This window comes from candidate division WOR-3 bacterium (assembly GCA_039801905.1).
Taxonomy (GTDB): domain Bacteria; phylum Hydrothermota; class Tepidihabitantia; order Tepidihabitantales; family JBDRVQ01; genus JBDRVQ01.
This window is the reverse complement of sequence record JBDRVQ010000001.1, coordinates 57,142-108,148: the sequence shown is the minus strand read 5'-3', so window position 1 is coordinate 108,148 and position 51,007 is coordinate 57,142. Positions and strand designations below refer to the sequence as shown.

The following is a 51,007-nucleotide window of genomic DNA, read 5'->3' as shown; positions in this document are numbered from 1 at the left end:
AATGATTTTTGCCGAATTGTAATAGAGAATGAGATTGTAAAAGATAATGAAAAAGCCAAAAAAGATATAACCCGCAGTTCCCCAATTGAAGATCTTCACTACCAGATAGCCAGCAAAACCGAGGAAGAGGCTGATGATAAAGATGAAAAGATAGGTTAATCTTTTATTCTTGGCAATGAGGTCGTAAAAGGTGACACTGGACATCGCTCTAAAACTTAACCTTGGGTGCCTCCTTCTCCGCTTCGGGAAGAGAATAAAATTCTTCTAATTGGAAGTTGAAAATCCGGGCGACGATGTTGGATGGAAATTGTTGGCAGGCGACATTATAAGCCATCACCGTATCGTTATAAAACTGCCGGGCAAAGGCGATTTTATTCTCCGTCGCCGCGAGTTCCTCCTGTAACCGGATAAAGTTCTCACTCGCCCTCAAAGCCGGATAGGCTTCCGCCACCGCAAAGAGGGTCTTTAAGACTGCGCTTAAACCTTCGTTCGCCTCGGCTACTTCTCTTGGACTCTTAGCCCCCATCGCCTTCGCCCTCGCCTCCGCCACCTTTTCAAAAATCTCCTTCTCGTGTGCGGCATAACCCTTTACCGTCTCCACCAGGTTTGGTATGAGGTCGTATCTCCTTTTCAGTTGGACATCAATCTGATACCAGGCATTTTTCAACCGGTTTTTCTTCACCACTAAGGAATTATAAGTGAAGAGGAGATATAAGGCAATAAGAATTAAAATTATGATTAAGATTGTCATAAATCATTATAGGAGATAAAATTTCCTATGTCAATGGGCATCTGCAAGCGTTATAGGTCTAAGAATACTTCAAAAGGCTTTTCAAAAAACCTTGGTAAAATTTTTTATGGCTAAATCCATCTTAAACCGAAAAGGAGGGATTTATGCTTGTGGTTGAGGAGAGGGATAAATCTCAGGGCCGATTTTTATCTCTTGGAGTTAATCCGTAAGGATTTTATAAAAGTCTCCAGATTGGGGAGGATCTTAAAGAAACGCTCCCTGTATTTTTAGATAAGATGACCCTTTCCGAATTTTGGGGTGTTCACGATTCTGTAAACAGTACAGATCCTTGCCTTTTTAAGTTTATCTATTATAATTGTCGGTGATCTTCACCCTATTCTTAATAACTATTCTAACCTCCAATGAGTGGCAAGAGGGATTAAAGGAAATCGCTTCCTCCCTTTCCCACTGGGCGGAAAAATCTTCCCCCACCTTTTTCGCGCTCCTCGCCGATTACTGCTCTGAAAATTGGGGGGGGTCTATTCTCCTTTCTCCTGCTCTTAAAAAATCGCGTCTCTCCTTCGGTTGTTCTTTTTATGGGGAAAACGAAGAGAGTGGGAATAAAGGACTCTGTCACCTTGCTTTCACTTATCCCATCCTAAAAAGACCGGAATGGAAATTTGGAGCCCGCTACGGATTTGTTCTTCCCAATTTCATTTTCCTCCCTGGAAATCCTTACCGAACTTATAAGATAAAACTTGGTCACTCCCTTGGTTTTTTCACTTCCCTCGGTTATCCAATTAGACGCTTTAAACCCTATCTCCTTTTTGGCTTCTCAATTAGTAATCTCCGGGGGGAATTGATTGAGGACCTACTCCAAAAGAAGACCTATTTCTCAAAATTTTATCTCCTCTCTAAGGCTCGGCTGGGGTTTAACCTCTCTTTTCTCTTTTTGGAATTGGGAAGGGAAGGTTATACTTTGGGAGTTAATCTCTGATGAAGAGAAAAGCGAGATTGTGTTTTCTCTTTTTCCTTTTCTGGGATCTATTCGGTTACGGCCCCGGGGAGACGGGTTATAATTTCTTAAAGTTGGGGATTGGTGCCCGGCCTGTGGCAATGGGAAGCGCTTTTACCGGAGTGGCTGATGATGCCCACTCCATATTTTGGAATCCAGGAGGCGTTGCCCTTTTTCCGAAATTTGATGCCACTCTGATGATGATGAACCTATTCTCTCACATCACCTATGGCGCCCTGGGAGTGAAATTCCCTCTGCAAAAGAGATTGGGTTGTGGGATCGGTATGGCTTTACTCTCCGCTAAGGACACAAGGAGGGATGACTTGGGAGAAGAGATAGGCGAATACTACTTCAATAATTTTCTCTTCACCACCGTCCTCTCCTTTCGCCCCCTCACCAATCTCTCCTTGGGTTTTGCCTTAAAGGGAATCGGAGCACGCCTTGACACCTTCTTCTCTTATTCTTTCGCTTTAGATGGGGGGGGACTATATTCTCCGAAGAAAAATCTATTTTTGGGAGCCGGGCTTTTTAATCTCGGGACACCCCAGAAATTTAGCACCGAGAAAAGTAGCCTCCCGACCAATCTCCGTCTGGGGCTCGCCTATAAGATACCGATTTCTCTCCACTATCTCCTTTTCGCTTCCGACTGTCTTTTTGCCCTTGACCAGAAGCCAAACTTCTCTTTTGGTGGAGAGTTAAAATTAAATAACCTCCCCCAAAAATCTGAGGAATTGTATTTGAGAGCCGGTTACCAAACGGGTTATCATCTGGGAAGTTGGAAAGGGATTTCCTTTGGGATTGGTTACGCCCGAAAGATTGCCCGCAATATCTCATTCGTCATTGATGCCACCTATTTTGATTATGGTTATGTTGGTGCCTCGGAAAGGATTTCTCTCTCTTTAAGATTTGATTGAAGACTTGAAAAAATTCCCAATCTTGATAAGATACCTTTTTGGAGGATTTATGAAAAATAAGAGATTAACTATATTTTTTCTCTTTCTCTTCACCATCTTATCCGCGCAGGTGATAGAGAAGACCATCTATCTTCCCGACAGTCTCTCCGGAATTCTCTTCCCTCAGGTCATCGCCCATAATCCAACGAATAATAAGTTATATGTGGCTGGGGAAAGAGGCGGCGTGATTTTAATTATTAACCCTGAGAATCAAGAGAAGGTGAAGAAGGTAACAATTGGTGGAAACATCACCGCCTTGCTTTTTAACCACTTAAACAATAAAATCTACGGCACAAGTGTTGGAGGGAACAGTTTCCTCTTTGTGATTGATGGAGCGACCGACCGCATTGACACCACAATCCCGGTGGGACAAAATCCTACCGCCTTGGCTCTAAATGCTACGAATAATAAAATTTATTGTGCCAATAGCGGTTCCAATACGGTGACGATTATTGACGGGACGAATAATCGAACCATCACCACCGTCAATGTCGGTAACTCTCCCCAAGCCCTCCTGTGGAATCCCTATCGGAATCGGGTCTACTGTGCCAATCGTTATTCCAATACCATCACCGTGATTGATGGGGCAACGAACATCGTCCGGGGGGAGGTTTCTGTGGGCACCGGTCCGGTCGCCCTCGCCTGGAATAGCATCAACCGTCGGGTCTACTGCGTCAATTCCGGAAGCGCTACCATTACGGTGATTAACGGTGAGACCGATTCGGTAATCAACACAGTCTCAGTGGGAAGTTATCCCGTCTCGGTCACCTATAATCAAACCAATAATAAATACTACTGCGCCAATCGCTGGCAGGGAAGTGTCTCCATTTTCAATGGGGAGAATGACCAGTTATTAGCCACCGTCGCCACGGGCAGCAATGTCTCATTTCTCTCTTGGCATCCCTCTCTTAATAAGATCTATTGCGCCAATTCGGGAGCCAATACCGTCTCCGTGATTGATGGGGCAACGAATAGCCTCCTCACCCACATCCCGGTTGGCCAAGAGCCCTCCTTTCTCCTTCCCCTCTCGGGAAGCGAACTTCTCTATTGCCTCAACCGGTTAAGCCATGAGGTTTCGGTCATCTCCAACACGAGTAATATCACTACGATTACTGTTGGGGTTACCCCCCATTCGGGAGTTTGGCATCCCGGAAATAATCTACTTTATATCGCCAACTCCGGTTCGGATAACCTCTTTCTCATCAATGCCACAAATAATCAAGTGACCGGTCGGATTACCGTGGGCAAAACCCCTTCCGCCTTACTCCTCAATTTAGCCACCAATCGCCTCTTTTGCGCCAATTACAATTCAAACACTGTCTCCGTCATCAATTGTCTAACCAACCAGGTGATCACCACCATCCCCGTTGAGAAAGGACCGATTGCCTTAACCTTAAACCAAGAGAATAATAAAATCTATTGTGCCAATCATGATAGCGGAAGTGTCTCCATTATTGACGGCAATACCCATCAGGTGATTAAGACCTTAAAGGTCGGCTTAAATCCCACCGCCTTACTCTGGAATCGTTTGAATAATAAGGTCTATTGTGCCAACCGGAATACGAACGATGTGGTGGTGATTGATGGAGTAAGAGATAGTATCGTAAAGAGAATTGGGGCGGGTCAAGGACCAATCAATCTGGCATTCAATATGAGAAATAATAAAATCTATGCGGGCAATCGGGTGAGTAATGAGGTAACAATCATTAGTGGCCAAAGGGATACTGTGATTGCTAATCTTTCGGTTGCCCGAGGACCCGAAGACTTAGCCTACGATTCAATTGATAATAAAATCTATTCTGCCAGTTATGTCCAGAATATGGTGACGGTGATTGATGGAGCGACCGACCAGGTTTTAAGGAATTGCGAAGTTGGCCTTAACCCCAAAGCTTTGCTTTGGAACTCCCTCAGCAATCGCCTCTATTGTGCCAATTTTGGAGATTCTACAGTCTCTATCCTCGCTTGTGAACGCGACTCTGTAATCGCTACCTTGCGGGTTGGTTCCGGACCGCAGAAAATCACTTGGGCGAAGAGCCAAAATCGGGTCTATATCTCCAATACCAATGGTTCTACCATCACCGTCATATTTGATGGTGTAGGGATTAAAGAGGAGAAGAGGGAGAAGCGCCGGTCTATGTTAAAAGTCTATCCCAATCCCTTTTCCGAATCGGTCACCTTTTTTCCCCCGGAGAGCGGAACATTAAAAATCTACGATGTGCAAGGTAATCTCTTAGGGTCTTACTTCTTCTCTTCCCGCTGCCCCTTTTCTTGGTCTCCCGTCAACCAAAGGGAGACCGGTATTTACTTCTTCTCTTTCCAAGGAGAGAAGAGGGAGACGCGAAAAATAATTTATCACCATAAATAGTTGACATCTCCCAAAAGGGTCTTATAATGGGAAGAAGATAATTTTAAGGGAGGAATTATGGCTCATAAGAAAGGGCAAGGTTCTTCCAGAAACGGTAGAGATTCTCCCGGTCAGAGACTGGGGGTAAAGATTTTTGGCGGTCAGATAGTAAAACCTGGGAACATCATCATCAGGCAGAGAGGGACTCGCTTTCTACCCGGAGAGAATGTGGGGATGGGCAAGGATTTCACCCTTTTTGCGAAAAAGGAAGGGATTGTCCGCTTTGATTGGGTAGGAAAAGATAAGAAGAAGGTATCGGTTCTACCTCTTAATTAGGAGGGAAGATGAAGATAAAATTTTTAGGGCACGCCTCCTTCCTTATCACCGGCGCCGGCAAGAGAATCATCACTGACCCTTACAAACCAAAGGCGTTTGGATCTCTGAATTATAAACCGATAAACGAAGTAGCGGATATTGTGACTATCAGTCACGACCACGAAGACCATAACTTTTTAGAAGGGATAAAGGGAAATCCTAAGGTGGTGCGAAAGGAAGGGGAAGAAGAGATTGCCGGGATTAAGATAAAAGGCATCGCTACCTACCACGATGCGGTGACAGGGAAGGAGCGGGGGAGAAATACCATCTTTATCTTCGAGCTGGAAGGGATGAGGATTGCCCACTTGGGTGACTTGGGCGAAACGCTCCCGGAGAAGGTGAGGGGAGAGATGGGGGAAATTGATATTCTCTTGCTACCGGTGGGTGGTTATTTTACAATTTCCCCGAATGAAGCGACAAAGATAATGATGGAATTGAAACCGAAGATTACCATCCCGATGCATTATAAGACAAGTGCCTGCGATTTTCCCATCTCTCCGGTGGAAGACTTTTTGCAGGGGAAGAAGAACTGCCGTTTTTTAGAAAAGTCGGAAATAGAGATAAAGAAAGAAGACCTCCCCGCTGCGGGTGAGGTTTGGGTGTTAAAACCGGAGAAACTATGAGAGAGATAGAAGAGAAGAAAATTATTGAAGAGGTTGCCCGGTTGTGTATTGAGGCCAACTGCATTTTGGGCGAGGATGTGCGCTCGGCAATCCGTTCCGCTATCCCCCAGGAGGAATCTTCCTTGGGAAAGGAGATTTTGCAAACGATTTTGAACAATGCCGAAGTGGCAGAAAAAGAGATGCTCCCAATCTGTCAGGATACCGGAATTGCGGTCGTCTTCGTGGAGATGGGAGAAGAGGTGAAGATTAAAGGTTCATTAGATTCGGCGATCAACGAGGGGGTAAGGAAGGGTTATAAGGAAGGTTATTTAAGGAAATCGGTAGTCTCTTGTCCTTTACGGCGCAAGAATACCGGAGATAATACGCCCGCCATAATTTATACCCAGATTGTCCCCGGGGATAGGTTAAAAATTATCGTAATGCCTAAGGGTGGAGGAAGTGAGAATATGAGTGAGGTAAGGATGCTCACCCCGGCCGCAGGCATAGAAGGTGTTAAAAGGTATGTTGTTGACCGAGTGGCAAGAAGTGGTGCTAACCCCTGCCCGCCAATTATTGTCGGCGTGGGAATTGGTGGCACGATGGAGATGTGTGCCCTCCAAGCGAAGAAGGCACTCCTTCGTAAGATTGGCTCTTCCCATCCCGACCCCTTTTATGATAACTTAGAGAAGGAGTGGTTAAGAGAGATAAACAACTTGGGAATTGGACCTCAGGGGTTTGGTGGGCGAACTACCGCTTTGGCAGTCTTTATCTCTTCTTTCCCTTGTCATATCGCTTCTCTGCCGGTAGCGGTAAATATCAACTGCCATGCGGCAAGGCATAAGGAAGTAATTATTTAAGGAGGATAAGATGGCAAACCTTTCATTAAAGACACCGCTTACCGAAGAGGTGGTAGAAAAGTTAAAGGCAGGAGATTCCTGTCTCATTTCTGGTATCATCTATACCGCAAGAGACCAGGCCCATAAAAGGCTTGTGGAGGCAATAGAGAAAAAGGAAAAACTCCCTTTTGATCTAAGAGGGGCGGTTATCTACTATGTAGGACCCTGTCCCGCAAAACCCGGATATCCTATCGGTCCCTGCGGTCCCACCACTTCGGAAAGAATGGACCCTTACACCCCAACTCTTCTCGCTTATGGAGTGAAGGGACTGATCGGGAAAGGTAACCGGTCAAAAGAAGTGGTTGAGGCGTTAAAGAAAAATAGGGGGGTTTATTTTGCAGCGATTGGGGGCGTCGCCGCCCTTTTGGCGAAAAAGGTTAAAAGTTATAAGGTAATCGCTTATGAAGATTTGGGACCGGAGGCGGTGAGCGAGATGGAGGTGGAAGACTTCCCAGTGATTGTCGTTAATGATATTTACGGGAATGACCTTTACGAGGAGGGGGTGAGAAGATACGCCATCCGCCGGGGGTAAGTTATGGAAGAGATCTCCATCTTCGTTATGGGGAAGGAGTATAGGGTTCCCAAGGGTCAGACAATTATGAAAGCATTAGAGTACGCGGGATTTTTCTATATCCGGGGAGCGGGTTGCCGAGGGGGATTCTGTGGAGCCTGCGGTACTGTTTACCGAAAAAAGGATTCCTATCGGTTAAAAGTTGGTCTTGCCTGCCAAGACATAGTAGAAGAAGGGATGTATTTAGCCCAGATTCCCTTCTATCCCGCGAATAAGAAGTTATACGACATTCAAAAACTCTCTCCGAGACCAGAGGTGATAATCAGTCTCTATCCCGAAATCCTCCGTTGCATCTCCTGTGGCAGTTGCAATAAGGTTTGCCCTCAAGATATTAAGGTTATGGAGTATATCAATGCGGCAATCCGGGGGGATATAGAAAAGGTGGCAGAACTTTCCTTTGATTGTATCCTCTGTGGGCTCTGCGCCTCCCGCTGTCCAGCGGAGATTGTTCAATATTATGTTGCCCTTTTGGCGCGCCGCCTTTATGGGGCTCACATCCAAAAGAAAGCGGGTCATTTAAAAGTCCGTTTACAGGAGATCGCCGAAGGAAAGTTTGATAAAGAGATAGAAGATTTAATGCGCCTGGAGGTCGGTTTGCTGAAGGAGAGGTATCAGAAGAGGGAGATTGAAGTTTAGGAGGAGCGATGCTCTATACCCAGGAAATGATAGAAAGTATCAAAGCTTTGGAGAGGACTCGGGAGAAGAGGATAGGTGAGGTTTTCCCGCCACTTCCTCCATCAGAAAAGGAGTCCCTTTTGAAATCCTTCCATCCCGATTATAAACCGGGGATGGCGCGACCTTTAAGGGTTGGGGTGAATAAAGGGGAGATGGCGGTGAACGAGATAGCCGACCTCCTTGAATCATATTCCTTCTTAAATCCTGAGGAGAGATTGAAAGAACCGGATTTTCGGTGTGACTGTTTGGTGATTGGGGGCGGTGGTGCCGGAGCAATGGCGGCTCTCTCCTTCTTAGAGTCGGGAGGAAAGGATGTGATTCTGGTGACAAAGTTGCGGCTCGGTGATTCCAATACCATTATGGCTCAGGGAGGGATCCAGGCGGCGGATAAGGAGAATGACTCCCCAGCAATTCACTACTTAGATGTGATGGGGGGCGGTGGGTTTAAGAATATACCGGAGTTGGTGAAGACACTAGTTCTTTCTGGTCCCAAGATCATCTCTTGGTTGGAAGAGAGGGGGATGATGTTTGACAAGAAAGAAGATGGGACGATGGTGACCATTCACGGAGGCGGCACTTCTCGGAAGCGGATGCATACCGCTAAGGATTATACCGGGATGGAGATAATGCGCATTTTGAAGGATGAGGTTTGGAATAAGGAGATAAAGGTTCTTGAATTTTTAGCCGCCATTGAACTCCTCTCCGATGAAGATGGGAGATGTACGGGTGCGGTCTTTATCAATTTAGAGACGAAAGAGGAGGTCGTGATCCAGAGTAAGGTGACAATCTTAGCCACCGGAGGGGCGGGAAGGTTACATATCCAAAACTTCCCCACCTCTAACCATTATGGAGCGACCGCTGATGGGCTGGTCTTGGCGAACCGGATTGGGGCAAAAATTATTTTCATTGATACGATTCAGTACCACCCAACCGGAGTCGCCTTTCCAGAACAGATTTCTGGCCAATTAATTACCGAGAAGGTGAGAGGAGTTGGGGCGCAATTGGTGAATAGAAATGGGGAGAGATTTATCTACGAATTGGAGACGAGGGATTGTGTGGCAAGCGCCATTATCCGGGAATGTTTAGAGGGGAGAGGGGTAAGAACCCCTTCGGGAAATTTAGGGGTCTGGCTTGATACACCTTTGATTGAGATGAAGGGTGGGCCGGGGACGATTGAGCGGGAATTGCCCGCTATGTTCCGCCAATTTAAGAGATTCGGGATTGATATGAGAAAGGAGCCAATTTTAACCTATCCCACCCAGCATTACCAGAACGGTGGGGTTTTAATCAATCCTGATGGGGAAACGACCGTCCCCAACCTCTTAGCCGCCGGGGAGGTGACAGGTGGGGTCCACGGCCGGAATCGTTTGATGGGAAACTCCCTATTGGACATTTTGGTCTTTGGCCAGAGGGCAGGAAGGAAAGCCGCCCAAATTGTTTTCGGTCTCCCTCACCAAAACCAGAGCAAAACCCTCACTTTAAATCATCTGGTTAAGTTCCATAAGGAATTAAAGGAACTTGGGATCCCCCCGGACAGAAAAAGTCCTTTAATCCTACCGGATTACCGAAGGGAAGACCGGAGGGGAAAACTCCCCTGGTTTGAATGTTAATTTTTGCCTTTCTCTTTCTCTTCCCAATTTCTGACAACTACCCGGCGATTTCGGAAACAAAAGAATTTCGCCTCGGGATTTCTGATGAGTACTTCCCAGAAGAGTCTCTAACCGGTTCACCTCCCCCCTTGAGGAAAAAGGCGGCGCCAGAAAAAGAGGATAACTTCTTCGCTCGGTATCCGGTTTGGTATAAGATAAAGATTGATTCTTCTGGTCTTTATAAGATTACCGGAAAAGAGTTAAAGAAGGTAGGTCTTAATCCCTCTACGGTCAATCCGATTGGGTTTAAGTTATTTAATATCGGGAAGTTTTTACCGCCGGTCTTTTATCCGGAGACGATGATAGAAATCCCAATCTATCTCTATACCGGGGGGGACGGGAAATTTGACGATGACGATTATATCCTATTCTATGGTGAGGGGGTCTCAAGATGGGATGAGAAGAGGAAAGAATATTTTCAAGACATCTTCTCCCGCTATAACTACTACTGGCTCACCCATTCCTCGGAACCCGGAAAAAGGATGGAGGTAATCTCCCCTTCTCTTTCGGGAGAGAGAATTCCCATCTTCGCCAAGCGTCATATTGAGAAAGAACTCCTCTGTCCTCCCCGGGGAGGAACCTTATGGCTCTGGGAAGAGATCTCTTTGGAACCGAAGACCTTTACCTTTTCCTTCCCCGAAAGTGAAAGTTTAATTTCCTTAACCATCAAAATTTTTTCTCCGGCGCGCAATTTCTCCCTTCTCACCTATGGGAATGGTTCTCTTTTAGACTCTTCTTTTATCCCAGCCGCCGGCCTGCCGCAGGGGAAGATAATAACTATTAACTACCCAATTCCCCTCTCCGAGGGGAGATTATCCATCACCCTAAGGGTAGAAAAGGATCCCGCTCAAGATGCCGGATGTTTTCTTGACTTTTTTCAGTTCACCCTCCTACCTAAGAGGGAGATAACTTCCTGTGGGGAAGTCTTCACTCCTAAAAGGGGCGACTTCTGGTTTTTGACTAAAAAAGACCTTTTTATTGTTGATGTCTCTGACCCGTTCTCACCCAAGTTTTTATTAGGAGAAAAAAAGGGAGATACGCTCTTCCTCACTAGCCAAAGGGATTCCAGTTTCTTCTTCCTCTCTCCGATCTCTCAAGCGCGGAAGGTCTTAGGGTTAGAAAGGAAAGATTTATCCTCTTCTCCCCTGCCCCACCTTTCGGCTGACTTTCTGATTGTGGCACCAAAACCTTTTTCCCGATTGGCTAATCTCTTTGCCCAGGAGAAAAGAAGAAGTTCTGCGCTTTCGGTTGAGTATGCTCTTTTAGAGGACATTTACGATTTTTATCTCTTTGGTCTTGAAGAACCCTATGCCTTAAAAAGGTTTTTTAAGAAGAAGAGACCGGTTTACGGCCTCCTTTTAGGAGATGGCGATTATGACTACCGAAACCTTTTTAGTGAAGCGAAGCCCAAAATTCCCCCTTACGAATACGGGAGTGGTTTTGATTATAATGTTTACGAGCGTTATCCCTTAGCTCTGGATGCTTGGTATGCGGACTCCTCGGATTTAGTTTTTCCCTCTTATCCCAACTTTATCTTAGGAAGATTGCCGGTGCGCAATGAGAAGGAGGGTTTGGATTATCTGGCAAAGCTAAAAAAGTATGAGAGGCAGGCGGATAGTTATGTCGGACGCTTCTTATTCGTCGCGGATGATGAGTATCTGGGTGACCCTTCCCAACCGGATAATACCGGTCTGGGAGTTCATATTCGGAGTTGTGAATACTTAGAAAGGTTATTACCTAACCACTTTGAAGTGAAGAAGGTTTATCTTACCGAATATCCCCTCTCGGCGGTGAAGGATAAACCTCTTGCCCGGAAGGCATTCTCGGATGAGATTGCAGATGGGGCTTTGGGGGTGATTTACTTTGGTCACGGCGCAGGTTTTCGACTTGCCCACGAGCAACTTCTCAACATTGAAGATGTCTTCAATTTAAAGAGTAACGGCCAATACCCATTTGGCTATTTTGGAAGTTGCGGAGTGGGGCGTTTTGATGATTTTGAATTGGGGAGATACCGAGAAGCGATCGCCGAAGATCTGGTGAGAAATCCGGATGGTTTCATCGCTACCATCGCCTGCACAAAGGCATCAAGCCCCGGCACAAATGAGAGGTTATGTGAGGTTCTCCTCTCTTCTCTATTTTCCGGCCTTTCTCTGGGTGAGAGTTTCTTTTATGCCCAGCGTAATGATATAAGTTATCATCTCTTTGGCGACCCGACATTGAAAATCCCTCTCCCTCCGAGAGCCAATTTCCCGGTTCTCAGGAGAGATACCCTTAGGCCAAAACGGTTAAGTACTTTTTCCTGTTCTTTGGGATTGGCAAAAGAGCGAACCTTTTCCGCAAGGGCTTTTTCTGGTAGGAGGCTGAGGAGATATACTTCTACGGTCTATTATAACGGAGTGCCTCATCTCTTCCGGATCGATTACATCCTGCCCGGTTTTAGAATCGCTTCCCAGAAGGGGAAAGATAAAAGTTCTTTTCTGGAAGTGAAATTCTTGGCACCGGCCGGCCTCCCCTTAGATACAGTCGGGGATCTTAATAACTTCTATTGGGAGATCCCTAATACCGCCCGGGTAAATAGTTTCATCCGGGAGGGAGATTCTTCTTATTTTTTCTTATGGGATAGTATAGCCCGGGATACTTTACCAGGAGAGATTATTGATTGGGAAGGTCCAAAGATAAGTTTATTTGCCGAAGGGAAAGAGTTAAAAGATACTACTTTTTTACCCAAGAGTTTTCTCTTAACCGGAGAACTTTCTGACCCTTCGGGAATTTTTATCTCTCCTTATCTTTACTACCCCCGTCTTTTTGTTAACCAGATGGAGGTTTCGCTCAGCCCTGCAATCAAAGAGACCTATTCGGGGAATTTCTCCTTCTCTTTACCCATTACCCTTTCCGCCGAGACAACAGAATTGACGGTCGTTTCTTATGACAACCTTCTCAACTATGGAGAGAAGAGGGTAAAGGTGATAACTGCCCTCTTTCCCCGGCTTACCCTTACCGAACCTTTAGCCTACTCCGGAAAAGGCTACCTTCTCTTATCTTTTAATCTCTCCTATCCCGCATTGGTGGAGGTGAAACTCTTCACCCTTTCCGGAAGGTTTGTCCATTCTTTTAAATCCTTCTTCCCGAGTGGCCGGAATACTGCCCAATTTCCCATCTCTTTACCGAGAGGGGTTTATTTATCCAAAATGACCGCCCATTCTTTCACCTTAAACCAAAAGGCCGAAGTCTATGAGAAGGTGGTTATTAGGTAATATCATTTTCTCTCTCCTCTTAGTATCTGAACTCCGAGGGGAGCAGGATTATTTCGGAAAGAATAAGGTCCAGTACGAAAAGACCTCTTTTAGGGTGAAGGAGAGCGAACGGTTTCTCATCTATTATCCAGAAGGAGAGGAAAATCTCCTCTCTTTTGCCCAGTTTATCGTTGAAGATCAGGCACAATTTTTGGAAAAGAACCTTTCCCTCAAAAAAAAGGACAAGACCCCCATCATTATTTATAACTCCTTCTTGCGCTTCTCTGAGACCAATATCATTTTAGACCTAATTGAAGAGGGGATTGGGGGTTTTGCCGAACTTTTAAGGAGGAGGGTGGTTGTTCCCTATGATGGTGACCTAAGCCTTCTGGAAAGGACCTTACGTCACGAAGTGACCCACATCTATGAGTATGAGGTCTTATTTAAGAGAGGTGCTGCTCTCATCGCCCGGGGTCCCAACCTTCCTTTATTTGTCTTAGAAGGTTATAGCGAATACACGGCGAGTAAATTCTTAGGTCCGGACGGTTTTTCTTCTCTCTATCTCCAGGATTATCTCGTCGGTAATAACTTCTCCTTAGAAGACTTGGCAAGGGATAAGAGTTATCTCTCTTACCGGTTGGGGGAGGCTTTCTATTTCTTTATTGAAAGCATTTACGGCGAAAGGAAGACCCACCAATTCCTCCTCAATTTGAAGAATAAAGGTTTTGCCGAGGGGATAAAGGCGACCTTTGGCAAATCGGTCAAGAGTTTAGGTGAGGACTTTTTGGAGTATCTCCGGTTAAAATATCTCCCCTCATATTCTTTAAGGGCAAAAGACTCCCTCCTCCGATTCCTCACCCACTCCCGGAAAGGGGTTTTTAATATAAGGCCCGTCATCAGCCCAAAGGGAGATAAGGTGGCATACCTTTCTAATGAAAAGGGGGATTTCTCCCTCCATCTGGCGCTCACTACGGGAAAGGTTATAAGAAGGCTGAAGTTTAAGCCACTGCGGGAGGAGATCCGTTTCTTAAAGAGGGTGATTGCCTTTTCTTCATCGGGAGGGGAGGAGGAGATTGCCTTATTTGCCCTCCGGGAAGGAAAATCGGAATTGAGAATTTTCAGTGGTAATTTTAAGTTGAAGAAGAGATTTCTCCTACCTCTGGCTGAGTGCTCGGAACCAAGTTTCTCTCCGGACGGTAAGAGTTTAGCCTTTATCGGCTTAAAGGATGGTTTTTCCGATTTATATCTCTTCACTCTGGAAACGGGTAAACTTGAACGGTTGACCTCGGATTGGGCGGATGACTTCTCTCCTTCTTTTTCGCCAACCGGTGAGACAATCATCTTTGTGAAGAGAAAGATAGAAGAGAGGAAGGTTTACCAGGAGACTGAGATTTGGGGATATATCTTAAAGAGCCAGACCATCTTCCGTTTCGGACCTTCTCACCCGGGGATTAGAGACCCTTTCCTTTTACCTTCTGGCGAACTACTTTTCCGGGCGGGGGATCAACAGATTTATCTTTGGGAGAATGGGAAATTATTCCGGACGAACTTCTTCGGCGGTTTCTCCGACCTTTCCCTCACCCCGGACGGGAAATTATGTTTCTCTTATTTTAAGAACGGCTCTTGGGAAATTGGGATTGGAGAGTTAGAAGAGATGAAACCCGTTTTCCAACCAGTAGAGAAGGAGACGGCACCGGAAGGGAAAACCATCTCCTCTATTGAAGAAGGGGAACGGACTGGTTTTACCCTCGGTGCGGATTATGCTTATGGGGCTTTGACTTTAAGTGAGGGGCTTTTCTCTGGTTATGTTTATCTTGCCCTTTCCGATATCTTAGGGGACCACCGCTTCTTCATTCTTACCGATTTATCCGGAGTAGTTGACTTCTCCAATTTCTACTTCTCTTATTGGTACTTAAAAGAGCGGATTGATTATAACTTCACCCTTTATCAATTTCTCTACGGCTGGGAGACCTCCAACCGGGCTTATCTCTTCCGCGACCGGGGAATTTTCCCTGGGATTTCCTATCCCTTCTCCCGGGAGGACCGGTTGGAGATGGGGCTGGGTCTGAGAAACCTAAATTTTTGGATTTATGAAGTCTCCGAGGGGGAATGGGTTTTACAGGAATCCTCTTCCTACCTCTCCCTTCCCTATTTTTTTGCTTATGTCTTTGATAATACCCGTTATACCCTCTTCGGACCGAATAAGGGAACTCGGGCGCGCCTCAATTTTGAAATTAGTCCCTTCTCTAAAAACTACTATACGGAATACCTTGATCTTCGCCGCTACCAAAATCTCTTTAGTGACTATACCCTTGCCCTGCGGCTTTTTAATATTGGGAGTTTTGGTAAAGACCCGGATTCTTTTTACATCAGTGGAGAAATCTGCCGGGGTTATGCCCCTTACCAATTTATTGACACTACGGGAACCTTCCTTTCCGGTTTTCAATCGGAATTTCGTTTTCCTCTAATTAAGGAGATAAAACTTGGACTCCCCCCCCTCACCTTCGGTAACATTATGGGCCGAGTCTTTTTGGACGGTGCCTTTCTTCTCCGCGCGGGGAGATGGCAAAAGAAAGAATCTTGGTTTACAAAATTCGGCTGGGGGTTTGGGATTGCGGTCTATATCCCGCCTCTGCCGGTGAGAGTAGACTTTTCTTACCCTTTAACCGGAGGTAAAGATAAAAGATGGCAGTTCACCTTGCGCTTAGGGGAAGAATTTTAATCCTCTTTTCCCTTTTCACCTATGCCGGTGTTTTGGAGACGATAGAAAGTTATAAGGGATTTCGTTACGAGTACCAGTTCCGCAGTCTTCCCCTCCAAAAGGAAGGGAAGGGTTCCGGATATACCAATCTTCTCCTGGGAAGGGAAGAGCGGGAAGAAAAACTTTTCCTCCCTTCTGGTAGCAAACGCTTCCTTTATAAAGGGGCGGGTGATTGGGAATACACCTTAGGGAAAAACGGCTGGGAGAAGAGGGTGCGAAGCGAAAATTCGGATATCACCAAAATCTTGGCGCTCCTCCTTTCGGATAATCCGGAATCCGGGGAGACAATCTTTCGCCCCAATTTGGTATTCCTTGGTTCGTGGCGCAATGAGAAGGCGCAGGGAAAGATTCGTTACCACAAAGGGAAGATTACAGAAATTTTTGCCTTTGATTCTTCCGCTCAGGTCGCCTTTCGGATAAAATTGAGTCGGCATAACGAAATGAGGGAGATAAGGATTCCCTTTTTGCCGAAACTGCGCCTCACCTTCTCTTTTCCCAAAGATAGAAAATTTTTAGAGATTATCAAAAAAAGGCTCTCCTGCCTCAAGGTGAATTACGACTTAAAGAGAAAAGGCAAAAAGGGTATTTTGACCTTGGAAGAGGAACTACCGGAAAGGATTTTGAAACTTCTCTTCTCCTCGGGGAAATTTGCCCTCTACCGGGACAGTCTCTTTCTCCTCTCCGGGGAGGCATTAAAACTACTCCCTGTTTCTGGGGAAATTATCCTCTCTCTACCGCCGGATACAAAATTAGAAGGGGAGGGAAATTTTTTTCTGGAAAGCGAAGAGAAAATCTCTTTCCCCTTAGTTCTTGACCAGAGAGAAAAGGATGGTAAAATAAAAACCTGGAAATTGGAATTGAAGGGTAAAGAGAAGGACCTTTTCCTGAATGTATGGCAGGAAAAATTGTCCGAAGGGATCAAATATGAGGTGAAAAGATGATTGAATCTTTCCTTTTTGCTCTATATCTTCTCTTATTACTTTTCTTATCCCTTTATGCGACCCACGGTTATATCATCCTCTACTATTACCTAACCAGAAATAGGAAAAATAAGAAGAAGAAATTTCCCCCTCCTTTAAACTACTTCCCCTTTGTCACTATCCAACTCCCGATTTATAACGAGAAATATGTGGTGGCGCGACTTTTGTCTTCGGTTACCAATTTGGACTATCCGAAGGAGAGATACGAAATTCAGATTCTGGACGATTCCACGGACGAGACAACCTTCATTCTCGCTTCTTTGGTGGAGGAGTATAAGGGTTTGGGCTATAATATCTCCCTCCACCACCGCTCCCAGCGAATCGGATTTAAGGCGGGTGCTTTGCGGGAGGGATTACTTTCCGCCCGGGGTGAGTTCATTGCCATCTTTGATGCGGACTTTATTGTGCCTCCGGATTTTCTAAAAAGGACCATTCCCTACTTCTTCCTTGATGAGAAGATTGCCGCGGTCCAAACCCGGTGGGGGCATCTGAACCGTGACTACTCCATCCTCACCCAGGGTCAGGCATTAGCCTTAGATGCCCATTTTCTCTTTGAGCAGGATATAAAATCCCAGATTGATCTCTTCATTAACTTCAACGGCACTTGTGGTGTCTGGCGGAAGGAAGCAATTCTGGCTGCGGGTAACTGGCAGGATGATACTTTAACCGAAGACCTTGATTTATCCTATCGGGCGCAACTGAAAGGTTATAAAATCCTCTTTCTGCCGGAGATTGTCTGCCCCGGAGAATTGCCGATTGACATTCAAGGATTTAAGAAACAACAGTTCCGCTGGACCAAGGGAGGGGTAGAAGTCGCCAAAAAGATCTTAGGTGAGGTTTTACGAGCCAAACTACCCCGGCGGGTAAAGTTCTTCTCTTTCACCCATCTCACTTCTCCTTTGGTCTATCCGATCCTCTTTTTCCTCTCCCTCCTCTCTTTTCCTATTGTGGCTACCAAAATTAAATACACTGAGATTGTTCTCAATCCCCTTTACCATTATGGAAGCTATTGGGCGGTTTATCTTTCTTCCCAGGCTCGGGTTGTTAACCTCTACTATTTAAGCCTCTCCCTTTTCACCATCTTTGTCCTGCCTTATCCCATCACCTATATCTTATCCTACCGGCGGGTTCAGAAGTTGGATGGGAATAAAGAGAAAGGAAGAAAGAGTTGGTTTTTGGTCGCTTTCCTATTGATTGGGGGCTTCGTCTCCCTTTCCTTGATCAACACCCAGGCTTGTCTCCAAGCCCTTTGGGGAAAGAAGAGTGAATTCACCCGCACGCCGAAATTTTCGGTTGTGGGCAAGAAAGGGAGTTTGCGGGACAAGAAATATCTCAGCCCCATCTCTAAAATCACCTTCTTAGAGATGGGGATGGGATTTTACCTCCTCTTCACCCTTATTTATGCCTTGAGCCATTGGGAATTGGCACTCGCCCCTTTCCTTTTACTCTATACCCTTGGTTTCCTTTTCCTCTCTTTCTCCGCCCTTTCTCAGCATTGGGAATTTAAGAAGAGTAGGAAGAAGGAATTAGAAACGGTACAACCGGTTGGGGAAGGGGAGGTAAAAAGATGATTTCTCGCCCGAGGGTTTAATGGAAAAAATTACCAATTGGTTAATCTCTCTCTTTCGCTTGGATACCAAAGACCGGGTAAAAAACTATGGCTATTTTGAAGGTCTTTTGAGTATTATTTTGAACCTTCTCCTCTTTTTTATCAAACTCATTCTAGGGAAACTATTCAATAGTATCGCTTTATTGGCGGATGCCTTTCATACCCTCTCGGATGTCTTCACCTCCTTTTTGGTCGTCGTGGGTTTTAAGATTTCGGCCAAGCCTCCCGATGAGCACCACCCCTTCGGACACGGTCGGGTAGAAAGGATCTTTGCCCTTTTAATCGCCTTCCTCCTTATTGGTGCCGGTTTAGAATTCTTTCTCAACTCTTTGAAGCGCCTCGTGGCGCCCCAACCAGTGTTTTCTAATTTTTGGGTGATTAGCATTTTGCTCTTCTCCATTTTGGTGAAAGAATTTCTCACCGGGGTTTCCCAAAAACTGGGAGAGAAGATTAACTCCCCTTCTTTACAGGCTGATGCCTGGCACCACCGGACCGATTCCATCGCGACGGCTTTAGTCCTAATTGGTTTCATCTTCTATCGTTTCGGATTCTTCCGGCTGGATGGGTTTTTTGGGATCGGGATTTCCGGATTGATTATTTATACCGGAATTAAAATTATAGTGGAGACAAGCAATATTCTGGTTGGCTTTGCACCTTCACCCGCTCTCGTCTCTCGGATCAAGGAGATTGCTCAGGGTGTAGAAGGGGTGAAGGATGCCCATGAGATTCAAGTTCACGACTACGGGAAGAGGAGGATCGTGACCATTCATATCTCTTTGAAAAATGATACCCATCTTGATGTTGCCCACCGAACCGGAGAAGAGGTGGCGGAGGCGATAAAGAGTGAGATGGGGGAGACAGAGGTGATTGTCCACTTAGACCCGGAAAAAAAATAAACTACCTTCTTGCCAATTTAATTATCCCCTCTTCGGTGATGAGACCGGTCAACAACTGGTGGGGGGTAATATCAAAAGAAGGGTTAAGCACCTTAATCCCCTTCGGCGCGATGCGTCTTCCTAAGCAAGTTAGAACCTCTTCCTCCCCTCTCTCCTCAATCGCAATTTCGCTCCCGTCCTGCAAGGAGAGATCAATGGTGGAGGTGGGAGCCGCGCAGTAAAAAGGCTTTTTATAATAGGAGGCACAAATTGCCAGGGTTAAGGTGCCAACCTTATTGGCAAAGTCATAATTCCGGGCGATGCGGTCGGCACCGGTGAGGACAATATCAATATCCCCCATCACCTTACCCACCATCCCGTCGGTGATTAAAAAGGTTTCAACCCCTCTTTTCTGCAACTCCCAGGTGGTGAGCCTTGCCCCTTGGAGGAGGGGTCGGGTTTCGCAGACAAAGACCTTTATCCTCTTCCCTTCTTCCTTCGCCTTATAAATTATTCCCAGGGCGGTGCCGATGCCGGGGGTGGCTAAAAAACCCGTATTGCAGATAGTTAGGACCTTTGTCCCATCTTTTAATAATTGGGCACCGTGGGTGCCAATCTTTTCGCACTTTTCTCTCTCTTCTTTTTCAATCTTTGCCGCCTCTTCCAAAAGGCGAAGGCGTAATTCCTCTTCGGGTAGTTCTAATTTAAGAGTCTCTTCCATCCTCTTTAAAATGAAGAAGGGATTGAAGGCGGTAGGACGGGCTTTTCGCAGATCATTAATCACCGAAAGGAGCCTTCTCTTTAAGTCCTTTTTTATTCTCACCGCCTCTAAGGCAACGCCATAGGCGGAGGCGACGCCGATGAGCGGTGCCCCTCTGATTTGTAATCCCCTAATGGCTCTGAGCAACTCGTAGTGATTTTTAATCCGGCGGTAAGAAACTTTCTGGGGTAATTTTGTTTGGTCTAAGATTTTGAGATGGGGAGGGGAAGAATTGAGGGCAGGAAGAAGAGGTGGAAGCGCTTTCTGGGGAACGCCCACTTCTCCTTCCCGCCCTTTTTTTATTTAGCAGCGAGTTTTAATTCCTTCCCCGCGCGGAAGGCCGGTCTCTTCCTGGCTGGAATTTTTATCTCCTCTCCGGTTTTTGGATTCCGGCCAATTCGGGCTTTTGTCTTCTTCACATAGAACCGGCCAAATTTGGGAAGGGTCAGTTCGTCATCTTTCTTCATCACCATCTTCACCGCATCCATAAAGGATTGGAGAGCGAGCCCCGCCTGTTTCTTGGAGATGCCTGCATCCTTGGCGATTTTCTCAATAAGTTCGGCTTTCTTCATATTTTATCACCCCCTTAATAGGATTTTTGGAAGGTGGACGATAGTTTCTTATTAAAAGAGAAATGGTTGGGAAAAGATTGATTTGGCAAGGTATTGCCCCGAGGGGCGCTATCGCCACTTCCATTCCTAAAATATACACAAAAAAAGTATTCTTGTCAATAGTGTTATTGCCCTCCCCTATTTTCACCGAGCCGATATTTAGACTTGAGGTTAGACTTTCAATTGGGCTTTCGGTTAAAACTATAATTAGACTTCGGATTAAATTTTCAATTAGACTCTTAATTAGATTTCCAATTACTCTTTTTATTACCCCTACTTTTAGACCTTCTTTTAGACCCTTATTTAGAACTCCAATTAGACCTAAGTTTAGACCGTTACTTAGACTTTCCATTAGAACCCCGATACCATCCCCTGTATGCTACACCCCTTTTTCTAAAGACAAAACCCTCCTACATCATAAAATTTTTATCACTTAACTTAAGTCTTATTTAAGACCTACTTCTCCGATAAAGCCTCCTTAATCTCTGATAAAACATCTCGGGAAAGACATTTATCTTTCACCCACTCCTCAATTAAAGAAGGGATTTGGGAATCCTTCTTCTCTTTTAGGAGTTTATAGACCTTTCTACCGAAGGCATAATAGGCAAAGTGATAAATAACCGAAATTCCCCGCTCCTCCAAAATCTCTTTCACCTTCTCTTCCACAAATAGGACATAGTCAACTATCCCTTTCAGGTAACTCCTTGTAGCATCTGGATAATAAACTGCATATCTCCTTGCCATCTTCGCCAATCTCTCCAGTGACTTCTTCTTCTTTATCTCAATCCTCATATCTCCTCCGGTAAGGTTATGCCAAATATATCAAATCTTATCCTTCTTAAAATTTCCGGTTGGAGAGTTCTATTTCGCCATTTTCCCTCCCTAATCCTTATCTCCCGGAAGAGAGGAAATCCCGCATATCTCTTAGAAAGGCTATATAATTCCCGGGCATAGCATAGATAAAAGGGGATAAGACTAACCGGTAGGTCGTATTCGCTTAAAATCGCCTTTGCCTTTGTCTCAACCTCAAAGATCTCTATAAAGTAGGTGGTAATCTGTTGTAGCATCTTCTCTTTCAATTGGGCAAAATCTCTTCTTATAATCTCTGGTTCTAACTTAGATATATACTTCTCTATTCGCCTTAAAGCATCTTTCATACGCACCTCTCTTTTCGGGGTTGGGATTAGAACCCAATACCCCTCTATAATAAATACGGAAATACCCCCAAAAATTGGACACCAAATCTTTCCCTTTTTTATAAGTCTTTGATTTTTAATAACTTATTTGATTGGGAAAAGTAGGGTTTAAGAGTCCTTTTTATTATAAAACCAAGGTTGACAAAAGGGAAAAATTGGTTACAATACGTTGGATAAATGGCGATAGAAAAGACGGTAATCTGTCCCGCTTATAATGAGGTATTAAATATCCCTTCCCTTTTGGCAGAATTGCATAACAATTTAGATGAGACCTACGAGATAATTGTGGTGGATGATGGTTCAACCGATGGTACTTGGGAATTGGCATTAAAAGAGGCGGCGAAATATCCTCGGGTCCGAATCCTCCGTCATCCCCAAAACCGAGGGAAGACTGATGCCATATTGACAGGTCTTGAGGCGAGTGAAGGGGAGATTATCATAATTTATGATGCGGATTTGCAGTTTGCCGCCTCGGACATCCCAAAGTTAGTCGCCAAGATTGAGGAAGGCTATGATATGTGTGTTGGTTGGAAGGTGGGTAAATACGAAAAGAAGTTCGTCTCCCTAATTTATAACTTTTTAGCCAGAAAAATCTTCTCTTTACCGGTCCACGATATCAACGCCATTAAAGCCTTCCGGAAAGAGGTTGTCGCCCGATTAAAACTGCGTAAGGATTGGCACCGCTATCTCGTCCCTTTGGTTTGGGCGGAGGGGGCGAAGATTACCGAAATCCCGGTAAAACTCTATCCCCGAAGGGCGGGTGAACCGAAGTATCAATCAAAGAAACGGATCGTCATTGGCTTTTTTGACCTGATCGCGGTCGCCTTTCAACTATCCTTTATGAAAAAGCCCCTCCTCTACTTTGGGAGTGTCGGAGCCGCCTCCTTCCTTCTTGGTTTCCTCTTAGGGATTTTAAGTATCATCTTAAGAATCTTGGGCCACGGTTTTCGTCCCCTCTTATATTTGGTAATTCTTTTAATCTTAACCGGAATCCTCCTTTTCGGTTTAGGACTTTTGGGTGAGTCCTTCTCCGCCATTATTGAGAGATTGGAGGCGATTGAAAAGAAAATGAGATGAAGAGATTCTGGCCCTTCATTCGGATTCTAATCGCTTCCTTCATCATCTATCTCCTCTTGCGGAAGATGAACTTCAAATCGGCTTTGGCGATCCTTGTTCGGACTGACCCCTTCTGGCTCTCTCTTGCCCTCTTCTCCTTTTTCCTTTTTGTTTTAATCTCCGTTATGCGCTGGAAAATTCTTTTGGATGCCAAAGAACTCTTCTTTTCTAACGGTTATCTCTTGAAGGTCTATTTTGTCTCCCTCTTCTTCAATAACCTCCTGCCCACCGCGATTGGGGGCGATGTGATGCGGGTCGCCTATACGAGAAAGAAGGAGAAAGGGCTCGGCTTGGCTCTGGCGGTAACCTTCTTTGACCGGGTGATCGGTTTTGTTGGGCTCTTTGCCTTTGCCTTGCTTGCTACCCTCCTCTTCTCTCTTCTTCGCCAACCAATAGGAAAGGAGTATCTAACCATAAACCTGTTAGGTTTTTTCACACTCTTTGCCCTCACCGCTGCCCTCATCTCGGAGAGGGTTTATCTTTTCTGCCAAAGGCTTTGGCAGAGGTTAAAATTCTTAGGCTTGGGAGAGAAGATTGATTCCTTTGCCGCAAAATTGCAAGGTTTCTCTGCCCATCCCTTACCCCTTTTTCTCTCTTTTCTCTTCTCCCTCCTCGTCCAACTTCTCCTCTCCTTAGTCTGGTATTTTTCCGGTCTGGCAATCGGTAAACCCCTCTCCCCCTTATACTATTTCCTTTACATCCCCCTGATTAATATCATCACGATGGTTCCCATAACCTTTGGGGGCTTAGGGATAAGGGAGGGAAGTTTTGTCTATCTCTTCCAAAGAGTTGGTTTAAGTAAGGAGGAGGCGATGGGGGTAAGCCTCCTCTTCTTAGTTGCCAATTACCTCCACAGTTTAATTGGTGGTCTAATATTCATTACTATGAAAAGAGGAGGAGAAGATGCTTGAACCAAGAAAAGATTTATTCAGAATCACTCCCTACCGTCCCGGAAAACCGATTGAAGAGGTGGTGCGGGAGATGAAGTTGAAGAAGGTAGTGAAATTGGCTTCAAACGAAAATCCCCTTGGTCCTTCACCCAAAGCCCTAAAGGCTTTACGCCAAGTCTTAAAAGAATCTTTCCTTTACCCCGATGATATCAACTACTACCTAAAAGCGAAAATCTCTGAGATTTATAAGATAGGGATGGACCGGATTGTGGTGGGCAACGGTTCCGTAGAACTCATCTATCTTGCTGCCCTCGCCTATCTGGACCGGGAATCGGAGATAATTGTCACCCAGGGTTCTTTTATCATCGGGAAGATTAGCGGCTTAGTGGCGGGCGCCCAGGTGGTGGAGATTCCACCCAAGGACTATTCCCATGACCTTTTAAGTATCTTAGACCACATCACCCCGAAAACTAAGATTATTTATCTTGATACCCCAATCAACCCCTTAGGGACCATAATCAAAAAGGAGATCTTCGCCTATTTTATGGAACATCTGCCGGATAATATCTTGGTGATTGTTGATGAGGCTTATCGGGAGTATATCACCCAGAAGGGATATTTAGATACCTTCAAGTACTTAAAACAGGGGAAAAATATCTTAATCCTGCGCACATTTTCTAAGATATACGGGCTGGCGGGATTGAGGGTCGGTTACGGATTTGCCAACCCGGATGTAGTGGAGGCGATAAATAAGGTTCGCTACCCCTTCCATATTAACCGCTTAGCCCAATACGCCTGTATTCATGCCCTTGATGATAAAAGGCATGTGCGGAAGTCAATCCGGATTAACGAAATGGGGAAGCGCTTCTTATACCGGGAATTGGAAAAATTGAAACTCTTCTATCTCCCTTCTTATGGCAACTTCGTCTTCATCAATTTTACTCAGGATTCTTCGGAAATTTACCAGAAACTTTTGGCGGAAGGAATAATCACCCGGACCTTAAAGGAATATAACTTCCCCAATGCCCTTAGGGTAACGGTTGGGAAACCAGAAGAGAATGAATTGTTCATCGCCGCCTTGAAGAAGGTCTTGGGGGTTAGTTAGAAGAGATGAGAGGAATACTCACCTCCCTCGGGAGACTCCTCTCCTTTTTTGGCGAGATGGTTTTAGTAGTAAAAAATATCTTCCTCTACCACCGGGAGATAAAGGATGCCTTTTTTGAATTCTCCCTCGGCTCTTTACCCTTAATTTTGATTGTCTCAATCTTTGTTGGTTTTTCCACCGCCGCCTCCGCCCTCTATATCGCCTTACCCGGCACCCCTCCTTATCTGATTGGCAGCGGCATCTTCAAGGGGATAATTTTAGAGATTGAGCCGGTGCTTTTAGGCCTTCTCCTTGTGGGCCGAATTGGTGCTGGGGTGGCTTCGGAATTGGGTAGTATGAAGGTCTCGGAACAGATTGAGGCGTTAAGGGCTTTGGGTATCTCCCCTTCTGGTTTTTTAGTTCTTCCTCGGGTCTTAGCGAGCCTCCTCGCTTCTCCTTTACTCTTAGTGATTGGCTATTGGGTTGCCCTCCTCTCCGCCTACCTTTTAGCCAGCCCAAGAATCTCGGGTTTTGAATTTCTGAGGGGGATAAGGCTCTTCTTTGAAGGGAAGGAGATCTCCGTTGGGATCGTAAAGGCTTTAATTTTTGGTTTTATCGCCAGTTTTTTTGGTTCTTTCTTTGGTCTCGTTCCCAAAGAAGGGGCAGGTGGTGTTGGTTATTGGACGATGGTCTCGGTGGTGACCGGTTCTTTATTTATCCTCTTCGCAAATTACTTAGTAAATATCTTAATTTTATGATTGAAATCAGAAATCTCTATAAGAGTTTCAATCGCCTTCTCGTCCTTGCTGACCTCAATCTGCAGGTCGGAGATGGGGAGACAGTGATCGTTACCGGTGAGAGCGGTTGTGGGAAGACTGTCCTTTTGAAGATGATTAACGGTCTTTTACTCCCCGACCGGGGTCAGGTGATTGTTGACGGAATTGAGATTAATAAATTGCCGGAAAGGGAGTTATTAAAAATTAGAAGGCGCATTGGCTTTGTCTTCCAATCGGATGCCCTCTTTGATTCTTGGAATGTCTATGAGAACCTTGCCCTCTTTTTGAGAATGGAGAGAAGGGCGAATAGCCGAGAGAAGATTGAGAGGGCGCTCGCCTTTGTTGGCCTTTTGGGAAAAGAGAGGCTCTTCCCGAGTGAACTGAGCGGTGGGATGAAGAAGAGGGTGGCGATTGCTCGGGAGATAGTCCGAGACCCGAAATATCTCCTCCTGGACGAGCCGACCGCCAATCTGGATGGGGATAATACGAAAATCATCATTCACCTGATTGGCGAGATGCAAAATATGGGGATAACGATGGTTGTTGTGACCCATGACCCGAGAATGGTCGGGGAATTGAAGGGAAGGTATCTCCTTCTAAAAGAAGGGAAACTTTGGGAGATGAGAGGATGAAAAGAGATTTCCTTATCGGCCTCTTCTTTCTCATCGCCCTCATCTTATTCATTGGTGGGATTCTCTGGATTAAAGGGAAGGACCCTTTCCGCCGAGAATTTGTGATGGGCGCAAAATTTTCTGACGCCTACGGCATAGAACCCGGGGTCTATGTCTACCTCCGAGGAGTAAAGGTTGGAGAGGTGAGAAGGGTGAAGATTACTTCCGATGGGGTATTGGTAGAATTTGTCCTCAAGAAGAATATCCCATTGCCAGAAGATTCCCAGGTTGAGGCGAAGTCCCGAGGCCTTTTTGAGGGAAAGATTCTCTCTTTAGTTCCTGGGATCTCTCCGAAGATGGTGAAAAAGGGAGATGTCTTAAAAGGGGTGAGAAGGGACGATATTACGGAAATCTTGGAAGAGATTGATCTCCGCCAGATTAAAGAGATGCTTTCTGCCTTTCGGGATTTTGCCCAAAGCGGTAAGGAACTGATAGAGGGGAGTAGAGAACTCGTTGAAAACTTATCTAACCGTTTGGAAAAGATAATGAGCACCGCCGGTCCGAAGATTAGTGAGGCGAGTAATGAGTTAAAGGAGTTAAATTCCAACTTGAAGGATTTAGTAGCAATTTTTAAGGGGGGTAACATTGAGAAATTTCTCTCGGATACCATTTTCTACCAGAGAGTTAATAAAACCTTAGACCGCCTTGATTCCGTTTTGGGAAAATTTCAAAAGGAACCGGTTGTTCGGGTGAAACTCTTTTAAGATTTAAACTCCTTGGGAAAAAGGAAACCGGAGGATGGTTAACGGTTGCAAATTTTTCTTGACTCTTTCCTTTAATTTGTTATACTTATCCTTTATGAAAGCCTTAAAGTTAAAGAAAGAGAACTTATTTGACTTCTTAAAAGGAATTCAAAAGTTTGGGGAGGTCTACGGTCCGGTAAGAAAGGGTGATAAGTTTATCTACGAAAAGTTAACCGATTTTTCCCGATTAGAACTTACCGCTTTAAGAACCATTCTGCCGGTAAAGAAATTTCTCTTACCCCCTAAATTTCCGATTCTTAAATTTGATCCGATAAATCAATACCAAGAGGTTCCCGAAGAAATTCCGATGCGCATCATTTTTGGCCTTCACCCTTGTGAAATCCATAGTATCTTAATTTTAGACCGCTTATTTAAGGAAAGACTTCCTGACCCTTATTACCGAAAAGCCCGGGAGAGAACAATAATTATTGGCCTTTCCTGCGTGCCGGATGATAAATGTTTTGCCCGTTCCACCAATACCCATTTCATTGAAGAGGGTTTTGATTTGGGCTTTAATGAGTTAGATGACCATTACTTAGTTTGGGTTGGCTCTTCGGTTGGGGACGATTTGGTAAGGAGCCGTTTAGAACTTTTTGATGAGAATATCACCCAGAAGGATTTAACCCAGTATATTGAATGGCGGAAATGGCGCGACAACCAATACCAACTTCATTTGGATTTAACCGCCATGCCCGACATTATGGAGTTAAGTTACGATGCCCCAATCTGGGAGGAGTTGGGCGAGAAATGCCTTTCCTGTGGTGCTTGTTCTATGGTCTGTCCCACCTGCCCTTGTTTTAATGTCCAAGACCATCTTCCCATTGGGGAAAAAGCCGGGTTTCGGGAAAGACATTGGGATTCCTGTATGCTTAAAGACTTCGCCTTAGTGGCGGGCGGGCATAATTTTCGGGAGAGACGCTCCTCGCGGGTGAAATTGTGGTATACCCATAAATTGAAAGCCTTCATCACCGAATTTGGCCGCCCCGCCTGCGTCGGCTGCGGCCGGTGTATTGACACCTGTCCGGTAAATATTAATGTCTTAGAAGTGGCAAAAAAATTGAAAGGTGAAGGAGTTTTGCTTAAATGAATAGCAATAATCTCTATTGTCCCATTCCGATGCGCATTGTCCGGCGCTATAACTTAACCGAAGATGTCCGATTCTTCCAAGTGCGCCCGGTAGAGATGGAGAAGGCTTTAACCTTACGCTATAAACCCGGACAGTTTATGATGGTCTCGGTCTTCGGAGCAGGGGAGGCTCCTTTCTCTATCTCTTCCTCCCCCTCTCGTCCCGGACTTTTAGAGTTCGGTATTAGAAAGATTGGGGTTTTAACGACCGAGTTGTTCAAATTGAAAGAGAACGAAGTGATTGGAGTTCGGGGACCTTATGGCAACGGTTTTCCCGTAGAGAAGATGATCGGACATGACTTAATCATTGTCGTTGGTGGCTTAGGGGCGGTTCCTTTACGCTCCCTCCTCCTTTACGCCCTTGATAATCGTGACCTCTTCGGCAAGATCTATTTCCTTTATGGTGCCCGCCGGCCAAAAGAGATGCTCTTTTTAAGGGAGTTTTTAGAGTTGAAAGAGCGAGAAGACTTGGAATGTCTACTGGCGGTTGATAAAGATGATACCGGAACTTGGACGGAAAAGATTGGGGTGGTTACCGAACTCTTTAAGTTTATCAAAGAAATCAATCCGGAAAAGAGTTACGCTGCGGTCTGCGGACCACCGGTGATGTATCGCTATGTGATTGATAAATTGGTCGCCTTAAAAATACCGAAGCACCAGATCTTGATGACCTTAGAGAGAAGGATGAAGTGCGGAATTGGAAAGTGTGGCCACTGCGTTATTGGCTCAATCTATACCTGTCTGGATGGTCCGGTCTTTACTTATTGGGACGTTTTGCATATGAAGGATTTAATATGAAGCCCAAAGTTGGTTTCTTTGAATTCACCGGTTGTGCCGGAGACCTTTTGACCATTGTCCATTCTGAGGATTACCTCTTAGAGGTTTTAAAAGCGGTTGAGGTGGTAAGTTTCCGCCTCGCCTCAAGTCAAGGGAAAAGGGAAGGTGATGGCTTGATGGACATTGTCTTCATTGAAGGCTCCATTACCACGACCGAACAGGAGGAGAAGTTAAAAGAGTTGCGCAAGCGAAGCAAGATCTTAGTCGCCTTAGGGACCTGTGCCACTTTTGGAGGGGTGCAGGCGATGTATACCGGAAAGCCAAACTTCTCCAAAAGGTTCCGTTCGGTTTATAATAAAAACTTTAAGATTGTAGAAGCCTTTGAATCTAAACCCTTAGAGTATTTTGTCCCGGTTGACTATTTCCTCCCTGGTTGTCCAATCTCCCCCCAGTTATTCCTATTCAATTTTCCTCGTCTCTTAAAGAATCTGCCTGTTGAGTTACCTACCTATCCGGTCTGTGTGGAATGTAAGTGGCAGGAAAACGAGTGCCTCCTCCTAAAAGATATTCCCTGCCTCGGTCCGGTGACGCGCGGAGGTTGTTTAGCAAGGTGCCCAAAGGATAACCTTCCCTGTGTCGGTTGTTTCGGTCCTGTCCCTGGAGGAAATTTTGCCTCCTGGGAAAAGAACTTATTGGAAAAGAAGTATCAGGAGAGCCAGTTAGAGAAAAAGATGAGGTTTTTCTTTGGCGCCAAAATTAAAGAGGTGAAGAGAGGAAAATGAAGGAAGGAAAGGAGATAAGGATTGATAGTGTAGCCCGGGTGGAAGGGCACGGAAATATTTATGTCCGGCTCCGAAACGGGAAGGTGAAGGAGGTGCGTTTTGAAATTCCGGAAGGGCCCCGCTTATTTGAAACTTTGGTTTTGGGGAAAGAGGCGTCAGAAGTGTTAAATATCGTACCCCGGATTTGCGCCATCTGTAACATCTCCCACCGCTACGCGGCGATCAGAGCCTTAGAAAAGATTTTGGCGGTGAACGTGCCGCCTGAGGTTACCCTATTACGGAATATGATGCATTACGGAGAGATGATTGAAAGTCACAGTCTCCACATCTTCTTCCTCGCCCTCCCGGATTTTTTGGGCTATCCGGATGCGATTGCCTTAGCAGAAAAATATCCCGAAGAAGTGGGTATCGGACTACGCTTAAAGAAATTTGGTAATTATGTGATGGAGGCGGTGGCTGGGAGAATGATTCACGGAGAGAATCCAACCATCGGTGGTTTTGGTCGCTTTTTAAGTAAAGAGGAGATAAAATCAATAAGGGACGGTGCCGAAAAACTACTTCCTGAGGCGATAAGGACAACCGAACTTCTCCGCAACCTTCACTACTCAACCTATGCCGAAGAAGGGGTGCTTTTCGTTTGTCTAAAACCACCAACCGATGCCTACGGGTTTTGGGGTGATACGGTAATGATTTCTAATGGGGATGACCGAACGGTGGAAGAATTCCGAACCGCAATCAAGGAACGGATTTATCCCCATTCCACCGCTAAGAGGACCCTCTATCGGGAAAAGCCTTATCTCGTTGGTGCCCTTGCCCGAATGAATCTCTTAGGGGAGAGGTTACACGGCGCCGCCCACGAGGCATTTCAAAAATGCTACAGCCTGAGTTGGATTAGAAACCCATTGTATAACAACTTGGCGCAGGCGATTGAAATCGTTTTTGCCTTAGAGGAGATCATTAATACCGCCGATAAGATTTTAAAAGTTAAAAGACCTCCGAAGATTGTGCCTATTAAAAAAGGGGAAGGGAAAGGGGTGGGAGCAGTAGAAGCGCCCCGGGGTAGTCTCTTTCACTATTACGAATTTAAGGACGGTTTATGCACCAATGCGGATTTAATCATCCCCACCGCGCAAAATTATAATGCAATAGAGAAACACCTCACAGTGGCGGCGGCAAATTTATTCTCCTCTTCGGTGGGAGAAGAGAAGGCAAAATTGGAGTTGGAGATGGTCGTCCGGGCTTACGACCCTTGCATCTCTTGCTCCTGCCATATCCAAAAGGTCTAATCACTAACTTTTAACCAGTCTACTCCGTTGGCTCCCAGATAAAAATTCCCCTTCTATCAATATAACCGATCTTTCCTTTCATTTGCACTTTTGCCAAACCCCGAAAGAAGGGATAGGCGATTTCAAAACTCGGTTGAATCTTAAACTCACCAGTTTTATCAATATAACCCCAAAGACTATCGGCTAAGGCCGGGGCAAGTCCTTCTGAAAATTCGCCACCGGCTTTAAATTTCGGTTTGATAACAAATTTACCCTTTTTGTCAATATAACCGATTTTCTCCTTCACCCGGACCGCGGCCAGACTCTCCGAAAAATCAAATGCCTCATCAAACCGGGGCTTAATCACAAACTTCCCATTTCGGTCAATATAACCCCATTTCCTATTGACCATTACCCGAGCCAAACCTTCCTTAAAGTCCCAGATGAAATCAAAGATCGGTTTAATCACCACCTTGCCGGTCGAATCAATATAACCGAGTTTATTACCAACTAAAACACCCGCTCTCCCTTCGGAAAAGTTGAAGGTGGAGAAAAACTGGGGACTGATAATAAATTTACCAGTAGAATCAATGTAACCAACCTTGCCCCCAATACCCACCGCGGCCTTCCCTTCCCGAAAATCACCGGCGAACTCAAACTGGGGCTTGATCACAAATTTCCCATTTCGGTCAATATAACCCCATTTCCCTTTGTATAAGACACGCGCCTTCCCTTCGGAGAAACGGCCAACCTGTTCAAACTTAGTCTTTAAGACCTGCCAGTTCCGGGCATCAATATAACCCCACTGGTTATTGATTCTAATCACTGCCATCCCTTCTGAGAAGTCATCAATTCCATCAAGTTGTGGTTTGACGACAATTTTTCCCGTAGAGTCAATCAATCCGTAGCGGAAGTTTTGCCGAATCGGGAATAAAGCGGGAAACTCTTCCTTTCCCAATAAACCAGTGGTGAGAAAAATTAAAACTAATAATCTCTTTTTCATTTGAATATTATAAGGTATTTTTCTTCTTATTCAAGTTAATAATTTGACATCTCCCTTCTCGGAGATATAATTAAGTATGCTTAAAAACTGGAAAGGGAAGAAGGAAAAGTTGAAGGGCTGGGTTTTTCTCTCCTTTCTTCTCTTCTCTTGGCTAAGGGCCGGGGTTTCACCTCTGTTTGTCCAAGGGAATAATCGGTTTGGTTTTTCCCTCTTTTCGGAGTTAATGGCAGAAGATTTTAATGAGAATATCTTCATCTCTCCAATCAGTGTTTATCTTGCTCTGGTGAGCACTTATAACGGAGCGGGAGGGGAAACAAAAGAGGCGATGGCTAAAACCCTTAACTTAAAAGAGATGAAGTTAGACTCCTTGAATACCGCCTTAAGCGATCTCCACCAATTCCTAAGAAGACCTATTCCCCAGGTAGAATTAAAAATTGCTAACTCTTTGTGGGCGAGAAAGGGAATTTCCTTAAAGAGGGAATTCTTAGAAAGAAATAGAAAGTTCTTCAAAGCAAAGATAAAAACCTTAGACTTCTCCCAGCCCTCAGCGATAAAAGAGATTAATCAGTGGGTTAGGAAAAATACCAAGGGGAAGATAGAAAAAATTATAGAAAAAATTGAGAGAAATGTGGTGCTATTCATTTTGAATGCGGTTTACTTTCAAGGGAAGTGGCAAAGGGAGTTTCCAAAAGAGAAAACGAAGGAAGATTTCTTTTATTCCCCCCGAGGGGAAGAGAAAATTTTGCTGATGTCCCAATCGGGAAGGTTTCTTTATCTCAAAAAGGAAAATTGGGCGGCAGTTGCTTTGCCTTATGGAAAGGGGGAAGTGAGTATTTACCTTTTTCTACCCGATACTAACTTTCCCCTTGCCAGTTTGGTTCAATGGTTAGGGGGAAGATGGGAAGAAGTCTTAAAGGAGTTTGATGAGAGAGAAGGGGAGATCTCTTTACCCAGAATTCATTTGACATACGAAAAATCATTCAAAGAAATCTTAAAAAGGATGAATATGGCAATTGCCTTTGATCCAAAGAAGGCGGATTTTACTGGCATGAGCGGGGAAGGGGGATTATTTATTAACGATGTCCGGCATAAGACCTACCTCAGCATAACAGAAGAGGGAACCGAGGCGGCAGCGGTCACTTCGGTAGAGATGGCTTTAACCGCCCTCCCAGAAAGGTTTCATCTTGTATTCAATCGTCCCTTCTTCTTTGCCATTCGGGATAATCGCACCGGCTTAATACTTTTCACGGGGGCCTTTTTCACTCCGAAGGGATAAGATGTTTAAGGTCGCAATCCGTAAAGAATGGTGTAAAGGTTGTCTTTTTTGCTACCAAATCTGTCCCAAAAAAGTTTTTGAGAAAGACGCTTCTCTTCCCAAGGTGGCGCACGAGGAGAAATGTATCGGTTGTCTCCTCTGCGAATACCTCTGCCCGGATTTGGCGATCACGGTGGAGAAATGCCAGAAAGAATAGAAAAAGCGCTTCTTTCCCCCCAGCGCTACTTCCTGGCGGGGAATATTGCCTGTGCCGAAGGGGCATTAGCTGCGGGTTGTCGGTTTTATGCCGGTTACCCCATCACCCCTTCTTCAGAGATTATGGAGCATATGGCAAAAAGGTTGAAGGAAGTAGGTGGTTTTTTCATCCAGATGGAGGATGAGATTGGTTCCATCAGTGCCTGTATCGGGGCCTCCTGGTCGGGGGTGAAGGCGATGACCGCCACTTCTGGTCCGGGTTTTTCTCTGATGTTGGAAGGGATTGGGTATGCCTTAATGACCGAAACCCCAATTGTCATCGTTAATATCCAGAGGCAGGGACCGGCTACTGGTCAAGCGACAAGACCCGGCCAGGGTGACATTATGCAAGCAAGATGGGGTGCTCATGGTGATTACCGGATCATTGCCCTTTCTCCCTGGTCGGTTCAGGAGATGTACGATTTGACCATCCTCGCCTTTAATCTTTCCGAAAGATACAGAGTTCCGGTCATCCTTTTGGGGGATGAGGTTATTGGCCATTTGAAGGAGACCCTTTTGGTGAAACCGGAGGTAGTAATTTTTGACCGGAATAAAGAAAAAGGTAAGCCACCTTTTGGGGGAGAATTAATTCCGCCGATGCCCGCCTTCGGAGAAGGGGAGGCACTTTTAGTTACCGGCTCAACCCACAACGAATGGGGGGTGAGAAAGGTCTATCACCCAGAGGTGCAGGATAGATTAAACCGGCGTCTTTGCGAAAAGATTGATAAGAATAGAGGGGAAATTATTCGCTTTGAAACCTATTTCACAGAAGATTGTGATATTTGTCTTATTGCCTTCGGCATCACCGCGCGGAGTAGTTATTACGCGGTGGATAGTTTACGGAAAGAAGGTATTAAAGTTGGCCTCTTCCGGCCCATCACCATCTGGCCCTTTCCGGAGGAGGAGTTAAAGAAAATTCCTGCCCGAAAGATTCTGGTCTGCGAGATGAATTGTGGCCAATTGATTAACGAGGTGCAACGGATCCTTCCCGGAAAGGAGATCCTTGGGCTTTTTAAGACGAAAGGAGAGGCGATTTACCCCTGGGAGGTGATGAAAAAGATTGAGGAGATTTTATGAGCCGCCATCTTTATAAATATTTGAGAGAGGAGGTCTTTCCAACACCTTTTTGTCCGGGTTGTGGCCATGGGATTTTGCTGCAAGCCATCTTGCGGGCGATTGACGAGTTGTCCACCTCCGGTCACTTAGATTTCACCAAAATGGTTTTTGTCTCCGGGATCGGTTGCGGTGCCTGGATCCCTTCTCCCCACTTTAAGGCTGATACCTTACATACCCTACACGGTCGGGCAATAGCCTACGCCACCGGAGTTTGCCTCACCCGACCCGACTTAAAAGTCGTTGTCATCTCTGGGGATGGGGATTTGGCGGCGATTGGGGGGAATCATTTAATCCACGCCGCAAGGAGGAATCTGCCGCTGGTGGTGATCTGTGCTAATAATTCTATCTACGGGATGACCGGGGGGCAAGTTTCCCCAACCACCCCGGAAGGTTGTCTCACGGAGACAACCCCTTTTGGCAACGAAGAACGCCCCTTTGATCTGTGCCGATTGGTTAAGAGTTGTGAGGCGGATTATGTGAGCCGCTGGACGGTCTTCCATACGAAACCTTTGATCAAGGCTATCGTCAAGGCTTTGACGAGTAAGGGATTTTCCTTCATTGATGTTATCTCTCCCTGTGTCACCCAATTTGGGAGGCGAAATAGACTTTTTTCCATTTACGACTACTTCCAAGAGATAAAGAAGGTGGTAATTTCTTATGAGAAAGCAAAGGTGATGGGAAAAGGGGATTTAAAAGGGAAAATTATCATCGGTGAATATGATTGAGATTAAAATCGTCGGAAAAGGAGGACAAGGAATTGTTCTGGCGGGGGAGATTTTAGCTCACGCCGCCATTCTTAAAGGGAAATTCGCCAGTGCCATTGCCGGCTACTCTTCTCAGGCTCGGGGAGGAGATGTGAGTTGTGATGTGATGATTTCCGAAAAGGAAATTTCCTCCCCTTTTGTTTTAAAACCTGAATATTTAATTTCCCTTGCCTCGGAAGGTTATGAGAAAATCATTCCTTTGATTAGCGAAGAGACAAAAGTCTTTTTGGATGCTACCATCTGCAATTGGAAATGGGAAAGGAATCATTTTCCCATCCCTGCCCAAAAGATTGCCCAAGAGGTATGCCAATCGCCTCAGGTGGCAAATATGGTCATTTTGGGATATTTTGCCCGCCGCACAGAGATTGTCTCTTTAGACAATCTCTGCTCGGTTCTTAAAGAGAAGATGAAGGGTAAGACCTTAGAAGTTAATATTAAGGCGTTAAAGGAAGGTTATTTCTTTGGAGGGAACTATGAAGATAAAGACCAATAAAGAATTTTTACCCTGGATCTCTGTCCTGGGAGAGGTTGCCCCTCCCCGAAGACGCCAACCTTACACCATTGATTATAAAGGAGAACCGAAGGTCTTTCCCGGAACCGGGGGAATTGTCTATAATATAAAAATTGGTGATCCCGTCTTCGGTTGGGTGGGCGACCACTTAGAACCGGGTGTTTCCATCCGGGTGAAGGATGAAGACGAAAATCGGGCGCTCAACACTTATGCCTGTATCGGTAATTCCGCGAAGGTGGTTTCTGGGGAGGCGAAGGGGGATGAAGGTTTTGTCACCGGTAAACACGGAGGGATTGAGCATATTTTAGTCTATTTTCCCGAAGAGACCTTAGAGAAATTGGTGATTGGGGATAAAATTCAGATTAAGGCAGTGGGGCAGGGTTTGGAGATTTTGGGCTTACCTTCCGTTAAATTTTATAATCTTGACCCCAATTTATTGGAAAAATTTGACCTGAAAATTAAAAACGGGTTTCTTCATTTTCCGGTAACCCATATCCTTCCCCCGGAGGTGATGGGCTCCGGTTTGGGCGGGGTTACCACCTCTACTGGTGATTATGATATCACGACGCAAGACCAAGATCTCGTAAGAAAACTTCGGCTGAACGAACTCCGTTTTGGGGATATTGTCTGCCTTTTGGACACAGACAATACCTACGGCCGGTGTTTAAGACGCGGCGCCGTCTCCATTGGGGTTGTGGTCCATGCCAACTGCGTCGTCGCGGGCCACGGGCCGGGGGTAACAACGATTGCCACTTCTCCTAATGGGAAGATCAGACCGGTTTTAGATAAAAAGGCGAATATCGCCCACTATCTCCTAAAATGAGAAGAAAGGAGAAAGATAGCCGCCTCTCTTGGGATGAATACTTTATCCAAATTGCCCAGATGGTCTCCGAACGTTCCACCTGTCTCCGGCGAAAGGTGGGGGCGATTTTGGTGAAGGATAAAAGGATATTAGCCACCGGTTATAACGGAGCACCCACCGGCTTAAAGCATTGTGCGGAGACAGGTTGTTTGCGGGAGAGGCTGGGTTTAAAACCGGGCGAGCGGATTGAACTCTGCCGGGGTCTCCACGGGGAGCAGAATGCTTTATTACAAGCCGCTGCTTTTGGAATTGATGTCTCCGGCGCCACTCTTTATTCTACCCATCAACCTTGTATCACCTGTGTCAAGATGCTAATTAACGCCCGGATTAAAAGGATCTGCTTCTTAGAACCTTATTATGACCAACTGGCGAATAAATTTTTAAGAGAGGCAAAGATCAAGGTAGAAAAGATAGAGATTAAGAAAAAAAGGAGGGAAGATGGCAGTTAGAAAAGAGAAAATCCTCATCCCTTTTTCCTTTCCTCTAATAATTATCTTTTTCACTTATCCTTTCGTTTTTGCTCAGCCGGTCTTGAATTTAAAGAAAGTTCCCCTCTTTGGTGATACCACAGAGGAGGTGCTTTTTACCATTTCCACAGAGAAGCCCGAGACCTTAGTTTATGAAGTATTCTTTGGCGACGGAGAGGTCTATCGCTCTTCTTTTGTTTCAGGGGAGATTGAAGTGGGACATCAGTATAAAAAACCGGGGGTTTACTGGCTGAAGGTTGCAGGGCACAGTAAGAAAGGTTTTACCGCGGTTGAATCGTTGGCGATTGAGATTAAAGAGAGGCTTGCCCTTTTTGAAATCCCTTTACCTTCCGCTACGATTTCTACCCCCGCCTTAGACGAAAACGACAATCTCTATTTGGGGTTAGAAGATAATGCCTTAATCTCTTTTCGGAAGGATGGGGCTTTCCGTTTCTCTTTTTCTACCCGAAATTCGGTTTACGCCACCCCCATAGTTTTTAGGGATAAGGTTATCTTCGGTGCCCTTGATTCAACCCTCTATTGCCTTGATACTACCGGCAAACTGCTCTGGCAATTTTCGGCGGGTAGCGAGATTTACCAACCAGCGGCTACGGATGGGGAAAGAATCTTCTTCGTTACCGATGATGGCCAATTATTCTCCCTTTCTTTGGGAGGTAAGTTACTATGGAAAAAGAAGGTCGCTAGTGAACCTTCTCCGGTGACGATTGACGAAAAAGGTCAAATCTTTTTGACCGCGGATGGTATCTACTCCTTCACGAGGGATGGCAAAATGCTTTTCTCTTGGCAAACTCCCAACGAAGATCCTTTCCTCACCGGCTGCCAACTGAGTCCAGATGGTTATCTTCTGGCAGGTTGTGAAGATGGTTTTCTCTACGCCTTGAATAAAAAAGGGGAGTTGCTCTGGAAGGCAGCCACCCCCGAAGAGGATCCGATAAGATGTGAAGGAGTTTTTCGGGGAGATACTTTTCTCTTCGGGGCGGATGATGGTGTCCTTTATAAAAAAGGGAGGTACGGTGGTTTAATCCCATTTTTTACTACCGATGACGAAATCATCGCCAGTCCGGTTGTGACCGAAGACGGTCGGGTCTTTCTCTTCTCCGATGACGGGTATCTCTATTCCCTGCGGGAAGATGGGCAACTTCTCTTTCGGAAGGAGATCGCCTATAGTGAGAAAGGGTTTTTCATCACCCCATCTTTAACCCTCACCCGGGATGGGATCTTATTAGCCACTTCTTGGGATGAGAGGATTTTCGCTTTTCCGGCGGGTCGGGTTCACAGTCCTCATCTTTGGCACACCTACCGGGGAGTTTTCTCCCGGGAGGGGAGAGTTAAAACTCGGAAATGATTTTCTCCTTTTTTCTCCTATTTTTAAGTTTTCTGACACTCCCCTTTGGGTGTAAGAGGGAAATACAGGATTTACCTAAATTAAAGGTTAGAGATAGGACGTTAGTCTGTAATTGGATAGCGGAGGGACTATTTTCTACAGAAAACCTCCCCTTCTCCCTCTCTTCTTCTCCCGCTCTCCTTCAGCGCGGAGATTTTTGGGGCGGGAGGGAGGAAGAGATTGTTTTTTACTCAGCCAATCTACCCAATGTCTATATCCTTTCCCCTACCCTCTCCCTCTTAAAGAAATTACCCTTCTCTTCTTCACGTCCCAAGATTTTCTCTTTTTTGGAAAAGGATTTTCTAACCCTCACCAATGGGAAAGAGATCTTCTTTTTTGTTAAAGGAGAGAGGGGAAGTTTAACTCGTCGCTATCGGTTGCGCCTCGCGGATAGTTTTTGGCTGAAAGATTTCTTTGTTACCGAGCAAGAAGGAAAAATGAGGGTTTGGACATTAGAGAGGAAAGGGGAGGAAAGTTTCCTTTTTTCTTATTCCTTACCCGAAGGGAAGATAATCTCCCAAGAAAAGTTATCCGCGGGAAGGTTCTTGGGAAGGGGGGAAGGCACTTTATTTATTTTGGGTGAGAGGAAAATTTACGCCCGAGGGAGAAATAACTGGGATCAAGAACTTGGGTTTAATGATTTTATGGCGCAAGGCTTTTGCAGGACGGATGGGAAAACCCTTTTTCTTTTGCTCTTTGATCCTACCAATAAGAAAAGCCAGCTTCTTACCTACCAGACGGAAGACGGAAAGGAATTGGAGAGGAAGGGATTAGGCGGCAACGGGATTTTCTTTAACGATTTTTCTCTTTACGATTTTGATAATGACGGAGAAAAGGAAAAGGTTTTAACCTATTCAGGAAGGGAAGGAGGAATTTTGGTGATGAAAGGGGAGAAAGTTCTTTGGCGAAAAAGATTTGCCCCCTCCCTTTCTTATCACCGGGTGATCGTTTATCTTTTGGGAGTCTTTGAAACCGACGAAGGGACGGAGATTATGGTGAATCTCATCTTGGAAAAGGAGAAAGGAAGACGGGAAGATTGGTTCTACCGTTTATCGCCCCAACTGAGGACCCGCGAGGCCTCCGATTTGGAGGATGTGGTTTATGCCTGCCTCCCTTTGGGCAACGGGTTTTTGACGGTAGGGGAGGGGTTGGCAATTTACCAGTGGGAATAGAATGATTCATCCTTCCTTCTCCATTCTCTTTATCTTTTCCCAATTCTTTTCGGCGTATTTTCTTCCCCTTCCCCGAAAAGATTTCTACCACTGCCAATTTCTTAATATCAGAGGAGACAAGGAGAAAGAGATTGTTCTATTTACTAAAAACGGCGAGATGATTATTACGGATTTATCCGGCAAGATTCTCTCCACCCATCATTTCCCGAAGAGGGTGATCAATTCCTATGTCTATTCTAATAGTTGTTACCTTGTCTCTGAGGATGGGATTTATCACCTCTCTTTTGATAACTTCCAGCCGAAGGTGGAAAAAATCTTAAACGAAAAGATTATTTCCTCTTTCTCGGTTTCTCCCTTCCATTTTGCTATTATCCAGCCGACCGGGAGTTCTTTTTACCACCTCACGGAAAGAGGGATGAGAGAACTCTTCTCTTTTCCCCTTTCCGAAGTCCACAGCGCCTCTTGGAAAGGACAAAAGTTTTACCTAGCAGAAAGTTCGGGAATCTACGAGTTCGAATTGCCAAGCGGGCGATGGGAAAAAAATTTGACCCTGAAAGGAGAAAAAATCCTTGCGGTTTTCAATTTAAATGACACCATATATTATCTTAAAAGAAGAGGAGTTGATTTATTTTTGGTGCGCTACCAGAGAAAAAAGAGTTCTCCTATCCCCGGCATTCCGATTATTGGTCAAAGAGGGAAGGTGGTGATAAAAGTACTCTCTCCCTTTCTCCTCTGCCAAATGGAAAAGGATTTGTATCTTATCTATCCCTCAGGTTTTAAGGTGCCCTGCTGCCAATTGGAGATCAAAGACCTTTCCCTTTCTGATATCAATGGTGACGGCCTTCTTGACTTTGCCCTCCTGCAACCCGAAGGATTAAAAATTTTTTATAACGAGCGCCGGGAATTCTTATTGAAGAAGGAAAAGATGCTCTCGCTCTTTTCTCTTTTAACCAAGAAGAGAGATTGGGAAGAAGGGGAGAGGGTATTTTTGGTCGCCAATCTCTTAAACGACCAACTTTGGAGTGAAGAGAAGACCATTGGGCAATTACGAAGAACTTTCGTGACCGCCTACTATTGGCAAAGAGTGTTAAGGGCGTTCTCCCTCCTCCTCTTAATTTCCCTACCTATCATCTTCGCTCTTCTTCTCTTAAAAAAGAGTGGCCAAAAGAGGAAACTAGGGAAGAGGGATGTTTCGGAGATTGTGACCCTCGCCTCTGAGGTCGTGACCTTAGACCACAACTTTGTGGTAAAGGGTAATTTTCCCGCTGCCCTCCGGAAATTGGATGAGATATTTAAGCGCTACCGCCTACCCCCCGGAAATTCCCTTCCCCAGATCTGGGATGAGAAAGAGTATAAGAGTTTTTTAGCCAAATTTCTCTCCTCTCCCCACCTCCATCTGCTCACCAAATTTGTGGAAGGGAGGATTTTAGAGATTGGTCAATCCTGGGATTGCGTCGCCATTGACCCGTTGGCAGCGGATGTCCTCCTATTCCTCGACAAGACAATTGAGGGTGTCTTCAGCCATATCTTCTCCGACCATTTCCGTTACGCCCAATCCTTTTCCCAAATTAAAATCTCTTACCTCCACCCAACCGATTGGGCAAGAAAGGTAAAATTTTCTTTTTATTCCGATGCCCAAAGCGAACCCAATCTAAAAGAAGGTCATCTGGCAGAAGATTTGCAGATGCTTGCCTTTCGCTACCCCAACTATTTCGCTTATGGAGGAGGAAAGGAAGAATATGAGAAGTTGTGGGTAACCTTTTTGGATTTAGTAGGAATCATTAAGGGGATAATTGCTCGATGAAACCTTACATCTTAATTTGTGATGATTTGAGAGAGAGTTATCTCACTTTAATGGAACAGATTCGGGATTACCAAGAGGGTCGTCTCCTTTCCGAATTTGAATTTCTCCATTTCCGCCACGGCAAAGAACTGATTGACTGGTATAGGAAGAATAGGGGGAAGTTTGTTTCTTTAGTCGTTCAGGATATTGATTTCACCCACCTTCAAGATGAAGAACTCCTCACCCCTGAGGAGTGGGGGATGGAATTTGTTGCCCCTTATGATGTTAAGGCTTTACAGGGATTTATAATCTTCAGTGCCCTCCGGAAGATTGATAAAATCGTCCCGGTCCTATTCCTTTCCTTACGGGTGGGTATCGCCTCTCTAAAAAAGTTCGCTAACCTTTTAGTGGGTCCGGGTTACGGAAGGGCAACCTTCGTCCCGATGAGTGCGGTGGGTGAGAATTTTTATCCCTCGGTTGTCCGCAAGATTGACTTCTTCGCTTTAAGACCCGTAGGAGAAGAGAAGAAAAAGAATTGGGAAGAGGAGTTCAACTTTGTGATTGGCGAATCCCGTTTGATGAGTTATGTAGTGGGGGAGATTGAGAAGATCGCTCCTTCGGATGCGACGGTGATGTTATTAGGCGAACCCGGAGTGGGGAAGGAACTGGTCGCCCGCATCATCCACCGCCTCTCTTTAAGATTTGAGAAGGAGAAGGCGGAGAAGAGAGAGCCCCTTACTGTCAACATCGCCGCTTTAGACTATAACCTGATTGAAGACGAACTCTTCGGTCACGAAAGGGGTGCCTTCACCGGTGCGGTTTTACCCCGGGAAGGGATATTTGAATCCGCTAATACCTCAACCGTCTTCTTAGATGAGATTGGTGAACTATCATCTGAGATTCAGATTAAGTTATTAAGGGCATTGGAGTACAAAAGGATAAAACGTTTGGGGGCTTCTTGGGAGAGGGAGATTGATATCCGGATTATCGCCGCCACCAATCAACCACTGGAAAAACTCTCCCAAACTTTAAGACCCGACTTCTATTCCCGACTCTTTCAACATTGTCTCCTTGTCCCTTCCCTTAAAGAGAGGTGGGGTAACGAGGCGCCAACGGTTGTGGAAAGGGATCTTGACCGGTTTTCTCACTTCTTCATCAGGAGGATTGCTACCGCCCTCCCCGGCAAGAAACTGATCCCCCTTTCTCCTTCTGGTCATTCTTTCCTTTTCACTTTAATCAATGACTATCTCAAAGGGGAAAACTCACTATTTGAGGGTAACGTCCGAACCTTGCGCAACATCCTTGAAAGGGCTTACGAAAGGGCGTTAGCCGAGAATGCCCAAGAGATTGACATTGACCACCTCATACCCACCTTGGGTATGATGCGTTTTCTCCAAAAGCGGGAGGAAGGGAAGGAAGAAGAGATTGAGAAGAGCTTTGCCACCTTAAACCTCCAAATTATTGAGAAGAAGGCGATTAAGGAGGCGCTGGCAAAGACCAACGGCCAGATTAGCCGGGCCGCCGAACTTTTAGGTATCCATCGCGAGACTTTAAGGAAAAAGATTATTGAATATAACCTTTAATCTCTCTTTTGCCAGGTATCAATCTGTGCCTTTTGGAGAGAGCCGGAGTAGTCAATATAAACCGTCTTCAACTCCGAGAAGATATCATAAACCGTCCAGCCACCTTCCCGATGTCCATTGCCGGTATCTTTCACCCCCCCGAAAGGCAAGTGGCACTCCGCACCGATTGTGGGGGCGTTGACATAGGTAATCCCCGCCTCAATTTCGGAGATTGCTGTAAATGCCTTATTCACATCTCGGGTGTAAATGGCGGAAGAGAGGCCGTAGCGGGTCTTATTTAAGATAGAAATCGCTTCTTTTAAATCTTTCGCTTTAATTACGGAAAGAACGGGACCGAAGATCTCTTCCTGGGCAATGGTCATCTCCGGCTTCACATCAATAAAAATTGTTGGTTCATAGAAATAGCCCTTGGCGCATTCTCCCTCTTGGTAAGGTTTACCACCACAGACTAACTTCGCCCCTTCCTTCTTCCCAATCTCCACATATTGGTGTACCGTCTCCCTCTGCTTTTCGCTAATCAAAGGTCCAACGTCGGTATCTTCCTTTAAGCCGTTACCCAATTTCAATTTCTTTGTCCTTTCAATTAGCATTTCAATAAACTGCTCGTAGATCTTCTCCTCTAAGATGAGTCGGGAGGTAGCGGTACATCTCTGGCCGGTAGTACCGAAGGCGCCCCAGAGCACACCCTCTAAGGCTAAATTGAGATCGGCATCAGCCAGAACAATCTGGGCATTTTTCCCACCCAATTCTAAGGAGCATCTTTTTAAGGTCCGGCCGCAGACTTCCCCAATTCTTCTCCCCACTTCTGAAGAACCGGTGAAGGAGATGCCGGAGATTTCGGGATGGCTAAGTAATGCTTCACCGACTTCGCCACCCCGGCCGAAGACTAAATTGACAACCCCTTCGGGCAATCCGGCCTCCATTAAAATTTCAACCAAAAGGAAAGCGGTGGCTGGGGTATCAGTGGCGGGTTTGAAGACCACGGTATTGCCGCATAAAAGAGCCGGGAAGATTTTCCAAGAAGGAATTGCTAAGGGGAAATTCCAGGGGGTGATAATTCCCCAGACGCCTATCGGTTGGCGATAGACCATACAGACCTTATTTGGTAATTCACTGGGGGTGGTGAAGGAGAACAATCTCCTCCCTTCTCCAGCCGCATAGAAGGCGGTATCAATCCCTTCTTGCACATCGCCTCTGGTCTCTTTTAGCACCTTTCCCATTTCTCTGGTCATAATCTGAGCGATCTCTTCTTTCCTTTCTAAAAGAATCTCACCCGCTTTGCGGAGGATTTCTCCCCTTTTCGGGGGTGGGACCTTCCGCCAGTGCTGGTAAGCCTTTTTTGCCGCCTTTACCGCCAAGTCAACATCTTCCGCATTAGAAGAAGGGAAAACGCCAATCACCTCTTCGTAGTTGGCGGGATTACGATTTTCGTAGGTCCTTTTTGTTTTACTCTCTACCCATTTCCCATCAATAAAATTGTAGTAGATTTTTGCCATAGGTTAAATTACAAAAAATTACCTTAAAGTCAACATAAAATCCGGGAAAGATGGCATAAATTATCTTGTGATCTGATATCTATGGTGCCCGCTTAAATCCTTCTGGTGTTATTATTGATAGTTTCCCGGTATCCACCCAGCAAGGAAATCAGATTTTGCCCTCATTGGCACACGATGCGCATCCGGGGAAAGTTTTACCCATTTATTGGGAGCGGATGGAAAGCGAGGGCTCTATTCAAAGAGAAAAGATTATTCTTCTCCACTAATCATTCTCAATTAGGTTTCTATTTTCCCTTCGGATTAAACCCTTAATTAGACACATGATTAAACTCTTTATTATCCTTTCTATTAAACTCTGAATTAGGCTTCTGATTATACCGCCGGTTATAACTTCTTTTAGAGTATTTATTAGATTCTCAATTAAACCCTCTATTAAAACTCCGATTAAGCCTAAAATTATGCCTTAGATTATGCCTTCCATTAAATCCCCGATACCATCCCCTGTATGCTACACCCCTTTTTATAAAGATAAACCCCTCCTGTTTGATAAAGTTTTTTATTATTTAATGCCATTTTTATTAAGTGCTAATTACCCGATAATACCTCCTCAATCTCTCTTCAAGGGTTGGGATTAGAACCCAATCACTTACCTTAATAATTTCTTTTAACTTCTTCATAGCCCTCTATAATAAATACGGAAATACCCCCCAATTTCTGACACTAAATTTCCCCCTTTTTTATAAGCCTTTGATTTATAATAACTTATTTAATTCAAGAGACACTTTTCAGAAGGGTGTGACCACCGAAGTGGGAAAGTTCTATTTCATCTTTTTATCTTCCGCTCACTCCTTAGATTGTAACTCTTCTTCTTGAATAGAAGGTGGCGAGAGGTTTATTTTGGCAAGGTATTATCATCAACGAGAAATTCAATTCTTTTGGTCAAAAATCTCTACCACCATAAAGTGGCTCTTCTCTCTTATTGCTTCCATACCAATGTTGACTTTCCCTTTTTTTCCCCTAAACTTAATTTTAGTGAAGAGGTGAAAAATGGCAAAAGAGATTGATAAGGAAAAGATAAAAGCGATTGCCTCTGCCATCGCCCAGATTGAAAAGCAGTTTGGGAAAGGGGCAGTGATGAAGTTGGGGGAAAAAGGGAGGAAGATGGAAGTAGATATTATCCCCACCGGTTCTCTTGCCTTAGATATTGCCTTGGGGATTGGCGGTTTTCCGAAGGGGAGGATCTGCGAGATCTTCGGACCGGAGGCTTCAGGAAAGACAACCTTAGCCCTTTCCGTGATTGCCCAGGCACAGAAGAGAGGGGGGATTGCTTGTTTCATTGATTCCGAGCATGCCCTTGATCCTTCCTATGCCGAAGCCTTGGGGGTTGATTTGGATAATTTATATCTCTCTCAACCGGATACCGGAGAACAGTCCTTAGAGATTGCCGAAATTCTCACTCGGAGCCAAGCCTTGGATGTCTTCGTCATTGATTCAGTTGCCGCCCTTGTGCCGAGGGCGGAGATTGAAGGGGAGATGGGTGAGGCTCAGGTTGGAGTCCAGGCGCGGTTAATGTCGCAGGCATTGAGGAAACTCTCCGGTGTCATTCACAAGTCAAATACGTGTGCCATCTTCACCAATCAGATAAGGCATAAGATTGGTGTTCTCTATGGTAGCCCGGAGACGACCCCTGGTGGTTTGGCGTTGAAGTTCTATGCCACTTTAAGATTGGAGGTGAGGAAAGTTTCTACACTCAAAAGAGGGGAAGAGTTTATCGGGGCGCGAACCAAAGTGCGCGTCGTTAAGAATAAGTTGGCTCCTCCCTTTAAGGAGGCAGAATTTGATATCATTTACGGGAAAGGGATTAACCGTCTCGGAGAGATTGTTGATGTGGGAAGTTCCTTGGGAATTATTCAGAAGAGTGGTGCCTGGTTCTCCTATAAGGAAGACCGGATTGGTCAGGGAAGGGAGCAGGTGATAGAATTCTTAGAAAAGAATCCTAACTTGGCAAAGGAGATTGAAGAGAAGATTTATGAGAAGGCATTTTCCAAATGAAGATTGAGGAGATTAGAAAGACATTTTTAGATTTTTATGCCCAGAGGGGTCATACCGTCGTTCCCTCTTCCCCCCTTTATCCCAAGGATGACCCAACCCTCCTTTTCACTACTGCGGGAATGGTTCAATTCAAACCCCTTTGGGCAGGAACGAAACCCCTTCCTTATAAGAGGGCTTGTAGTATCCAGAAGTGCCTCAGGGTTTCGGATTTGGAAAAGGTTGGCAAATCTCCCAAATACCTCACCTTCTTTGAGATGCTGGGCAATTTCTCCTTCGGTGACTATTTTAAGGAGGAGGCGATTCTCTGGGCTTGGGAGTACCTCTTAAAGGTTGTTGGCTTAAAAGAGGAGAGACTCTTTGTTTCGGTATTTAGGGAAGATGAGGAGGCTTACCGAATTTGGCATAAGGTGGTTGGTCTTTCGGAAAAGAGAATATTTCGCTTGGGGGAGGAGGATAATTTTTGGGGACCGGCTGGGGGACAAGGTGCCTGTGGTCCCTGCTCGGAGATTTATTTTGATTTGGGGGAGGAATTCGGTTGCGGTAAACCGACCTGTGCCCCCGGTTGTGACTGCGACCGTTTTTTAGAACTCTACAATCTGGTCTTTCCCCAATACGATTGCCAGCCTGATGGGAGAAAACTTCCCTTAAAAAATCGGGGGATTGATACCGGAATGGGATTGGAGAGGTTAGCCCTTGTCTCCCAGGGGAAGAGATCGGTTTTTGAGACCGACTGCTTTTCCCCGATAATTGAAAGGATGGCGGAGATCCTCTCAAAGGAGATAACCTCCCAAAATCGGGTTGCTTTCAATATCTGTGCCGACCACACCCGAGCGGTTCTCTTTGCCATTGCCGATGGGATTTTACCTTCACCCGAGGAGAGGGGTTATGTCGTTCGGTCTTTAATTCGTCGGGCTCTCCTCTTCGCTTATAAAATCCTTAAAGTGAAAGAACCTTTCCTTTACCAATTATCGGGTACGGTAGTTGACCTTTATCATAACCATTATCCGGAAGTGAAGGAGGCATTTTTGAAGGCTTCCTCAATTATTAAAGCGGAAGAGGAACGTTTCTTAGAAACCTTAGCCTCGGGAATGAAACGTTGGCAGGAGGTGAAGAAAAGGGCGAAAGATGGGATAATCTGTGGGGAAGATGCCTTTCGCCTCGCGGACACCTATGGCTTCAGTATTGAAATCCAAGAGGAGTTGGCAAGGGAAGAGGGGTTAGAGATTGATCGGGATGGTTTCCTTCGCTTCTTAGAAAGGCAGAGGGAGAAATCAAGAAAGGAGGTTTCCTCTTCTCCCCTTTCTCTTGAGGTACTGAAAGGGAGAGAGGTGAAGTTTATTGGTTATGAGACTTTAAGGGGAGAAAGTGAAATCCTCTCTTATGAGAAGGTGGGTGAAGATCTTTATGAAGTCTTTTTAAGTGCCACTCCTTTCTATGCGGAAGCCGGGGGTCAAGTTGGGGATACCGGTTGGATAGAGGGTGAGGGGTTTAAGTTAGAGGTTTTAGATTCCTATTACCAGTTTGGGATACCGATTGTTAAAGGGCGGTTAAGGGAAGGGGAGATAAAAGTTGGGAAGGTTATCACTTCTGTTGACGAAAGGAGGCGAAGGGAGATTGAACGCGCCCATACCGCCACCCACTTATTACATAAGGCATTGAAGTTGGTCTTAGGGGAAGAGGTGAGACAGGAAGGTTCTTTGGTGGAACCGGGGAGGTTGAGATTTGACTTCAATTTCCCCCGTCCCTTAGAGGAAGGGGAGATTAAAAGTATAGAGGAGATTGTCTACGAGCAGATCCTTAAAGACTTAGAAGTGAAAAAGTATTTTAACATCCCAATTGCTGAGGCGAAGGCGATGGGTGCCTTAGCCCTTTTTACCGAGCACTACGGAGAGAGGGTTAATGTGATTGAGATTGGTAATTTCTCCAAAGAACTTTGTGGTGGTACCCATCTGCGCAGGACCGGAGAGATTGGTTACTTTCGGATTATCTCCGAAACCGGAGTGGCAGCCGGCATTAGGAGGATTGAAGCCCTATGCGGCGAGAGGGTAAAGAGGGAGATTGATGAGGAGGAGATGATTATTAAAAACTTAATAAGGGAATTTGGTCAAAAGGGATTGATTGAGAAAAAGATTTCCGAGTGGAAAGAGGCACTTTTTAGTTACCAAAAGAGGGTGGAGCGCCTCTCTTCCCTTCTTTTAAATTTCTTAAAGAAGGATTTGGTTCCGGAGGCCGTGGGAAAATTCTTTTTCCTCTTCCGGGATTACCCCTATCTCACGGTCAACGATTTGAGAAACCTTTCCGACACCGTAAGGGATTGGTCACGCACCATCTCTGTCTTTCTGGCAGGAGAAGGGGAGAAGAGATTTGTCATTCGCATCTCTTCCGATTTGACGCAAGAGATTAAGGCGAAGGATTTAGCCAATTTCTTAGGAAAGAGATTTGGTGGTGGGGGTGGGGGGCGAGATGACTTGGCGGAAGGTGGCATAAAAGGGAAAAGGGAAGAGATAAAATCGGCGGTAGAGGATTATCTAAAAAGGTTGAGCAATGAAAAATAGAAAGGTCATTTTTATCACCGGGGCATCATCCGGTATCGGCAAAGCCTGCGCCGAACATTTAGCCAATAAAGGTTATACCGTTTACGGGACCAGCCGAAAGCTCTCTTCTTTCACCCCCATTTCCGATTTCTTGACAATGATGCCGATGGATGTCAATTCTTGCGATTCGGTAAGGAGAGGGATTGATTATCTCTTTGAAAGAGAGAAGAGATTGGATGTGGTGGTGAATAATGCCGGCTTCGGCATCGCCGGGGCGATAGAGGAGACAACGATTGAGGAGGCAAAGGGGCAATTTGAGACTAACTTCTTTGGGGTCCTGCGGGTCTTGCGGGCGGTATTACCAATCATGCGCCAACAGGGAGGGGGGCTGATTGTCAATATCAGTTCCCTTGCTGGTTTAATGGGACTTCCCTTTCAAGGTTTATACAGTGCCACAAAGTTTGCCTTGGAAGGTTTGAGTGAGGCATTGAGGATGGAGGTGAAAAAGTTCAAGATTAAAGTCGTTTTGATTGAGCCGGGAGATTTCCAAACCCAATTCACCACCAATCGCCAAAAGACCTTAGAATCGGAGAGGAATTCTTCTTATCAAGAGGAGTTTTTGAGGGCATTGGGGGTGATGGAGGAAGACGAGCGTAATGGTCTCCATCCCCAGGAGGTTGCCTTCCTTTTGGAGAGGATTATTAAAGACCCAAAACCAAAATTTCGTTATACCATCGGTCCCTTTTCGGAGAAGTTAGCGGTCTTTCTGAAAAAGGTCATACCCTCCCAATTGGAATCAATCTTGATGAAGCATTACCGATTGCTTTAAGGGGGCTTCTTTGGCAAGTGTGCAAAGATTTGGCTTTCTGAGTAAAGATTGGCACAGAACCTTCTTTTATTTGGAGAAAATGGGGATTTATCCGATAGAATTTCAGTGGCACAATAATTGCTATAAACGGGTGCTTGACTTATTTTTGATTATCTTATAAGATAGAAGATTATGATATTTAATCTCCTTTCCATCTTCTTCCTCTTCTCCCAAACTGCCTACTTTGATTTTTTAGAATATCCCCAAACCGGGGGTATCGCCGGGGACTCTTTTTATATCTATGTGGTTGCCCGCAAGGCGAACGGTGAGGTTGATACTTCTTATAACGGCCGGGCACTTTTGAAGACTTCTCTTGACGGACTCTGGCCCTGGTCTTATATCTATCCACCCCTCTTAAATTTTTATCGGGGGGAGATAAGGTGTAAGGCGGTTGTGACAATTGCTGATGAGAGTTTAAGAATTTTAGTGGAGGATGGTTTGATTCGGGGTCAAACGGCAAAAATTATCTTCTCTCCCAATGAACCAAAGAAACTTCTCTTAATCTGCCCGGGTGAGACCTTACTTCCTGGTTCTCCTCTCGGTAAACACTATTCGCCCCAACCCCAGACCGCAGGTCTTTCTTTTACCGGGAAGGTTTATTTAGTGGATAAGAATTTCAATGTGGTGAAGAACCGGTTTGATACGGTGGGACTCTTCTCTTCCGATTCCTTTGCCAGTTATCCTTCCACCATCTCTTTGAGTGAGGGGTGGGCAAATTTTCCTTTTCTTCCCCGTTCTCAGGGCTCCCGTTTTATCACCGCCTGGGACTTATCTGATATCACAATCAGAAGCGATACTTCCTCCCAATTTTTGGTTC

The 51,007-nt window shown here is 45.4% G+C and carries 50 protein-coding genes (1 of these 50 cut by a window edge); 41 read left to right on the top strand and 9 right to left on the bottom strand.

Annotated features, from left to right (window positions below):
* A partial coding sequence (locus ABIL00_00545) for a zinc metalloprotease HtpX (protein ID MEO0109253.1) occupies positions 1-204 on the bottom strand: 204 nt, incomplete at its 3' end.
* 4 nt (positions 205-208) lie between these two features.
* Entirely contained in the window at positions 209-751 is a 543-nt protein-coding gene (locus tag ABIL00_00540; protein ID MEO0109252.1) for a LemA family protein, read from the bottom strand.
* 361 nt (positions 752-1,112) lie between these two features.
* Between ABIL00_00540 and ABIL00_00535 the strand changes: the two genes are divergently transcribed.
* Genes ABIL00_00535 through ABIL00_00470 form a run of 14 tightly spaced genes read left to right on the top strand, consistent with a single transcriptional unit; the run spans position 1,113 to position 19,289 of the window.
* Complete coding sequence (locus ABIL00_00535) at positions 1,113-1,727, top strand: hypothetical protein (protein MEO0109251.1); 615 nt, start codon at positions 1,113-1,115, stop codon at positions 1,725-1,727.
* Positions 1,727-2,659: a PorV/PorQ family protein gene (locus ABIL00_00530; protein ID MEO0109250.1), complete on the top strand. Its 933-nt coding sequence runs from the start codon at positions 1,727-1,729 to the stop codon at positions 2,657-2,659. The genes ABIL00_00535 and ABIL00_00530 overlap by 1 nt, the downstream gene beginning before the upstream one ends.
* A gap of 49 nt (positions 2,660-2,708) precedes the next feature.
* On the top strand, positions 2,709-5,063 hold the full coding sequence (locus tag ABIL00_00525) for a hypothetical protein (GenBank protein MEO0109249.1): 2,355 nt from the start codon (positions 2,709-2,711) through the stop codon (positions 5,061-5,063).
* A 57-nt stretch (positions 5,064-5,120) separates the two neighbouring features.
* Positions 5,121-5,378: a 50S ribosomal protein L27 gene (gene rpmA, locus ABIL00_00520; GenBank protein ID MEO0109248.1), complete on the top strand. Its 258-nt coding sequence runs from the start codon at positions 5,121-5,123 to the stop codon at positions 5,376-5,378.
* An 8-nt stretch (positions 5,379-5,386) separates the two neighbouring features.
* Entirely contained in the window at positions 5,387-6,040 is a 654-nt protein-coding gene (locus ABIL00_00515; GenBank protein MEO0109247.1) for an MBL fold metallo-hydrolase, read from the top strand.
* Positions 6,037-6,876 (top strand): fumarate hydratase, encoded by an 840-nt coding sequence (locus ABIL00_00510; GenBank protein ID MEO0109246.1) that lies wholly within the window; start codon positions 6,037-6,039, stop codon positions 6,874-6,876. The genes ABIL00_00515 and ABIL00_00510 overlap by 4 nt, the downstream gene beginning before the upstream one ends.
* Before the next feature lie 10 nt (positions 6,877-6,886).
* Positions 6,887-7,447 carry a Fe-S-containing hydro-lyase gene (locus ABIL00_00505; GenBank protein ID MEO0109245.1) on the top strand — a complete coding sequence of 187 codons (561 nt, stop codon included), beginning with the start codon at positions 6,887-6,889 and terminating at the stop codon, positions 7,445-7,447.
* A 3-nt stretch (positions 7,448-7,450) separates the two neighbouring features.
* Positions 7,451-8,122, top strand: a complete 672-nt coding sequence (locus ABIL00_00500; GenBank protein MEO0109244.1) for a 4Fe-4S dicluster domain-containing protein — start codon at positions 7,451-7,453, stop codon at positions 8,120-8,122.
* 8 nt (positions 8,123-8,130) lie between these two features.
* Positions 8,131-9,771 carry an FAD-binding protein gene (locus tag ABIL00_00495; GenBank protein ID MEO0109243.1) on the top strand — a complete coding sequence of 547 codons (1,641 nt, stop codon included), beginning with the start codon at positions 8,131-8,133 and terminating at the stop codon, positions 9,769-9,771.
* On the top strand, positions 9,765-13,064 hold the full coding sequence (locus ABIL00_00490) for a C25 family cysteine peptidase (protein MEO0109242.1): 3,300 nt from the start codon (positions 9,765-9,767) through the stop codon (positions 13,062-13,064). The genes ABIL00_00495 and ABIL00_00490 overlap by 7 nt, the downstream gene beginning before the upstream one ends.
* Positions 13,042-15,765, top strand: a complete 2,724-nt coding sequence (locus tag ABIL00_00485) for a hypothetical protein (GenBank protein MEO0109241.1) — start codon at positions 13,042-13,044, stop codon at positions 15,763-15,765. Before ABIL00_00490 ends, ABIL00_00485 begins: the two co-directional genes overlap by 23 nt.
* A complete protein-coding gene (locus tag ABIL00_00480; protein MEO0109240.1) occupies positions 15,729-16,745 on the top strand; it encodes a hypothetical protein in 1,017 nt (338 codons plus the stop codon). Before ABIL00_00485 ends, ABIL00_00480 begins: the two co-directional genes overlap by 37 nt.
* Entirely contained in the window at positions 16,742-18,355 is a 1,614-nt protein-coding gene (locus ABIL00_00475) for a glycosyltransferase (GenBank protein MEO0109239.1), read from the top strand. The genes ABIL00_00480 and ABIL00_00475 overlap by 4 nt, the downstream gene beginning before the upstream one ends.
* 19 nt (positions 18,356-18,374) lie before the next feature.
* Entirely contained in the window at positions 18,375-19,289 is a 915-nt protein-coding gene (locus ABIL00_00470) for a cation diffusion facilitator family transporter (protein MEO0109238.1), read from the top strand.
* Between the two features lies 1 nt (position 19,290).
* Here ABIL00_00470 and mtnA read toward each other — a convergent pair whose 3' ends face one another.
* The 5 genes from mtnA to ABIL00_00445 all read right to left on the bottom strand — a co-directional run bounded on the left by mtnA (position 19,291) and on the right by ABIL00_00445 (position 21,796).
* Complete coding sequence (gene mtnA, locus ABIL00_00465; GenBank protein ID MEO0109237.1) at positions 19,291-20,238, bottom strand: S-methyl-5-thioribose-1-phosphate isomerase; 948 nt, start codon at positions 20,236-20,238, stop codon at positions 19,291-19,293.
* Positions 20,239-20,327: 89 nt separating this feature from the next.
* A complete protein-coding gene (locus tag ABIL00_00460; GenBank protein MEO0109236.1) occupies positions 20,328-20,600 on the bottom strand; it encodes an HU family DNA-binding protein in 273 nt (90 codons plus the stop codon).
* Positions 20,578-20,991, bottom strand: coding sequence for a hypothetical protein (locus tag ABIL00_00455; GenBank protein ID MEO0109235.1), 414 nt, complete (start codon positions 20,989-20,991; stop codon positions 20,578-20,580). The genes ABIL00_00460 and ABIL00_00455 overlap by 23 nt, the downstream gene beginning before the upstream one ends.
* 104 nt (positions 20,992-21,095) lie before the next feature.
* Positions 21,096-21,431, bottom strand: coding sequence for a hypothetical protein (locus ABIL00_00450; GenBank protein ID MEO0109234.1), 336 nt, complete (start codon positions 21,429-21,431; stop codon positions 21,096-21,098).
* Entirely contained in the window at positions 21,428-21,796 is a 369-nt protein-coding gene (locus ABIL00_00445; protein MEO0109233.1) for a hypothetical protein, read from the bottom strand. The genes ABIL00_00450 and ABIL00_00445 overlap by 4 nt, the downstream gene beginning before the upstream one ends.
* Before the next feature lie 216 nt (positions 21,797-22,012).
* On the opposite strand from ABIL00_00445, the gene ABIL00_00440 reads away from it, so the two are divergent.
* From ABIL00_00440 to ABIL00_00395, 10 genes are read left to right on the top strand one after another with little or no spacing between them, the layout of a single operon-like run.
* The gene (locus tag ABIL00_00440; protein ID MEO0109232.1) at positions 22,013-22,912 is read left to right on the top strand and encodes a glycosyltransferase family 2 protein; all 900 of its coding nucleotides are present in this window, start codon (positions 22,013-22,015) and stop codon (positions 22,910-22,912) included.
* Positions 22,909-23,862, top strand: coding sequence for a lysylphosphatidylglycerol synthase transmembrane domain-containing protein (locus ABIL00_00435; protein ID MEO0109231.1), 954 nt, complete (start codon positions 22,909-22,911; stop codon positions 23,860-23,862). Before ABIL00_00440 ends, ABIL00_00435 begins: the two co-directional genes overlap by 4 nt.
* Complete coding sequence (hisC, locus tag ABIL00_00430) at positions 23,855-24,946, top strand: histidinol-phosphate transaminase (protein ID MEO0109230.1); 1,092 nt, start codon at positions 23,855-23,857, stop codon at positions 24,944-24,946. Before ABIL00_00435 ends, hisC begins: the two co-directional genes overlap by 8 nt.
* A 5-nt stretch (positions 24,947-24,951) precedes the next feature.
* Complete coding sequence (locus ABIL00_00425) at positions 24,952-25,683, top strand: ABC transporter permease (GenBank protein MEO0109229.1); 732 nt, start codon at positions 24,952-24,954, stop codon at positions 25,681-25,683.
* Complete coding sequence (locus ABIL00_00420; protein ID MEO0109228.1) at positions 25,680-26,333, top strand: ATP-binding cassette domain-containing protein; 654 nt, start codon at positions 25,680-25,682, stop codon at positions 26,331-26,333. The genes ABIL00_00425 and ABIL00_00420 overlap by 4 nt, the downstream gene beginning before the upstream one ends.
* A complete protein-coding gene (locus ABIL00_00415) occupies positions 26,330-27,076 on the top strand; it encodes an MlaD family protein (protein MEO0109227.1) in 747 nt (248 codons plus the stop codon). Before ABIL00_00420 ends, ABIL00_00415 begins: the two co-directional genes overlap by 4 nt.
* 34 nt (positions 27,077-27,110) lie before the next feature.
* Entirely contained in the window at positions 27,111-28,202 is a 1,092-nt protein-coding gene (locus tag ABIL00_00410; protein ID MEO0109226.1) for a 4Fe-4S dicluster domain-containing protein, read from the top strand.
* Positions 28,199-29,038, top strand: a complete 840-nt coding sequence (locus tag ABIL00_00405) for an FAD/NAD(P)-binding protein (protein MEO0109225.1) — start codon at positions 28,199-28,201, stop codon at positions 29,036-29,038. Before ABIL00_00410 ends, ABIL00_00405 begins: the two co-directional genes overlap by 4 nt.
* The gene (locus tag ABIL00_00400) at positions 29,035-29,799 is read left to right on the top strand and encodes a cytochrome B (protein ID MEO0109224.1); all 765 of its coding nucleotides are present in this window, start codon (positions 29,035-29,037) and stop codon (positions 29,797-29,799) included. Before ABIL00_00405 ends, ABIL00_00400 begins: the two co-directional genes overlap by 4 nt.
* Positions 29,796-31,085 carry a Ni/Fe hydrogenase subunit alpha gene (locus ABIL00_00395; protein ID MEO0109223.1) on the top strand — a complete coding sequence of 430 codons (1,290 nt, stop codon included), beginning with the start codon at positions 29,796-29,798 and terminating at the stop codon, positions 31,083-31,085. The genes ABIL00_00400 and ABIL00_00395 overlap by 4 nt, the downstream gene beginning before the upstream one ends.
* A 19-nt stretch (positions 31,086-31,104) precedes the next feature.
* Here the strand turns inward: ABIL00_00395 and ABIL00_00390 are convergent, their stop codons facing one another.
* A complete protein-coding gene (locus tag ABIL00_00390) occupies positions 31,105-32,067 on the bottom strand; it encodes a WG repeat-containing protein (GenBank protein MEO0109222.1) in 963 nt (320 codons plus the stop codon).
* A gap of 76 nt (positions 32,068-32,143) precedes the next feature.
* Here ABIL00_00390 and ABIL00_00385 point away from each other — a divergent pair, with 76 nt between their 5' ends.
* Genes ABIL00_00385 through ABIL00_00335 form a run of 11 tightly spaced genes read left to right on the top strand, consistent with a single transcriptional unit; the run spans position 32,144 to position 43,240 of the window.
* A complete protein-coding gene (locus tag ABIL00_00385) occupies positions 32,144-33,343 on the top strand; it encodes a serpin family protein (protein ID MEO0109221.1) in 1,200 nt (399 codons plus the stop codon).
* Between the two features lies 1 nt (position 33,344).
* Positions 33,345-33,539 carry a 4Fe-4S binding protein gene (locus ABIL00_00380; GenBank protein ID MEO0109220.1) on the top strand — a complete coding sequence of 65 codons (195 nt, stop codon included), beginning with the start codon at positions 33,345-33,347 and terminating at the stop codon, positions 33,537-33,539.
* Entirely contained in the window at positions 33,524-34,654 is a 1,131-nt protein-coding gene (locus tag ABIL00_00375; protein ID MEO0109219.1) for a 2-oxoacid:acceptor oxidoreductase subunit alpha, read from the top strand. The genes ABIL00_00380 and ABIL00_00375 overlap by 16 nt, the downstream gene beginning before the upstream one ends.
* Positions 34,651-35,418: a thiamine pyrophosphate-dependent enzyme gene (locus tag ABIL00_00370; GenBank protein MEO0109218.1), complete on the top strand. Its 768-nt coding sequence runs from the start codon at positions 34,651-34,653 to the stop codon at positions 35,416-35,418. The genes ABIL00_00375 and ABIL00_00370 overlap by 4 nt, the downstream gene beginning before the upstream one ends.
* The gene (locus ABIL00_00365) at positions 35,411-35,950 is read left to right on the top strand and encodes a 2-oxoacid:acceptor oxidoreductase family protein (GenBank protein MEO0109217.1); all 540 of its coding nucleotides are present in this window, start codon (positions 35,411-35,413) and stop codon (positions 35,948-35,950) included. Before ABIL00_00370 ends, ABIL00_00365 begins: the two co-directional genes overlap by 8 nt.
* The gene (locus ABIL00_00360; GenBank protein ID MEO0109216.1) at positions 35,931-36,791 is read left to right on the top strand and encodes a DUF4438 domain-containing protein; all 861 of its coding nucleotides are present in this window, start codon (positions 35,931-35,933) and stop codon (positions 36,789-36,791) included. The genes ABIL00_00365 and ABIL00_00360 overlap by 20 nt, the downstream gene beginning before the upstream one ends.
* Entirely contained in the window at positions 36,788-37,279 is a 492-nt protein-coding gene (locus ABIL00_00355) for a dCMP deaminase family protein (GenBank protein ID MEO0109215.1), read from the top strand. The genes ABIL00_00360 and ABIL00_00355 overlap by 4 nt, the downstream gene beginning before the upstream one ends.
* The gene (locus tag ABIL00_00350; GenBank protein ID MEO0109214.1) at positions 37,269-38,663 is read left to right on the top strand and encodes a PQQ-binding-like beta-propeller repeat protein; all 1,395 of its coding nucleotides are present in this window, start codon (positions 37,269-37,271) and stop codon (positions 38,661-38,663) included. The genes ABIL00_00355 and ABIL00_00350 overlap by 11 nt, the downstream gene beginning before the upstream one ends.
* Positions 38,660-39,874, top strand: a complete 1,215-nt coding sequence (locus ABIL00_00345) for a hypothetical protein (GenBank protein ID MEO0109213.1) — start codon at positions 38,660-38,662, stop codon at positions 39,872-39,874. The genes ABIL00_00350 and ABIL00_00345 overlap by 4 nt, the downstream gene beginning before the upstream one ends.
* Before the next feature lies 1 nt (position 39,875).
* Positions 39,876-41,678 (top strand): hypothetical protein, encoded by a 1,803-nt coding sequence (locus ABIL00_00340; GenBank protein MEO0109212.1) that lies wholly within the window; start codon positions 39,876-39,878, stop codon positions 41,676-41,678.
* Complete coding sequence (locus ABIL00_00335) at positions 41,675-43,240, top strand: sigma 54-interacting transcriptional regulator (GenBank protein ID MEO0109211.1); 1,566 nt, start codon at positions 41,675-41,677, stop codon at positions 43,238-43,240. Before ABIL00_00340 ends, ABIL00_00335 begins: the two co-directional genes overlap by 4 nt.
* Here ABIL00_00335 and ABIL00_00330 read toward each other — a convergent pair.
* Positions 43,237-44,736: an aldehyde dehydrogenase family protein gene (locus ABIL00_00330; GenBank protein MEO0109210.1), complete on the bottom strand. Its 1,500-nt coding sequence runs from the start codon at positions 44,734-44,736 to the stop codon at positions 43,237-43,239. The two genes, ABIL00_00335 and ABIL00_00330, sit on opposite strands and share 4 nt — an antisense overlap.
* 869 nt (positions 44,737-45,605) lie before the next feature.
* Here ABIL00_00330 and ABIL00_00325 point away from each other — a divergent pair.
* The 6 genes in view from ABIL00_00325 to ABIL00_00300 are tightly spaced (at most 11 nt apart) and all read left to right on the top strand, a layout consistent with a single transcriptional unit that may run on beyond the window.
* Positions 45,606-45,800: a hypothetical protein gene (locus ABIL00_00325; GenBank protein MEO0109209.1), complete on the top strand. Its 195-nt coding sequence runs from the start codon at positions 45,606-45,608 to the stop codon at positions 45,798-45,800.
* Positions 45,784-46,788 (top strand): recombinase RecA, encoded by a 1,005-nt coding sequence (gene recA / locus ABIL00_00320; GenBank protein MEO0109208.1) that lies wholly within the window; start codon positions 45,784-45,786, stop codon positions 46,786-46,788. The genes ABIL00_00325 and recA overlap by 17 nt, the downstream gene beginning before the upstream one ends.
* Positions 46,785-49,343 carry an alanine--tRNA ligase gene (gene alaS / locus ABIL00_00315; protein ID MEO0109207.1) on the top strand — a complete coding sequence of 853 codons (2,559 nt, stop codon included), beginning with the start codon at positions 46,785-46,787 and terminating at the stop codon, positions 49,341-49,343. Before recA ends, alaS begins: the two co-directional genes overlap by 4 nt.
* Positions 49,333-50,151 carry an SDR family oxidoreductase gene (locus tag ABIL00_00310; protein MEO0109206.1) on the top strand — a complete coding sequence of 273 codons (819 nt, stop codon included), beginning with the start codon at positions 49,333-49,335 and terminating at the stop codon, positions 50,149-50,151. Before alaS ends, ABIL00_00310 begins: the two co-directional genes overlap by 11 nt.
* 10 nt (positions 50,152-50,161) lie before the next feature.
* The gene (locus ABIL00_00305; protein MEO0109205.1) at positions 50,162-50,311 is read left to right on the top strand and encodes a hypothetical protein; all 150 of its coding nucleotides are present in this window, start codon (positions 50,162-50,164) and stop codon (positions 50,309-50,311) included.
* 11 nt (positions 50,312-50,322) lie between these two features.
* Positions 50,323-51,007: the 5' portion of a hypothetical protein gene (locus ABIL00_00300; GenBank protein MEO0109204.1), read on the top strand. It continues 989 nt past the right edge of the window; only the first 685 of its 1,674 coding nucleotides appear in the window; it begins with the start codon at positions 50,323-50,325; its stop codon lies beyond the right edge, outside the window.

Coding starts and splice junctions, on each gene's coding strand:
- ABIL00_00310 (MEO0109206.1), top strand. CDS start 49,333: ATGAAAAATAGAAAGGTCATTTTTATCACCGGGGCATCATCCGGTATC.
- ABIL00_00440 (MEO0109232.1), top strand. CDS start 22,013: ATGGCGATAGAAAAGACGGTAATCTGTCCCGCTTATAATGAGGTATTA.
- ABIL00_00350 (MEO0109214.1), top strand. CDS start 37,269: ATGGCAGTTAGAAAAGAGAAAATCCTCATCCCTTTTTCCTTTCCTCTA.
- ABIL00_00435 (MEO0109231.1), top strand. CDS start 22,909: ATGAAGAGATTCTGGCCCTTCATTCGGATTCTAATCGCTTCCTTCATC.
- ABIL00_00370 (MEO0109218.1), top strand. CDS start 34,651: ATGAGCCGCCATCTTTATAAATATTTGAGAGAGGAGGTCTTTCCAACA.
- ABIL00_00420 (MEO0109228.1), top strand. CDS start 25,680: ATGATTGAAATCAGAAATCTCTATAAGAGTTTCAATCGCCTTCTCGTC.
- recA (MEO0109208.1), top strand. CDS start 45,784: ATGGCAAAAGAGATTGATAAGGAAAAGATAAAAGCGATTGCCTCTGCC.
- ABIL00_00540 (MEO0109252.1), bottom strand. CDS start 751: ATGACAATCTTAATCATAATTTTAATTCTTATTGCCTTATATCTCCTC.
- ABIL00_00485 (MEO0109241.1), top strand. CDS start 13,042: ATGAGAAGGTGGTTATTAGGTAATATCATTTTCTCTCTCCTCTTAGTA.
- ABIL00_00530 (MEO0109250.1), top strand. CDS start 1,727: ATGAAGAGAAAAGCGAGATTGTGTTTTCTCTTTTTCCTTTTCTGGGAT.
- alaS (MEO0109207.1), top strand. CDS start 46,785: ATGAAGATTGAGGAGATTAGAAAGACATTTTTAGATTTTTATGCCCAG.
- ABIL00_00390 (MEO0109222.1), bottom strand. CDS start 32,067: ATGAAAAAGAGATTATTAGTTTTAATTTTTCTCACCACTGGTTTATTG.
- ABIL00_00415 (MEO0109227.1), top strand. CDS start 26,330: ATGAAAAGAGATTTCCTTATCGGCCTCTTCTTTCTCATCGCCCTCATC.
- ABIL00_00385 (MEO0109221.1), top strand. CDS start 32,144: ATGCTTAAAAACTGGAAAGGGAAGAAGGAAAAGTTGAAGGGCTGGGTT.
- ABIL00_00480 (MEO0109240.1), top strand. CDS start 15,729: ATGGCAGTTCACCTTGCGCTTAGGGGAAGAATTTTAATCCTCTTTTCC.
- rpmA (MEO0109248.1), top strand. CDS start 5,121: ATGGCTCATAAGAAAGGGCAAGGTTCTTCCAGAAACGGTAGAGATTCT.
- ABIL00_00340 (MEO0109212.1), top strand. CDS start 39,876: ATGATTCATCCTTCCTTCTCCATTCTCTTTATCTTTTCCCAATTCTTT.
- ABIL00_00355 (MEO0109215.1), top strand. CDS start 36,788: ATGAGAAGAAAGGAGAAAGATAGCCGCCTCTCTTGGGATGAATACTTT.
- hisC (MEO0109230.1), top strand. CDS start 23,855: ATGCTTGAACCAAGAAAAGATTTATTCAGAATCACTCCCTACCGTCCC.
- ABIL00_00380 (MEO0109220.1), top strand. CDS start 33,345: ATGTTTAAGGTCGCAATCCGTAAAGAATGGTGTAAAGGTTGTCTTTTT.
- ABIL00_00375 (MEO0109219.1), top strand. CDS start 33,524: ATGCCAGAAAGAATAGAAAAAGCGCTTCTTTCCCCCCAGCGCTACTTC.
- ABIL00_00360 (MEO0109216.1), top strand. CDS start 35,931: ATGAAGATAAAGACCAATAAAGAATTTTTACCCTGGATCTCTGTCCTG.
- ABIL00_00455 (MEO0109235.1), bottom strand. CDS start 20,991: ATGGAAAGTCTAAGTAACGGTCTAAACTTAGGTCTAATTGGAGTTCTA.
- ABIL00_00335 (MEO0109211.1), top strand. CDS start 41,675: ATGAAACCTTACATCTTAATTTGTGATGATTTGAGAGAGAGTTATCTC.
- ABIL00_00505 (MEO0109245.1), top strand. CDS start 6,887: ATGGCAAACCTTTCATTAAAGACACCGCTTACCGAAGAGGTGGTAGAA.
- ABIL00_00475 (MEO0109239.1), top strand. CDS start 16,742: ATGATTGAATCTTTCCTTTTTGCTCTATATCTTCTCTTATTACTTTTC.
- ABIL00_00330 (MEO0109210.1), bottom strand. CDS start 44,736: ATGGCAAAAATCTACTACAATTTTATTGATGGGAAATGGGTAGAGAGT.
- ABIL00_00510 (MEO0109246.1), top strand. CDS start 6,037: ATGAGAGAGATAGAAGAGAAGAAAATTATTGAAGAGGTTGCCCGGTTG.
- ABIL00_00395 (MEO0109223.1), top strand. CDS start 29,796: ATGAAGGAAGGAAAGGAGATAAGGATTGATAGTGTAGCCCGGGTGGAA.
- ABIL00_00495 (MEO0109243.1), top strand. CDS start 8,131: ATGCTCTATACCCAGGAAATGATAGAAAGTATCAAAGCTTTGGAGAGG.
- ABIL00_00345 (MEO0109213.1), top strand. CDS start 38,660: ATGATTTTCTCCTTTTTTCTCCTATTTTTAAGTTTTCTGACACTCCCC.
- ABIL00_00525 (MEO0109249.1), top strand. CDS start 2,709: ATGAAAAATAAGAGATTAACTATATTTTTTCTCTTTCTCTTCACCATC.
- ABIL00_00470 (MEO0109238.1), top strand. CDS start 18,375: ATGGAAAAAATTACCAATTGGTTAATCTCTCTCTTTCGCTTGGATACC.
- ABIL00_00515 (MEO0109247.1), top strand. CDS start 5,387: ATGAAGATAAAATTTTTAGGGCACGCCTCCTTCCTTATCACCGGCGCC.
- ABIL00_00400 (MEO0109224.1), top strand. CDS start 29,035: ATGAAGCCCAAAGTTGGTTTCTTTGAATTCACCGGTTGTGCCGGAGAC.
- ABIL00_00405 (MEO0109225.1), top strand. CDS start 28,199: ATGAATAGCAATAATCTCTATTGTCCCATTCCGATGCGCATTGTCCGG.
- ABIL00_00445 (MEO0109233.1), bottom strand. CDS start 21,796: ATGAAAGATGCTTTAAGGCGAATAGAGAAGTATATATCTAAGTTAGAA.
- ABIL00_00425 (MEO0109229.1), top strand. CDS start 24,952: ATGAGAGGAATACTCACCTCCCTCGGGAGACTCCTCTCCTTTTTTGGC.
- ABIL00_00490 (MEO0109242.1), top strand. CDS start 9,765: ATGTTAATTTTTGCCTTTCTCTTTCTCTTCCCAATTTCTGACAACTAC.
- ABIL00_00450 (MEO0109234.1), bottom strand. CDS start 21,431: ATGAGGATTGAGATAAAGAAGAAGAAGTCACTGGAGAGATTGGCGAAG.
- ABIL00_00500 (MEO0109244.1), top strand. CDS start 7,451: ATGGAAGAGATCTCCATCTTCGTTATGGGGAAGGAGTATAGGGTTCCC.
- ABIL00_00460 (MEO0109236.1), bottom strand. CDS start 20,600: ATGAAGAAAGCCGAACTTATTGAGAAAATCGCCAAGGATGCAGGCATC.
- ABIL00_00410 (MEO0109226.1), top strand. CDS start 27,111: ATGGTTAACGGTTGCAAATTTTTCTTGACTCTTTCCTTTAATTTGTTA.
- ABIL00_00365 (MEO0109217.1), top strand. CDS start 35,411: ATGATTGAGATTAAAATCGTCGGAAAAGGAGGACAAGGAATTGTTCTG.